The sequence below is a fragment of the Treponema putidum genome, from assembly GCF_024401155.1.
GTDB lineage: Bacteria > Spirochaetota > Spirochaetia > Treponematales > Treponemataceae > Treponema_B > Treponema_B putidum.
Map to the genome: position 1 here is coordinate 403,041 of NZ_CP038804.1, position 57,671 is coordinate 460,711.

Annotated in this window: 51 protein-coding genes, 1 tRNA gene and 2 pseudogenes (2 of these 54 cut by a window edge); 17 read left to right on the top strand and 37 right to left on the bottom strand. The window is 36.9% G+C overall.

What is annotated here, in order from left to right; genetic code table 11:
• A protein-coding gene (flgG, locus tag E4N74_RS01875; protein WP_255805970.1) for a flagellar basal-body rod protein FlgG crosses the window boundary here: on the top strand, positions 1-48 show its 3' end. Its footprint begins 747 nt before the window's first position; 48 of the gene's 795 nt are visible here — the last part of the coding sequence; the start codon falls outside the window, past its left edge; the stop codon is at positions 46-48.
• 52 nt (positions 49-100) lie between these two features.
• The gene (locus E4N74_RS01880; RefSeq protein WP_044978814.1) at positions 101-700 is read left to right on the top strand and encodes a rod-binding protein; all 600 of its coding nucleotides are present in this window, start codon (positions 101-103) and stop codon (positions 698-700) included.
• A gap of 145 nt (positions 701-845) precedes the next feature.
• Here the strand turns inward: E4N74_RS01880 and E4N74_RS01885 are convergent, their stop codons facing one another.
• The 8 genes from E4N74_RS01885 to E4N74_RS01920 form a co-directional block, all read right to left on the bottom strand.
• Positions 846-1,973: an RtcB family protein gene (locus E4N74_RS01885; protein ID WP_255818642.1), complete on the bottom strand. Its 1,128-nt coding sequence runs from the start codon at positions 1,971-1,973 to the stop codon at positions 846-848.
• Positions 1,974-2,210: 237 nt separating this feature from the next.
• Positions 2,211-2,486 carry a hypothetical protein gene (locus tag E4N74_RS01890; RefSeq protein WP_255818644.1) on the bottom strand — a complete coding sequence of 92 codons (276 nt, stop codon included), beginning with the start codon at positions 2,484-2,486 and terminating at the stop codon, positions 2,211-2,213.
• A 189-nt stretch (positions 2,487-2,675) separates the two neighbouring features.
• Positions 2,676-3,224 (bottom strand): PH domain-containing protein, encoded by a 549-nt coding sequence (locus tag E4N74_RS01895; RefSeq protein ID WP_255818646.1) that lies wholly within the window; start codon positions 3,222-3,224, stop codon positions 2,676-2,678.
• 80 nt (positions 3,225-3,304) lie between these two features.
• Positions 3,305-4,438 carry a leucine-rich repeat domain-containing protein gene (locus E4N74_RS01900; protein ID WP_255818647.1) on the bottom strand — a complete coding sequence of 378 codons (1,134 nt, stop codon included), beginning with the start codon at positions 4,436-4,438 and terminating at the stop codon, positions 3,305-3,307.
• Between the two features lie 25 nt (positions 4,439-4,463).
• Complete coding sequence (locus E4N74_RS01905; RefSeq protein ID WP_255818648.1) at positions 4,464-4,733, bottom strand: hypothetical protein; 270 nt, start codon at positions 4,731-4,733, stop codon at positions 4,464-4,466.
• Positions 4,734-4,736: 3 nt separating this feature from the next.
• Positions 4,737-4,937, bottom strand: a complete 201-nt coding sequence (locus E4N74_RS01910; RefSeq protein ID WP_255818649.1) for a hypothetical protein — start codon at positions 4,935-4,937, stop codon at positions 4,737-4,739.
• 59 nt (positions 4,938-4,996) lie between these two features.
• Entirely contained in the window at positions 4,997-5,173 is a 177-nt protein-coding gene (locus E4N74_RS01915) for a hypothetical protein (protein ID WP_255818651.1), read from the bottom strand.
• A 502-nt stretch (positions 5,174-5,675) separates the two neighbouring features.
• Positions 5,676-6,146 carry a GNAT family N-acetyltransferase gene (locus tag E4N74_RS01920; protein WP_255818654.1) on the bottom strand — a complete coding sequence of 157 codons (471 nt, stop codon included), beginning with the start codon at positions 6,144-6,146 and terminating at the stop codon, positions 5,676-5,678.
• Positions 6,147-6,314: 168 nt separating this feature from the next.
• Here E4N74_RS01920 and E4N74_RS01925 point away from each other — a divergent pair, with 168 nt between their 5' ends.
• Complete coding sequence (locus tag E4N74_RS01925) at positions 6,315-6,575, top strand: SemiSWEET family transporter (RefSeq protein ID WP_084224528.1); 261 nt, start codon at positions 6,315-6,317, stop codon at positions 6,573-6,575.
• Between the two features lie 70 nt (positions 6,576-6,645).
• Positions 6,646-7,045 (top strand): annotated as a pseudogene (locus E4N74_RS01930) (TPM domain-containing protein); the annotation flags it as partial.
• Here E4N74_RS01930 and E4N74_RS12810 read toward each other — a convergent pair.
• The 5 genes and pseudogenes from E4N74_RS12810 to E4N74_RS01950 all read right to left on the bottom strand — a co-directional run.
• A pseudogene (locus E4N74_RS12810) lies at positions 7,045-7,161 on the bottom strand (GNAT family N-acetyltransferase); the annotation flags it as partial. The pseudogenes E4N74_RS01930 and E4N74_RS12810 sit on opposite strands and share 1 nt — an antisense overlap.
• Positions 7,162-7,179: 18 nt before the next feature.
• A complete protein-coding gene (locus E4N74_RS01935) occupies positions 7,180-7,803 on the bottom strand; it encodes a class I SAM-dependent methyltransferase (protein ID WP_044978819.1) in 624 nt (207 codons plus the stop codon).
• A 5-nt stretch (positions 7,804-7,808) separates the two neighbouring features.
• Positions 7,809-8,954, bottom strand: a complete 1,146-nt coding sequence (locus E4N74_RS01940; RefSeq protein WP_044978820.1) for an immunity 26/phosphotriesterase HocA family protein — start codon at positions 8,952-8,954, stop codon at positions 7,809-7,811.
• A 26-nt stretch (positions 8,955-8,980) separates the two neighbouring features.
• Entirely contained in the window at positions 8,981-10,819 is a 1,839-nt protein-coding gene (locus E4N74_RS01945; protein ID WP_255818655.1) for a methyl-accepting chemotaxis protein, read from the bottom strand.
• Positions 10,820-10,973: 154 nt separating this feature from the next.
• Complete coding sequence (locus E4N74_RS01950; protein WP_255818657.1) at positions 10,974-12,341, bottom strand: MATE family efflux transporter; 1,368 nt, start codon at positions 12,339-12,341, stop codon at positions 10,974-10,976.
• A gap of 145 nt (positions 12,342-12,486) precedes the next feature.
• Here E4N74_RS01950 and E4N74_RS01955 point away from each other — a divergent pair, with 145 nt between their 5' ends.
• A complete protein-coding gene (locus tag E4N74_RS01955; RefSeq protein WP_255818659.1) occupies positions 12,487-14,100 on the top strand; it encodes an ABC transporter transmembrane domain-containing protein in 1,614 nt (537 codons plus the stop codon).
• A complete protein-coding gene (locus tag E4N74_RS01960) occupies positions 14,084-15,670 on the top strand; it encodes an ABC transporter transmembrane domain-containing protein (RefSeq protein WP_255818661.1) in 1,587 nt (528 codons plus the stop codon). Before E4N74_RS01955 ends, E4N74_RS01960 begins: the two co-directional genes overlap by 17 nt.
• A 90-nt stretch (positions 15,671-15,760) precedes the next feature.
• Here E4N74_RS01960 and E4N74_RS01965 read toward each other — a convergent pair whose 3' ends face one another.
• From E4N74_RS01965 to E4N74_RS02025, 13 genes are all read right to left on the bottom strand, one after another.
• Positions 15,761-17,482, bottom strand: a complete 1,722-nt coding sequence (locus E4N74_RS01965; protein ID WP_044978823.1) for an ABC transporter ATP-binding protein — start codon at positions 17,480-17,482, stop codon at positions 15,761-15,763.
• A gap of 2 nt (positions 17,483-17,484) precedes the next feature.
• Complete coding sequence (locus E4N74_RS01970; RefSeq protein ID WP_044978824.1) at positions 17,485-19,221, bottom strand: ABC transporter ATP-binding protein; 1,737 nt, start codon at positions 19,219-19,221, stop codon at positions 17,485-17,487.
• Positions 19,222-19,345: 124 nt separating this feature from the next.
• Positions 19,346-20,272 carry an alpha/beta fold hydrolase gene (locus E4N74_RS01975; protein ID WP_255818663.1) on the bottom strand — a complete coding sequence of 309 codons (927 nt, stop codon included), beginning with the start codon at positions 20,270-20,272 and terminating at the stop codon, positions 19,346-19,348.
• A gap of 202 nt (positions 20,273-20,474) precedes the next feature.
• Complete coding sequence (locus tag E4N74_RS01980; protein WP_255818665.1) at positions 20,475-21,128, bottom strand: TetR/AcrR family transcriptional regulator; 654 nt, start codon at positions 21,126-21,128, stop codon at positions 20,475-20,477.
• 225 nt (positions 21,129-21,353) lie between these two features.
• Positions 21,354-23,216, bottom strand: a complete 1,863-nt coding sequence (locus E4N74_RS01985; protein WP_255818666.1) for an ABC transporter ATP-binding protein — start codon at positions 23,214-23,216, stop codon at positions 21,354-21,356.
• Positions 23,217-23,441: 225 nt separating this feature from the next.
• Positions 23,442-25,181, bottom strand: coding sequence for an ABC transporter ATP-binding protein (locus E4N74_RS01990; RefSeq protein ID WP_255818667.1), 1,740 nt, complete (start codon positions 25,179-25,181; stop codon positions 23,442-23,444).
• Between the two features lie 44 nt (positions 25,182-25,225).
• Positions 25,226-26,842 (bottom strand): ABC transporter ATP-binding protein, encoded by a 1,617-nt coding sequence (locus tag E4N74_RS01995; protein ID WP_255818668.1) that lies wholly within the window; start codon positions 26,840-26,842, stop codon positions 25,226-25,228.
• Positions 26,842-27,546: an energy-coupling factor transporter transmembrane component T gene (locus tag E4N74_RS02000; RefSeq protein WP_255805999.1), complete on the bottom strand. Its 705-nt coding sequence runs from the start codon at positions 27,544-27,546 to the stop codon at positions 26,842-26,844. The genes E4N74_RS01995 and E4N74_RS02000 overlap by 1 nt, the downstream gene beginning before the upstream one ends.
• A gap of 30 nt (positions 27,547-27,576) precedes the next feature.
• Positions 27,577-28,158: an MptD family putative ECF transporter S component gene (locus E4N74_RS02005; protein ID WP_044978831.1), complete on the bottom strand. Its 582-nt coding sequence runs from the start codon at positions 28,156-28,158 to the stop codon at positions 27,577-27,579.
• 142 nt (positions 28,159-28,300) lie between these two features.
• Complete coding sequence (locus E4N74_RS02010) at positions 28,301-29,923, bottom strand: ATP-binding protein (RefSeq protein WP_255818669.1); 1,623 nt, start codon at positions 29,921-29,923, stop codon at positions 28,301-28,303.
• A gap of 164 nt (positions 29,924-30,087) precedes the next feature.
• Positions 30,088-31,359, bottom strand: coding sequence for an Ig-like domain-containing protein (locus tag E4N74_RS02015; RefSeq protein ID WP_255818670.1), 1,272 nt, complete (start codon positions 31,357-31,359; stop codon positions 30,088-30,090).
• Positions 31,360-31,376: 17 nt separating this feature from the next.
• Positions 31,377-32,069, bottom strand: a complete 693-nt coding sequence (locus tag E4N74_RS02020; RefSeq protein WP_255806002.1) for a hypothetical protein — start codon at positions 32,067-32,069, stop codon at positions 31,377-31,379.
• Positions 32,070-32,412: 343 nt separating this feature from the next.
• Positions 32,413-33,537, bottom strand: coding sequence for an ISAs1 family transposase (locus E4N74_RS02025; protein WP_255817784.1), 1,125 nt, complete (start codon positions 33,535-33,537; stop codon positions 32,413-32,415).
• Between the two features lie 183 nt (positions 33,538-33,720).
• Here E4N74_RS02025 and E4N74_RS02030 point away from each other — a divergent pair, with 183 nt between their 5' ends.
• Both E4N74_RS02030 and fabZ read left to right on the top strand, forming a co-directional pair.
• The gene (locus E4N74_RS02030) at positions 33,721-33,849 is read left to right on the top strand and encodes a hypothetical protein (RefSeq protein WP_255806636.1); all 129 of its coding nucleotides are present in this window, start codon (positions 33,721-33,723) and stop codon (positions 33,847-33,849) included.
• A 26-nt stretch (positions 33,850-33,875) separates the two neighbouring features.
• The gene (gene fabZ, locus E4N74_RS02035) at positions 33,876-34,307 is read left to right on the top strand and encodes a 3-hydroxyacyl-ACP dehydratase FabZ (protein ID WP_044978834.1); all 432 of its coding nucleotides are present in this window, start codon (positions 33,876-33,878) and stop codon (positions 34,305-34,307) included.
• Positions 34,308-34,310: 3 nt separating this feature from the next.
• Here the strand turns inward: fabZ and E4N74_RS02040 are convergent, their stop codons facing one another.
• Together E4N74_RS02040 and E4N74_RS02045 are read right to left on the bottom strand one after the other, a co-directional pair.
• Positions 34,311-34,907, bottom strand: a complete 597-nt coding sequence (locus E4N74_RS02040; protein WP_420832873.1) for a CAP domain-containing protein — start codon at positions 34,905-34,907, stop codon at positions 34,311-34,313.
• Between the two features lie 232 nt (positions 34,908-35,139).
• Complete coding sequence (locus E4N74_RS02045) at positions 35,140-36,030, bottom strand: Rpn family recombination-promoting nuclease/putative transposase (RefSeq protein ID WP_255818671.1); 891 nt, start codon at positions 36,028-36,030, stop codon at positions 35,140-35,142.
• Positions 36,031-36,181: 151 nt separating this feature from the next.
• Between E4N74_RS02045 and E4N74_RS02050 the strand changes: the two genes are divergently transcribed.
• Positions 36,182-37,780, top strand: a complete 1,599-nt coding sequence (locus E4N74_RS02050) for a UDP-N-acetylmuramoyl-L-alanyl-D-glutamate--2,6-diaminopimelate ligase (RefSeq protein ID WP_255818673.1) — start codon at positions 36,182-36,184, stop codon at positions 37,778-37,780.
• On the opposite strand, the gene E4N74_RS02055 is transcribed toward E4N74_RS02050, so the two are convergent.
• Entirely contained in the window at positions 37,775-38,047 is a 273-nt protein-coding gene (locus tag E4N74_RS02055; RefSeq protein WP_044978838.1) for a hypothetical protein, read from the bottom strand. The genes E4N74_RS02050 and E4N74_RS02055 overlap by 6 nt on opposite strands.
• Positions 38,048-38,116: 69 nt before the next feature.
• Here E4N74_RS02055 and E4N74_RS02060 point away from each other — a divergent pair, with 69 nt between their 5' ends.
• The 4 genes from E4N74_RS02060 (at position 38,117) to E4N74_RS02075 (ending at position 42,426) form a co-directional block, all read left to right on the top strand.
• Positions 38,117-38,809: a TPM domain-containing protein gene (locus tag E4N74_RS02060; RefSeq protein ID WP_255818675.1), complete on the top strand. Its 693-nt coding sequence runs from the start codon at positions 38,117-38,119 to the stop codon at positions 38,807-38,809.
• Positions 38,810-38,927: 118 nt separating this feature from the next.
• A tRNA-Lys gene (locus E4N74_RS02065) sits at positions 38,928-39,000 on the top strand.
• A gap of 163 nt (positions 39,001-39,163) precedes the next feature.
• On the top strand, positions 39,164-40,696 hold the full coding sequence (locus E4N74_RS02070) for a peptidyl-prolyl cis-trans isomerase (RefSeq protein WP_255818677.1): 1,533 nt from the start codon (positions 39,164-39,166) through the stop codon (positions 40,694-40,696).
• A 2-nt stretch (positions 40,697-40,698) separates the two neighbouring features.
• The gene (locus E4N74_RS02075; protein WP_255818679.1) at positions 40,699-42,426 is read left to right on the top strand and encodes a 6-hydroxymethylpterin diphosphokinase MptE-like protein; all 1,728 of its coding nucleotides are present in this window, start codon (positions 40,699-40,701) and stop codon (positions 42,424-42,426) included.
• Between the two features lie 25 nt (positions 42,427-42,451).
• Here the strand turns inward: E4N74_RS02075 and E4N74_RS02080 are convergent, their stop codons facing one another.
• Together E4N74_RS02080 and E4N74_RS02085 are read right to left on the bottom strand one after the other, a co-directional pair.
• Positions 42,452-44,272: an ATP-binding cassette domain-containing protein gene (locus E4N74_RS02080; RefSeq protein ID WP_255818681.1), complete on the bottom strand. Its 1,821-nt coding sequence runs from the start codon at positions 44,270-44,272 to the stop codon at positions 42,452-42,454.
• Between the two features lie 132 nt (positions 44,273-44,404).
• A complete protein-coding gene (locus E4N74_RS02085; protein ID WP_255818682.1) occupies positions 44,405-46,207 on the bottom strand; it encodes an ABC transporter ATP-binding protein in 1,803 nt (600 codons plus the stop codon).
• A gap of 279 nt (positions 46,208-46,486) precedes the next feature.
• Between E4N74_RS02085 and E4N74_RS02090 the strand changes: the two genes are divergently transcribed.
• From E4N74_RS02090 to E4N74_RS02100, 3 genes are all read left to right on the top strand, one after another.
• Positions 46,487-46,600, top strand: a complete 114-nt coding sequence (locus E4N74_RS02090) for a BlaI/MecI/CopY family transcriptional regulator (protein ID WP_215904810.1) — start codon at positions 46,487-46,489, stop codon at positions 46,598-46,600.
• Positions 46,601-46,619: 19 nt separating this feature from the next.
• Positions 46,620-47,900 carry a retropepsin-like aspartic protease gene (locus tag E4N74_RS02095; RefSeq protein WP_255818683.1) on the top strand — a complete coding sequence of 427 codons (1,281 nt, stop codon included), beginning with the start codon at positions 46,620-46,622 and terminating at the stop codon, positions 47,898-47,900.
• A gap of 294 nt (positions 47,901-48,194) precedes the next feature.
• Positions 48,195-49,640, top strand: a complete 1,446-nt coding sequence (locus E4N74_RS02100; protein ID WP_255818684.1) for an aminoacyl-histidine dipeptidase — start codon at positions 48,195-48,197, stop codon at positions 49,638-49,640.
• Positions 49,641-49,819: 179 nt separating this feature from the next.
• Here E4N74_RS02100 and E4N74_RS02105 read toward each other — a convergent pair whose 3' ends face one another.
• The 6 genes from E4N74_RS02105 to E4N74_RS02130 form a co-directional block, all read right to left on the bottom strand.
• The gene (locus E4N74_RS02105; protein ID WP_338113377.1) at positions 49,820-50,476 is read right to left on the bottom strand and encodes a DUF1361 domain-containing protein; all 657 of its coding nucleotides are present in this window, start codon (positions 50,474-50,476) and stop codon (positions 49,820-49,822) included.
• 85 nt (positions 50,477-50,561) lie between these two features.
• Positions 50,562-51,530, bottom strand: coding sequence for a metal ABC transporter substrate-binding protein (locus tag E4N74_RS02110; protein WP_044978847.1), 969 nt, complete (start codon positions 51,528-51,530; stop codon positions 50,562-50,564).
• A gap of 91 nt (positions 51,531-51,621) precedes the next feature.
• Entirely contained in the window at positions 51,622-52,029 is a 408-nt protein-coding gene (locus E4N74_RS02115; protein ID WP_255806010.1) for an acyl-CoA thioesterase, read from the bottom strand.
• A 9-nt stretch (positions 52,030-52,038) separates the two neighbouring features.
• Entirely contained in the window at positions 52,039-52,923 is an 885-nt protein-coding gene (locus E4N74_RS02120) for a 1-acyl-sn-glycerol-3-phosphate acyltransferase (RefSeq protein ID WP_044978849.1), read from the bottom strand.
• Positions 52,924-52,964: 41 nt separating this feature from the next.
• The gene (locus tag E4N74_RS02125) at positions 52,965-53,999 is read right to left on the bottom strand and encodes a DUF7954 domain-containing protein (RefSeq protein ID WP_044978850.1); all 1,035 of its coding nucleotides are present in this window, start codon (positions 53,997-53,999) and stop codon (positions 52,965-52,967) included.
• A 12-nt stretch (positions 54,000-54,011) separates the two neighbouring features.
• A complete protein-coding gene (locus E4N74_RS02130) occupies positions 54,012-55,799 on the bottom strand; it encodes a proline--tRNA ligase (protein WP_255818685.1) in 1,788 nt (595 codons plus the stop codon).
• 240 nt (positions 55,800-56,039) lie between these two features.
• Between E4N74_RS02130 and lepB the strand changes: the two genes are divergently transcribed.
• Positions 56,040-57,671: the 5' portion of a signal peptidase I gene (gene lepB, locus E4N74_RS02135; protein ID WP_255818686.1), read on the top strand. It continues 54 nt past the right edge of the window; 1,632 of the gene's 1,686 nt are visible here — the first part of the coding sequence; it begins with the start codon at positions 56,040-56,042; its stop codon lies off the right edge, out of view.

The following is a 57,671-nucleotide window of genomic DNA, read 5'->3' on the forward strand; positions in this document are numbered from 1 at the left end:
CAGACAAGCGATAATATGCTTGGTACTGCGGTAAGTTTAAAGCGATAGTTTTTAGTTAATTCTTAAAGATAATTTTTAATTAAGGCTTGGGAGGGAAGAAATGGAAGTAAACAAAATAGGAACAAATCAAGCGGGCAGGGAAGAGGTAAAAAATTCTTTGATAAATAAAAATGAAATCCCTGCATCGGCAAAACCTCAACAAAATTTTACTCAAATGCTTGAAGCTCTTAGAGGTTCTGAAAGAGCGTCTTCCATTATTTCCAATATTCAGGGCGAAAACTCTGCTTCCGTCTCAGGCTTAAAAACAGGCCAATCGGAAGCCCTCTTTGATACCCGCCTCCCCGGCGATATTTTAAAATCGATGAAAATAGAAAATCCCGTTCCGGCCGACACCCACAGGGAGGTTCAGGGCATGGCCTCCTCCTTTGGAAAATCCGGCGAGACGGTTCATTCAAAATATTCGATTGACAGGACGAGTAAGCTTTACGAACAAGCCCTTGAGTTTGAATCCTATTTTGTAAAAATAATGCTCGACTCTATGAGGAATACTTTGACAGGTAAAACTCTTGCAGGAGACGAATCTTTTGCAGGTAAGATGTACCAAGACATGATGTATGACGAACTCGGCCGCAGCATGACCAAAAATGCCGGCTTCGGCCTCGCCGATCAAATCTATCTGGAACTTTCAGGCAAAGGCTAAAATCGGTAATGAGTAATTACACTAAAAATTTCCGATTGGATACTGCTTTATAGCCGTGTTATTCTTCAAAGGGGATAATTAAAATTACCGATAAGAAAAATTAAGCAATATTTTTTCTATTTTATTCCTATGTTGTAAGAGTATGCTAATTGGGTGCTTTGAAGTTATATATAGGTTTTACAAAATCTTTTATATCGGCAGTCGGCTTAATGTGTTTTAGAATTATTTCCTTATTTTTATAAGCTGATGGAGCTTCATCTAAGGTGTTTTTTGTTGCAGTTGTTGTAAATATTCCGGCATTTTTCATTTCCTTTTGAAAATCTTTTAGTGAAAGTTCGTTAAATGCTTTGGAGCGGGACATAATTCTTCCTGCTCCATGTGGAGCCGATTGGTTGTAGTCATCATTTCCTTTCCCTATACAAAATGCAAATCCGTCACGCATGTTAAAAGGAATAATAAGCCTTTCATTTAATCCGGCGGAAGTTGCTCCTTTTCGGATGATGCCGTCCTCACCTATAAAATTGTGAACCGATTCTACAGTTTCTTCAATTTCCGTATTTAAAAATTGTGAGATCAATTCTATCATTTTTTTTCGGTTTTCTTTTGCATATTTTTGAGCAAAATAGGTTGCTCTTAAATAAGCTTTTCCTTCATCACTTTCTGTAAATAAATATTCCAAATTTTTATCTTCAGGCGTGAGAAGTTTTTGTTCATCTAAAAGCTGCTGTGCTTTTTTTTGATAAAAACCGGCAATCTGAAGGCCTAGGTTTCTGCTTCCCGAATGAACCGTGAGCCACAGTTTTCCTTGAGAATCTTTTCCAAGCTCTATAAAATGATTTCCGCCTCCTAATGTTCCTATACTTTTTAAAGCCCTATCTTCATCCATATGAACCTTTTTTGATTCTTCTATAATTTCTTCTTCAAATTCTTTATTGTCTATTTTTATATTCTGATGAACGGCTCTGCCATGAGGGATATTTTTTTTGATAAAGTTGTCTAGTTCTGCAAGATCCGGATTTTTTATACTAAGCCGCGCCGAAAGAATTCCGCAGCCGATATCTACACCTACAATGTTTGGGATTATGTATTTGTCTATATTCATTGTAAAACCGATAACGGCTCCTTTACCTGCATGACAGTCCGGCATTATTGCTATATTTGTGCCTTCAAAGGCCTTATGATTGAGAAAAGTTTTAATTTGTTTTTCGGTTTCAGAATCGATTGAATCGATCATCACACTAGCATTGTTGTATGTTCCTTCAATTATTTGCATAAGCATATTTTAACATAAGAGAGATAAAAAGTCAAATTGGGCTTTATGAAGAACAACAAGACTATTGCGTGAGGGAAAACTGTTTGCTGTTCCGCCTTAATCATTTAACTGCTAAAACTTTCCGGCTAATCCTGTAAAAGGAATTAGCCGGATTTTTATGGGACTGCTTCCTATGAAATGATTCGTTTTATTTGCATATTAAAGCGGACACAGAAATTCATGTGGTCGCTAGAATTTTTACTTACCTTTTACGCTACGGTATGCTTCGTATAAAACAAAAGGCATCATTCCTATTTCATCAACTCCGGTAGGTCCATATTTATTTGCTGCTTCTTCTCCATTTAAGGAAAAATAATTTAATTGAAACATCATATCACCTCCTATATTATGAATGAGGAACATCATTTTTAGAGGCTGACCTTTCATATTTCCTGTGTATGTTACAAATACTAAACCTGACTCGGTGTCCGGAGTATACTCCCATTTAGAATCGCTGCAAAGTGTTTGCATCATTTCTCCTATTGTAACATCGTAAGTAACCTCAGCAAAATACCCGTCTTTTACCGTATTAATGATGGTATTGTATATTTTTCTCTTACCGCATGAATACAGTATTGCGATTATCGCAATAATAACGATAACAAAAGTAATTATTTTTTTTTCTCATTTTGACTATCCTTTTATTAAAAATATTTTTGAATATTAACTATTAAGCAATTTCTGTTTTTGAGTTTCAAATTCTTCTTGTGAAAGAAATCCTTTTTCAACCATACTAATAAGCCGTTCTAGCTGATCTGCAATATCAATAGTTGATGGTCCATTTTGTACAGCTTTTTGAACATTCGCCTCCGATGATCTATTCTTTCTGTTTTCTATTGCATTATTGACAGCATCAACAAAAGGTTTTACTGATTCTTTAGTACAGTTTTCAATTATCATTCTTGCTCCACCATGCCAAATTTCAATTGAGCCCAACATCAAGCCTTTATTATATGATATTGAATTGATTTTATCCAAAGACATTTCAGTTTGCTTCATACCAAAGAACATTCCTTTATCTAAAAGGATAATTCTTTCTTCTGTGCAAACAATCAGCCAGGTTGTTCCATCCATCAAACCTGAAGTAAGATAAAGAATATGCTCAGAATCCTTCATTATTTCAGGTAAGCAGTTTACCTCTTTTTTTGTTCCAAATAAATCAACATCACCTAGAGCGTTAATTTCTGCTTGTATAGCTTCCAATGTTTTCATTTTTTCTCTCCATAAATTAACATAGATATATAATCAATATCTTTTATGTATTTTATTATATACTAGCTATTCTAATAAACCTATTTGTTAAATTTTCCTTTATAACCTAATTCCTTTAAACGTTTTTGGGTTAAAAGCGGAAGATTTGTACCTAAAAATATATTATCATCTGCAAATTCTACTTCAGTCAGTGAGTCAGGAATAATCAATTCCTTCAATGAAGTTAACTCTTGGAAAGTATGGTAGTCTATCTTTTGTAATGATTCAGGTAAATTTACTGATACTAATGCACTAGAATTATCTGAAAGTGTACTATGAAATAAGTAAAAGCCAATTTTTGTTAAAGAATTAGGCAGTCTAAGATATTCTAGATTTTTACAACTTGAAAAAGAACAGTCAAGTACTGTAACAGAATCTGGAATTATAAGTTTTTTTCCCTTATATCCATAAAAGGCACCTGATAGAATTGTGGTAACGGTATCAGGTATAGTTAATTCTGTAAAAGAACAGTCTGCAAATGCATTTTCACCTATTTTTGTAAGCCCTTCCGGAAGAATAATCTTTCGTAATGAAGTACACCCTGAAAACATTTCGTTTCCAATAACGGTGATTGATGAAGGTAGGAATACTTCTTGCAGTTTTTTACACTTGCTAAATACATAACTGGATATTTCATATTCTTCAAAAAAACTTTTTGAACGGAAAGTTATTCTATCAGGTAGATAAATAGATTTTAAACCACTTTGTGAAAATGCACTTCTTTCAATATTTGTAATATGATCAGGTATTATAAATTCTTCCAGTGATTCACATGAAGAAAACATACCTTCTGCAATACTCGTTATTGTTTTTGACAAACTAATATTTTTTAATTTATCACAGAAATTAAATACATATCTACCTACTTTTTTTACAGTATCAGGTATGATTATTGTTTCCAGTTTTTTTCTACTTGAAAATGAGTAGTCTGCTAATTCTGTAACAGGCAAGCCTTCAATTTCATTAGGAATAAGGACATGCAAAGCTTCTCCGCGGTATTTAGTTATTTTTACGCCTTCCATATCCTCTGTAAGTTCATACTCAAAATCACTTAGAGGGGGAACTTTTGCCATGGCAAAGTATTTTTCCTGATTAGAGGATGTTTTTTTCTCTTCTGTAAAAATATTTACAGAAACCAATAAGACACATAAAAAAATAATTGCTGTCTTTTTCATTTTTAACCTTCCTTTTGTAATTTTATTATCTGTTATTATTACACTTTAATATAATGGCATTAAGTCTTGCTCTTAAATTAGGATCATTAATACCCTCTGCATCCATTGTTTGCAGTGTTTTTTCAGCCATCTCCTTTGCTTTTGAATAACATTGTTGTGATGTCAAATAATGTGCTTGAGGATCCCCAAATTTTTCATTTTTATAATATGCATACTCACGATCTGCTTTTCGAAGGTGGGTTTCTGCTGTGCTAGTATATCGTTTTATTAAAGTTAAAGTCTTATCTTTGTCCATAATTTATTTCCTTTTTGAATAGTTAGTCATTGTACGCTCAATGGATGAAAACATTGACTTTAAAATTTGTGATATAATTGATGATTTTTCATCGCCTGTTTTATATTGTTCTTTAGCATTATGTGCTCGTTCAGCAATATCTGTCGCTCTCTGTCTAAATTCTGACTTTTCTTCCTCTGTCAGATTATTCCAATTTTTTGCCATAAATTTTCTCCTATATAGGTTAATAATATTTCAATTTTTATAACTCAATTACAAAATTATCATCCACAATTGTCACTATGAGCATCTTCTAAATCTTCTGGCGTATCAACATTGTAGATATCTGACATTTCATCCATTTCATCAAACCTCTCTTTTGAGTAATATAGATCCTTTTGTGTATCGTACCATGAACCATCATCTTGTTCTTCAAATCGTGAATTATCTTTCAAACTCATAAAAATCTCCTATGTAAATAAAATTTATTTTTAAGGCTTATAATTTGGATAGGTTCCACACAAATATCCCTTTACATAGAAAGTTATTTGTCAATCCAAATTTTTGACCGTAAAAACCTAAGCTGCTAAACCGCCCTGCTAAATTGTAAAACAAAAATCTTGATTTACTTTCAAATTTAGTTTCAAAGCGGTAAATATATAAAAAAACACACAAGACAAAATAACATAATTGTCTTATGTGTTTATTACAAAAGAGAAAAAAAGAATGATATAAAAGATTTTGACTTAGTTTATAAACTGTGTCGTTTTGACACACGGGGGGGGGTAAAATGGCACAGTGTTTTATTTATAAGACCACTGCGGTTTTTTACCTCATTTAAAGTATTTAATGAGAAATTTTTAAAAAAATATAAATTTAAAAAATCTATCATAAGCTGACCTTAGCATAAAATATCTATTCTGTCAATCACTGTAAATAAGTATTGTATAAATTAATTTTTATTTATAAATCCTTCTGCATTATAATCTCATCGTCGTCTTTGTCGATTTCATAAAAGCCGAAATTTTCATAGAGGTGTTTTGCTGCTATATCGCCTTCAACATAGCAAAGCTGAATACATGGGTATCTTTTTTCGGCTTCTATCATCGAAAGCCATTTTTGTAAAGCTGCTTTTCCTAAACCCTTTCCTTGACTTTTTTTATCTATCATAAATTGATCCATAATACAGACAATTTTGTTACCGTCAATCCAATCTCTCTGCATTATAAGACCTATGGGTTTATCCGAATGATATACGGCAAAAACCTTTGCATTTTCTTTTCTGTAAACAAAGGCTCTTGCAAGGATTGTAACATTTGAGGCTGCAAAATTTTTTTGTTCTTCTTTTATGGAAAGAGAATTGATTATTCTCCAATTATCGGGAGTAACCTCTTTAAATTCAATATTATCGGGAGTAGGGTGGTTAGTTTTCATAAAAATATAATATAAAGTTTAGGTGTAAATTTCAATAGACCAATAGTACTGATATTTATAGGTTTTGCAGGTATGCGGGCAGTGGACTTAAAAATAAAAAATATTTATAATCTATATTAAAGAATTTCGATTCTTATTTTAAGAACGGAATTTTATTGAGAGGTAATTATGAACTCTAAATTTTTTACGATTTTGGGATGGGTTGCAACCGCAACCGCTATGGCCATGTATGTTTCGTATATTCCGCAAATAAGTAATAATTTAAACGGAATGAAAGGAAATTGGCTTCAGCCCTTGGTTGCTGCAATAAACTGTACTCTTTGGGTAACATACGGGCTTATGAAAAAACCTAAACGGGACTGGCCCATTGCCTTTGCAAATTCACCCGGCATAGTTTTCGGTTTAGTTGCTTTTATTACCGCTCTGTAATACAATAACAAGAATTATACGGCTTGTGATTTTTGTTTAAAAATGATAGAATAACTCTTGGAGGTAACTTATGGAAAATAAACGGATATTAAATAAAATACATATTAAAAATAAAGACTTGGATTTGATTAAAAATGCTGTTGCAGAGGCGGAAAAAAACTAATGGAGAAATAGCCTTGCCCCTTATTCCTCGAAGTGATTCTTATTCGTTTGTAGAATTGTTTGCTGCCGTCTGCTTAGCCTTTATTTCTTTTTTTGTTATGCTTTATTTCGGAAACGGTATTTGGAAATTACTCGAAACAAAACTTTGGTATCCTTCACCTAAGACTCTTACGGCCGTAATCGGGGCAGGTGTTTTCGTTGTAATGCTCCTTTTCTTTTTGCTGATAAATATTCCTGCTCTCGATAGATTAATAATTCCAAAAAAAATAAAGGAAGCAAGGGTATATGCAAGAGCTTTAAAACATTTTGAGGCTGCAAAATTTTTTTGTTCTTTTTTTACGGAAAGAGAATTGATTATTCTCCAATTATCGGGAGTAATCTCTTTAAATTCAATGTTATAGGGAGTAGGGTGGTTAGTTTTTATAAAAATATAATATAAAGTTTAGGTGTAAATTTCAATAGACCAATAATATTTATTGGAAAAATATTTATAGGTTTTGTCTTTTAGTAAAATTTTAAATTCTTTTTCGGTATAAAAGTTTTTCATTATTTCATACTCGGTGCCGTCTTTAAGTTTTCGTATTTGATAGGTATTGCCGTTTTTATCGGTTTTGGATATCGGAGTACTTTCTCCTTCCACAAAAAGGTTGTCCATAAAGAATATTAAAGAAGGCTTTTTAGTTTTTTCTATGAGAGTTTCGACAAGATTTAAAAATTCATGTTTTGTAAGATGACTTGCCAAAAAGCCTATAAATATGCCGTTGTATTCGTTATTAGGTTTATAGTTTCTATAATCCAAAATTGCAAATTCCGGCTTGCAGACTTTAAATATTTTTTGTTTTGCAAGTGTCAATACTTCCTTATTAATGTCGGTTGCAAATACGGTTTTCGCAGTTTCTGTTAATGTTTCTGTCCAAAATCCGGTTCCGCAGGCGAGTTCTAATACATTCCTGTTTTGGAAAAGTTCTTTAATATAATCTTGATATTCAAGAATGCTTTTTTGTCTTTCCGGTTTTTTATATATATCTTCATATTCTTTTGCTCTTTTTTTGTAATATTCTATCATAGGTTTTACTTTTCCTTTGCGAGTTTTAAGTTTCCTTCATAATCAAGATCACCGTCCAAACCGAAGGCCTTGAAAATTGCATTCTTATCTTTTTTGTTTGCCGGATTATTTAAGCTGCCGCCGGCTGCGGGATAAAATGGAGCATTGGATTTTGCTTTTATACATTCTTCCAATTTGTCTATCTCCAAGAAACAACCTATTAATTCCGCTCTGTAATTTTTATGATACCAATCTTCATCCTCGTATAGAGCATATTCTTTTAAAGACATTTCTTTATATATCAAGCCGTATTGAAGATAGGCAATATCTCTATCTTGATAATTTATACTCTCGCTTGTCGATATCGGAGCATCATTTAAGTCTTGATACGTAACTTTTCTGTTTCCGATAATTTTATATTCGCCGTAATAAATATTGTTATCCATAAGGGGCTGTGCAGGGAGGGATAAGTTTTTTTCCAATTCGTCAAGATCAATGTTGATGCTGTCGCTTATTTTATGATAGACCTTTACAATTAAAGCCGTTCCCATCAAATTGTTAAGACCGTAGTTTTTATTCTTTTTAAATTCGGGTGTTTTTCTTAACTTAACAATATCGATTAAAATTTTACCGAAGCCGTATTGCCGTCTTCCTATTTTAAAAGCAAAGATATCCCCTTCCTTATATTTTTGATGCTCTCTTTTTTCATTTTTAAAATTTTCCAAATCGGCTAAATCTTCTTTCGATGTTTCCTTTATCCATTTTTCAATCCAAGAATTGAGAGCCGAAACCTTGCTTTCTTCCAACCTTTCCGAATAATAGGTTTTTTGTGTAGTGTAGTTTCCTATGCAGACATATCTGCTTCCAAATGAAAAATATAAGCCTATTCCTCTAAATGATTGAGTTGCCGTAAAGTTTAATTTTTTCGGTTTTCCTTTTGCCGTTTTAGGAAGTACAATGGTTCTGTTTTCGGCAGTTTCAATATTAAGCTCGTTTTCTTTATAGTAAAAAGCCTCGCTTTCAGAATTCGATACCGATATTTCTTTTTTGATAATATTGCCGTCAAAGTAATAGAGGGTGCCTTTTATATCCATTACTTCCCAGTGATCCTCAATCGGATTTAAACCTAGATATTTTCTTTGCTCGTTGGTTAAAATAAATCTTTTATTCATATTTTTCCTCCTCAGCCGGCAAAACTTTATATAACCAGTCTTTCCAAATATGAAAATATTTTAGAAACGGCTTGCTTGTTCTCTTCGGTCATATTCATAGCTCTGTCTATCTCGCTTGCAATAAGCTCCGATTTTTGATTGATCTCATTCATATTACAGCTTATGCTTTTAGAAATGTCTACAAGCCTAGTCATTTCTTTTCCTGCTTCGGTGTTTCCTATAAGCATTTCTTCCGAACCGCTTCTGACTTCAGAGGTTATCTGCATAATATTTTTTACTGCTCTAAGTATTTGAGAGCTTCCCGTGTCTTGTTCATTCATAGCATTCATTATTTCGCTGTTTCTGTTGTTGACAAGGTTAAGAATACGCATTACTTCCGTAAACTGAGTTTCGCCCATTGAGGAAGATTTTGTTACTTCTTCTATCTGATTTTTTAACTCCGTTAAAACGCTTGTTATTACCTTGCCCTGAGTGCCGGACTCTTCGGCGAGTTTTCGTATTTCATCGGCAACAACAGCAAAGCCCTTTCCTGCTTCTCCTGCGTGAGCGGCTTCAATGGCTGCATTCATGGCCAGTAGGTTTGTTTGACTTGCTATGTTTTGGATTACCGAAGTAGTTTCTAAAAGACCTTCGGATTTTTCGCTTAGGGATTTAACAAATTCGTTTGTTTCTGAAATTGATTTTCTTCCCTTTTCGGCTGCGATATTTAATTCTTCCATAGAACCTAAGTTGTTTTTTAAAACAGAGGTAATGGATTTTATATTTGCCGTCATCTCTTCAATAGCGGAAACAGACTCTGTTACGGCAGAAGATTGGTTTATAATATTTTTGTCAAGCTGTTCAAGGTTTTTTGCAATTTGTTCCAGTGTGGATTGAGTTTGCAAAACACCCGATGATTGGTTTTGAATACTGTTATTTATTGAGGAAATATTTCCCGTAATTTGGTCCACGACATTTGAAGCTGTTGTCATATTCGATAAAAGATTATGGGCAATATCCTGTGAGGTTTGACCTGTGGTTTTTACATCATTAAAAAATTTTTTATTAAAATCTAAAAGGACATTAAAATCTTTTATTAAAAGAGCCGCCTCATCTCTCGAATCTATCATAAGAAAATCTTGATTATAATTTCCTAAAGATAGATTTTTTATTGCTGTTTGTAGGCTTGAGATTTTCTTTTTGGTCGATTTAGTTATAAGAACTATATTTATTATTGAAAGAATTATTCCATAGCTAAAAAGCGGAAGAACCTTTGTCAAAAGCTGCATGTAAATATCATCGCTTTGTGTCCTAACTAAAGGGGCCATTGTAAAAAAAGAAGTTGACAGAATACTTAAAATACTTACGAGTGCAGTTCTTCGTGTCATCGAAAGGTCTAAATGATTTTCTTGAATCGGTAGAAAAGCTGCCCATTTTTCCAATGCTCTTATCATAAAAGAACCGAAGAATATCCCAATTAAGAACATATTTCCCATTGTTATACTCATATATGAAATGAATGTTCTTGTTTGAGAGATTAGACCGGATTCCAGCGAAGTAAAAAACGGTCCGAAAATAGCAATCATCAGCGGGATGGTAAATGCAATTTTTACATATAATGATATATTCTTTTGTGCCTTTATAGGGTTTTCTTTCCAGTTGACTATTGACGGCATTATAAATTTCCATTTGATAAGGGGGTTAAAAATCGATGTTATCATTATAACTGCAAAAGCCTTAGTGCTGAGGATATTCATGATATTTCCTGAGCTTCCTACAATGCGGTTGGTTAAAATGGTCGATAAAATCCATGCCAAGTTGGTTAATAAATCAAATACCAATATTTTTTTAGATGGACTATAAATGTCCTCATTTTTTTTGCTCATAGCATACTCCTTCTATATCTTTGAGTTGTTTAATTTTACCGTAAAATGCATACTGTGGAATTTAGTGGGAAAAAAGAGCATGATTCAGTATTTTCGTTAGGTTATCATATAAATAAATTTTAAATAGGTAAGTTACTGTAAAACAGGTAAATTTTCAATTTTTTTGCCATTTTGTGATGCCCGATCTCAAAAGTTTGAATTCCCGTATTATCAAAATAGATATGGGTATTGCACTCAATATTTCAATTAGAAATGTACCATAATAAATCCCTGCAATACCGATAAACATAGGAAGGATTAACATTACCGGAATATAAAACACGATTTGCTGTAAAATCCCCAATATTGAGCTGATTTTTCCTTTGTTGACGGCAGGGAAAAAAGCTAGGGCAAAAAAGGCTAGGGGCATAACCGGAAGGAGAGCCATGTAAATCCTAAAATAGGAAATATTGTGAATGCTTAAGTGCGGATTTTTCATCATCAAGGAAACCGATGTTTGAGGGAAGATAAGTATTAAAATCCATAATGGAGCTATCAAAACAAGGGCTGCAAATACAAATCTCTTAAAGGCTGAAATAAGACGTTCCGTTTTATCTGCTCCGAAATTTATTCCTATCATGGGAGAGAGGGCAATCATGAAGCCTCCTATCGGCTGCAGTATAAATGAAAAGATGCGGGTAATGATTCCGTAAAAGGCAATGTCGTCCTGTGAGCCGTAGTGGTTTAATACATTTAAAACTAAAAGCATTTGAATAGTTCCCATAAACTGCATTATAAAACCTGCTAATCCCATCGAAATAATCTTAGATATAATTTCTCCGTTCATTCTGATTGTAAATACTGAAACCGGAGAATCAGGATTCTTTTTTGTAAAATAAACGGTACTGATGATAGCTTGTACCGCCATACCGATATTTGTTCCTATGGCGGCACCTTTTATGCCGAAATTAAAAATCACCATGAGTGTATAATTTGCACATCCATTGACAAGCAGGCTTATCCCCATAATTGCCGCTGCGGTTTTCATTTTTCCTTCGGAACGGATGAGATTATTAAGAGCAATGGCATATATCCAAATCGGAGTGCCCCATAAAAGGGTGCGGTAGTATTCGCCTCCATGTATTAGGGCATTGCCTCTTCCGCCCATTAAAAAAAGAGTTTGCTCCGAAAAAAGAAATCCTAAAGTCATTACGATTACACTTATTACAAGTGTCAAAAAATTGACATTGCCTAAAATCTTTTTTTGAATATTTTTATCTTCTGCACCGATTGCAATACTTGAAAGAGTTCCGGCTCCCGTGCCGATGAGAATACCTAAACCTATTATCGTTATGAGTGGAGGCAGGGCTACCGAGATACCCGCAAAAGCTCCTTCTTCGGCAAAATGTCCGACAAAGATTCCGTCCAGCACATTGTTTGCTCCCAGTAAAATCATTGCAATAACGGCAGGCCATGAAAGATCAAAAATAACTTTCCACAAGTTTCCGTTTAAAATAAATTCTTTTTGCTTTTCATTTTCCATAGTGTAAAAATTCCTAAATCATATAATGCGGAATTTAGCTGTCTTTGTCAATAGTTTTTTCTATTCTCAAATCAATTCTTGACAATAATCATGTATGCTGTTATAATTCTAAATGTTAGCTTGTGCTTACGAAAGGAGGCCTTAATTGTTTAGGTTTATCATAAAACGAAAAGTATATTTTGTGCTTTTTTTTGTTTTAAGTGGAATCGATTTGTTTTTTACGATGAAGCTTCAATTATGGAAGGGACAGCTTCTTGATACGGCCTTAGGGAAAACCGCTTATTCACTTTATACCTTGATGCTCTTGTGTTTAGGAGCGATGGTCTTTGCCTCTTTATTTTCTTATCTTTACAGTCTTGTAAAATCGAAACTTGTGGTAACTGCCGAGGCAGATTTACGGAAAACTTATTTTGATGCCCTTCTTAAAAAAACGATGGGAGAATATATCAACATCCCTGAAGGAAAAATAAGTGCCGATTATACGGATAAGATAGATGTGATACGTACTCAGTATTTTTATGTTTGGACGGCTTTGGCCGACAGTGTCTTGATATTCTCGGTAACGGTAATAACCCTTTTGACAATAAATATACAGGCGGCCATTGTTACCGTTCTCTTATTAATGATTCCTCTTATTGTTCCGACTGTTTTAAAAAAGATTTTGGCTAAGGTTTCAAAGGAAAAGATGGAGGCAGTCGAAAAACATTTTTCAGCCGTGAGAACTTGGTTAAAAGGAATTGATATTATAAAAGTTTTTTCTTGTGAGCAATATATAATTTTCAGATACGATAAGATAAACGAATTTTTAAGAAAAAAACAAATGGATGCCATAAATGTAAGTTGTCTTGAGATAGGGGTAAGTTTTTTTGTATCGGCTATCGTTAATTTGCTTATGACGGCTTATTGTGCATATTATGTTTATAAGGGTATTTTTTCTATCGGAGAATTTTATACCATAATGAGCCTAATCGGAATTCTGTCCAGACCAATGTATTGGACAGCGAATTTATTAAAGACTTTCTTTTCTTCCCGTCCTGTCCGTGATGCAATGATTGAATTTATAGATGCTAAAACGGAAACAGGCGAAATAGGAAACTTAAACGAATTTAACATTGATGCTGTAGGCTTATCGTTTTCATATAATGAAAAGAAGGTTTTAAATAATACCGATTTTACATTTAAGCAAAACGAAAAAATTTTGATCCTAGGGGAATCGGGCTCAGGAAAGTCTACGATAATGCGGCTTCTTTTGGGAATGTATGCTCCGGATTCCGGTTCGCTTACAATAGGCAGAGCTGCTCCGAAAAAAATAAAAAATATTGCCGATATAATTTCGATTCAGCAACAAGAAGCCTATATCTTTAAAATGAATCTCTTGGATAATTTGTTTTTAGATAAAGACATAAGCGAAGAAAGGGTAAAAGAGGTTCTTGATTCCTTAGGTTTAAATAAGTACACGCAAGATAAATATTTAAAGGAAACCGTCATAGGGGAAACTTACGGTTTTTCAGGCGGAGAAAAAAAGCGCATAAGTATTGCAAGAGCTGTTTTGCATAAACGCCCGATAATGATATTCGATGAACCTCTTGCCAATATCGATGATGAAAATATTGAACGGGTAAAAAAAATAATTTTCGATATAAAGGATTCTACCGTAATAATTATTTCGCACATTGCAGATGCAGAAACAAAAAAAATGTTTGATCGAATTTATAAATTTGATACAACCGAAAGGAGATTATATGAAGAAGCTGTCTAATCTTGAAAAATCATTTATATTTTTTGCGCTTTTATTTTTAATTTTTTCAGCCGCCGCCGTTACGGCTTTTTCATGGTTAAGCGGAAAAATAGCCGATGCTGCCGTAAGCAAGGATATTGAAAAAATAATTATCTTTGTATCTGCATATTTTGTTGCAATACTGGTGAGGGGAGGAGCACACGGACTTTATTCTTATTTTTTCGGAAGATTTAAAACAAGCCGTTTAAAACTTTTACGGCAAGGTCTTTTCCATTCTTGGGTAAAAGCCGAGTATGAAGAATTCTACAGCATTGAAGAAGGAAAGAAAATTTCTTATTATCAACAACAGCTTCCTTCTCTCGACGGAATATACTATCAATCATTCTATGGAATGGGACAGATTCTTATGGAAACGGTTTTTGCTTCAGCCTTATTTTTATATGTTAATATAAAATTAGCTATTGCGGGGCTCTTTTTTATTTTTATTACTTCGATTATTCCTCAAGTTTTTAAAAAGCTCTTGGATAAAACTCAATCCGAATCAATAGAAAGTGTAAATGAGCACATGGGAGAATTTTCCGATTGGCTAAAAGGCTTTGAGGTAATAAAAAATTATGGAAGTGAAAGCCGTTTTCGAAACCTCTTAAATAAATCGGTAGAAAAGGTGGCAAAAAAACAATTTTCGGTTTCAGCGGCAAATGTTGCATCACGAACTCTTTCTTCTTTTGCATCTCAATTAAGTATAATTGCAGTTGCTTTTTACGGCGTTTACATGATTAATAAAAATGAATTAAGCATAGCGGAGTTTATGATGGCTAACGGCTTGGTTGTACAGCTAAGGTCTCAAGTTTATTATATCTCTATGTATGTGAACCGCTTTATTATGAGTAAGGTTATCCTTGAAGGTTATAAGACTTTGATAGTTAAGGAGCTGGAAGAAGAAAAGATTGAAGCCGAGGTTTCTTCCGGCGATATATCGTTTAATGATGTAAGCTATGCTTACAGTGAGCTGCCTGTTCTTCAAAGTGTAAATAAAAAATTTACCGATAAGGGTATACACATCATTTATGGAGAAAGCGGAAGCGGAAAATCTACGGCGATGAAAATTCTTTTAGGTCTATTAAAGCCTAAAAGCGGCAACATAGTATTGGATGGAAAAAATATTCATTCCATAAAAAACAGGTCAGACCTTATTTCGTTTTTAGCGCAAGAAGCCGTTTTCTTTGATGATACTTTAAAAAACAATTTAACATTAGGCGAGAATATTGCAGAAGAAAAAATATTCGGCTTAATGGAAAAATTGGGCTTGGAAAAATTCGCAAATACGGAAGCCTTAAATATGGACTTTACCCACATCGAAAACAAATTTTCAGGCGGCGAGTTAAAGCGGTTAAGCTTTGTGCGTACCCTCTTGAGGGATACGCCTGTCGTAATTTTCGACGAACCCTTTGCAAATATAGATGCTCAAAATATAGAAAAAGTCGAAGACCTTATTTTAAGCCTAGATGATAAAAAAGTTTTTATTGTAACCCATCAGCTTAACGAGAAGATCAAAGAAAAAGCAGCTTCCCTCTGGAAGATAGGAGCTTGATGATTTTTGGGTATATAGGGCATCTCTAAAAATCTAACAAAGTTTTTAGAGATGCCCATAATTCGGATCAGCGGATATTAACCGATTAAACTAATATACCCACTTTTCCGTGGCTGTAGACTTATCAATCATGTTTTTGTACAATTCGGATTTTTGCAAGAGCTCCGCGTGTTTGCCTTCAGCTTCTATTTTGCCTTCGTTCATCACGATAATTTTATCTGCATTTTCGACCGATTTTAATCTGTGCGAAATGATGATAACTGTTTTATCTTTGATGAGCTTATTTAAGCTTTCTTGAATCTTCATTTCGTTTTCGACATCGAGCGACGCACTGATTTCGTCCAAGATGATAATCGGGGCGTTTTTTAAAAAAGCTCGCGCTATCGAAAGACGCTGGCGCTCTCCGCCTGAAAGACGGCTGCCGTTTTCTCCGACAAAGGTATTCCAGCTTTCGGGCAGAGCTTCGATAAACTCGGTGCAGTTTGCAAGACGGGCTGCTTCCTTTACTTCCTCATCAGCGGCATTTTTATTTCCGACACGGATATTTTCCATAATCGATGTATTGAATAAACCTACGTCTTGGAACACAATCGAAATCTTTTCAAAAAGGCTGTCGGTGTCGATTTTTGCAATGTCCTTTCCGTCTATAAGAATCTGTCCCTTGTTGTAATCATAGAGGCGAGAAGCCAAACGGAGTACGGTAGTTTTTCCGCAGCCCGAAGGACCTACAAGGGCGGTAACCTGATTTTGTTCGGCGGTAAAAGAAATGCCGTCAATAATTTTTTGCCCGTCATTGTAAGAAAACTCAACGTCTTTAAATTCAATACCGTATTTTTGTAAACTTGCAGGTTCTCCTTTTTGTACCGGAGTTTCGCGCAGCTCATTGATACGTTTAACGCGTGAATCGATGTACATAAGCTCTGCAAGGTTTGCTTCGACGGAGGCAACAGCGTCGATAATTCTTGCTGCTGCAATAATGTACCCTATAAAATAAAGGAGAGGGGCGGTTCCGGCTAAATACATTTTTAAACCGAAAAATACCGTTACCCCGACCGAAAACTTGAGTACTGCCATTGCGATGTTAAGCGGAATCGCTTGATGGGCTTCAACCGATAGATGAAGTTTTTCCGCCTCATCGACATTGCGGTTTAATTTTTCTGCAACCGTATCTGTTCGGCCGTAGCTTTTAATTTCCTGTTGAAGCTCAATCGCCTCTTGGAAAAATTCGGAACGCTCTCGCTGTTTATTAAAATCGCGTGTTGTTTCCCGTACTTGAATCTTCTTTGATAAGATAAGTAAAATAAAACTAATTATAATAGGAACAAAGATACAAAGTCCGAGTCCGGGATGGAATGCAATCATCATTATGCCGATAAGGGCTAAATAAATTAGCAGTCCTATCGTCTGCGGAATGGCATGACTCAAGGCATGTTCAAGAGTTGCAACGTCTGCCATAACCGCTTGCGACAAGTCGGAAATATCATGTTTGGAAAAGTAAGCAAGCGGCAGTGCTTTTAAACGGTTGGCAATTTCAACCCTAAGCTCCTTGCATTCTTTAAACGTTACCGTGTATAGCGTGTCGTAATTTATGTGCAAAAGAATATACATCACCGCTGCAATAACTACAATAATGCCTGTATAAAAGTAAGCGCTTTTAAGCGAACCTTCAAAATAACCTTGTAAAAAAAACATAATCAAAAACATCGGCAGGATATAAGCGATATTTGAAAACACCGACCACACCGATGCCCTAACTAAATCCCGAGCTCCATGCTCGGTAACTCCAAATAATTTTTGTAATTTCTTTTTCATTATCAAAATCTCCATTCATTTGCTTGTGAATATAGCTTTTGTAATCGGCTGTATTTTCCGCCATTTGCCATAAGTTCTTTGTCGCTGCCGCGTTCTATTATGTTTCCGTCTTCTACAACCAGAATTTCATCGACGTTTTTAATGGAACTTAATCTATGTGCAATCATGATTACCGTTTTATTTTTCATCAAGTTTGAAAATGCCTGCTGAATTTCGTATTCGTTTTCGGGATCGGCAGCTGCTGAAGCTTCATCCAAGATAATGATATCAGCATTTTTTAAAATGGCACGGGCGATTGCAACCCGCTGAATCTCTCCGCCCGATAAATGGACACCCTTGGATCCGATAATTGTATTTTCTCTGTCTTTGAATTTATCCAAAATATCTTCGCAGCGTGCAAGGCGTAGAGCATCAAGAACTTCTTCCTTACTTGCATCCTTATTTCCCATTTTAACGTTTTCAAAAATACTGGTTTTAAAAAGTTTAGATGTCTGAAAAACAAAGGCTATATTTTTCATCAAGGCTTGTTTAGAGTATGACGTAATGTTCTTATTTCCTATTAAAATCTCGCCTTCATTTATTCTGTAAAAGCCTGAAATAAGTTTTGCGATTGTACTCTTTCCTCCGCCTGATGATCCTACAAGTGCATAGGTTTTGCCGGGCTCAAGTTTAAAGCTGACATTTTTTAAAATCATTTCTTCATTATAGCCGAATGAAACGTCTTTAAATTCTATATTGAAATTATCGAATTTTTCGTCCGTTCCATGTGTTATGTTATCCTTGCTCATTTCGGTAAAAAGAGTTTCCAACTTATCTACAACGCTCTTTGCCTGAAAGTTGTACATGCCTACATACATAACACGCATAAACGACCCGAAGAGAACTCCTGCAAAGCAGACATAAAAAATAATTTGCGCAACAATAAGATTTCCATCTGCGCCTTTATTCATAAAGTAAATTGCAGCTGGAACCGTAAAGGCGGCAAACAAATTGAACAACACTTGAAACATAACATATGGAATTCGGCAGCTGAGTGTGTACTTATATGCTAAATCCGAATAGTCGATAATTGCAGTGTAAAATGCCTTGAAAGACTCTACCGTGCTTTTAAAGATTTTTACAACCTGCATACCGCGTACGTATTCAACCGCCTCGCTGTTCATCCTTTCCAAAGCAGCCATGTACTTTTGCATAAAGTTCTTATTGCCCATCATAAACACCATCTGCACACCGCCGATTACAGCGATGATGCTGAGCAGAATGCCGAGCTTTACATCTACCATAAAAACAATGATGAACATTAAAATCGGCGTAACAATTGCGGCTACATTGTCTGGAATAAGGTGAGCTACAATCATGTGCGTTTCTTGCGCATTGTCATCGATGATTTTGCGAATCTTTCCCGAATTGTTTACATCGAAAAAAGCAAAGGACGCATTCATCAAATGTTTGATTGCTTCTTTTCGCAAATTCGATTCAAGACGGAAACCCAAGACATGCGAAGCCCATAGGGACGCGAAATACACGAACGAGTAACCGAGCATAAGAGCGACAATCACCGTTGCATAAAACGATCCGTCCGTAACGCTTTTTGTAACCAAAAAGGCATATAAAAACTTCCATAAGTACCAAAATGCTCCCATTTGGCAAGCAACGCCTAAAAAGGAGCAAATAACTGAAATATACACGCAGTGAATTTTTTCGGGTGTATATTTCAACAATCTTTTGTATGTGTCCATAAAGACCTCCTATACCGATTAATTATGTATTTTTGAGCCCAGTCGTTTTTCCAATCGCCAGTGCGGCGCTTTGCCGTCGTCCGCCCAATATTCATCCATCGAAATAATTTTATCGTTCATAGTTTTAATTCTCCGAAAATATTTTGTTTATAAACGATACGATCGCTTCTTCAAGCTGACCGATGCCCGGCTGTTCAATCGGAAAGTGCCCGGCGTTTTCAAGTACGCGCAGTTCTTTCGCACCCCGTATGCGGTCGAAAAACAGGCGGCTTATCCGCTCCGGCGTCCAGCGGTCTTTTTCGGGATGGCAAAGCAAAAGCGGAAGTCCGAACGCCTCAGGCTCTGCGGCGGGAACGCTTTCCATCATGGAACATAAAAAACCCAAGTACACGGATGAACCCGCGCCTCTTTTGTCCCGCAGCAGCAAAGACAGGATCCGCTCGTCGTTGGCGATTGCCTTCATATTCGTTACCGTTCTTACCGGAATCTTTAAACGCCGAATGAAGCGGGGAATAAAGGGCAAAAGCGGTAAGGCGATGTGCGCCTGCACTTTGTTCTTTGCCGAATATTCGCGCACTTCTTTGAATCGGTTGTCCAACAAGGTCGTAACGATGACACCCGACACGCCGCGTACCAAACAAGCGATGTTGTATGCGAGCATGCCGCCGGCGCTCAAACCCAGCACAAAAAGCTTTTTACAGCACGGCAACTCCCGCCGAACGATATAAACGCCCGCATCAATCCACGTGGTGTATGTAGGCACGCCCTCGTATTCGGTATAGCCGTAGCCGGGCAAATCGGGGCATACAATCTTATAGCCGAGACGCGCCAAAGGAACGGCGATAAACGACAAAAGCCGGCCGTTACCGCCGACACCGTGGAACAGCACGAGTGTAATACCGTTGTTGTTTTGTTCGTTGTACACATCGAGATGAATGTCCGCAGCGCCGAATGAACTGAAAGTTTCGGCCGGTGCGCAGCAAGAGCCGATCCTGTTGCGTTCGGGTAAAAACGCTTGCAGTTTTTTCCATGTGTTATCATTCGTGTACACAAGGTACTCCTTTATTCAACAGTTCCACACCTCAAGCCCTCTTGTTTTCAAAGAACTCCAGCCAATGCCCGTCGGGATCTTCGAAGGTCAGCAGTTTGCCGTAAGATTCTTCTCTGACGCCTCCGATCAATTTGACGCCGAGAGAAACCAAATGCCGCCGGATTCGCGTCTTGATATGTTTTGTCTTGTTTTTCCATCTCCGTTATTCCTTCACTTGTTCCATCCAATATTGTTTCCAGCCGGCACAATGGTATACATTAAAGTCGAGCACATATTTCACCGCTTCCGATTTTTTCAAATTATGATAAAAGATCTCTTTTAAATTTTCAAAATGGGATGTTACCATGACATGAATAAAAAACCGTATACGGCGCGACATTTTAACGCCGTCGAGTTTTAATAATTGAAAGGTATCTTTTTCAGTTATATCGATTGCCTTATCGAAAATATGCTCGTAAGAACTTCCCTTCGAACAGCAGACAATCAATTTCATCGCATCCCAATTATCGTAAAAAAAATCTATCATTCGCAAGAACCGATGTTGCGATAGTTCCGTAATTGCGGAAAGGTCGCTCGTTTTCATACCGAAGTTCTGCGATTCAAGAAGATCGCTGTGTGCCATGGTGTTCAATAACTCATCAAATACGCCGCTTACAAGAGCTTCGAATATGCAGTCCTTATTATCAAAAAGGTTATACAGCGCCCCTGTCGTAACCCCCGCCTTTTCTGCAATGGCACGCACGTTAGTATCTGCAAAGCCGTTGGTAAAAAACTCCTGTTTTGCAGCGCGTAAAATCTTTGCCCGTGTGTTTAGCTCATCCTTATCGGCTAATATTTTTCCTTTATAGTTGTCCATATTTGTAATAACCATTCTACTAATTAAGAACAATGTTACTAAAAAGAACTAAAAATGTCAAGCAGGGGTTACTATTATCATCGCAGTGCAGGAACCATAAATGGGATAAGCCTTGCCGGTTCAATGAAGTGAGCCGATTCTCCCAGTAGTATAGTTCCTGCAAATCAGTTAAACCGCGGACATCAAGCGAGACAAGCTCATTGCTGCAGCAGTTCAGCTTAGTAATTATTCTCCCGCAGCCAGTTTCCAGCTTATGCCCGATTGGAAGTTGTTCCACATGCTGTTGTACATGCCGGTCTTTGCTAAAAGCTCTGCATGAGTTCCGGTCTCTTCAATTTTGCCTTCATTGATAACGCAGATTTGATCTGCATTGACAATTGAAGAAAGACGATGAGCAATCATTATTACCGTTTTGTCTTTAAGTAATTGACTTAATGTTTTTTTGATTTTATGTTCGTTTTCTGCATCGGCAAAGCTGGTGGCCTCATCGAGAACAATAATCGGAGAATCATGCAAAAGGGAGCGGGCAATCGCAAGCCTCTGTGCTTCTCCTCCGGAAAGGTATATTCCCTTAGTACCGTATACCGTGTCTATTCCGTCAGGCAGCTTTTCGATAATATCCATGCACTCTGCTTTTTGCAGTACTGCAAGGACTTCTTCGCGTGTTGCATCTTTTTTACCGTAGCGGATATTTTCAAAAATGCTTTCATTAAAAAGTTTATTTTCCTGAAACACAAAGCTGATAAGGTGCATGAGGTCATCTGTTTTGATATCTTTGATATTTACGCCGCCGACGGTAATTTCTCCGGAATCGACTTCCCAAAAGCGTCCGAGTAAATTGACGAGGGTGGTTTTTCCGCCGCCAGAAGGTCCGACAAGAGCAGTCAACGAATGTTCGGGAAGTTTAAGCGATATGCCGCTGATGGCCTTTTTAAAAGACTGTTCGGCAGTTTGAGTCTCTTGTGTTCCTTCTTCTTTATAAGAAAATACAACATTCTTAAACTCAATATCGAATTTTTTCGGCATAACCGAATGTTCCGGTTCGGGGGCGGGCTTTTCATTTAAGATAGCTTCAATGCGGTTGAGGGCATCTCCTCCTTGAAGATTTAAAGTTGAACCATACACGATTTTTATCATCATATTAAATAAAACAGGCGAAAGAGAAAGATAAAAAATAAAACCGTACAAAAACTTTGCATAAGGCTCGCCATTTCCTGCCGTTCCGGCAAAGATAAATGCGGCGGGAACCAAAAAGATAAAGCCCGCTTTTAATAGAGCAAGAAAAACTGCAAAGCCGTTTTCCCAAGCAACGGTATACTTTAAAACATTATCGCGGTAGTTTATAATCGAACTGTAAAAATCCTTAAAGCGGTGTACCGATTGATTAAAAGTTTTAATAACCGAAATACCGCGGATATATTCCGTACCGGCACTGTTCATTTTTTCAAGTGAGTTTTCATAGCTTTCCATAAATCCCATTTTTTTGCCCTTTGCCATCATCACACCTTGAAGAACAAAGGCGATAACAAGTGTCAAAAATGAAATAAGGCCGAATCGCCAATCAAAAAAGAAAAGCAAAAACAAAACGGCAATCGGACTAACTATATTTTGTACGACATCGGGCAGCATGTGTGCAATAAGACCTTCAAGCGAATGGACATTTTTTTCAAATACCTTTCGCACAGAACCGCTTGCATGTGATGTGTGCCAGCCGACCGGAAGGCGGGCAAATGTTTCCGCCAAGCGCATATTCATATTCCCCATTAAATTGAATGCGGTAATATGCGAACATATAAGAGCACCGAAGTACAAAAGGAAACCTGCTGCAGCGGAAATAAGAGCCGCCGCTCCGTAAAAAATCATCCGGTTTATATCGATCGGCACACCCGACATATAAGCTGAAATAATATCGCGCATAACATAAAATACAACTGCATACGGAATAAGCAGTGCAACCGTACTCAAGCTCGATAAAAAAAGCGACACATAGATAAAGGGTTTATGCTTCCCCGCATAAGAGAGAATGCGGCTTACAACCCCCGCCTGCTTTTCCTTTTTAGCCTTCTTTTTTTCTTCATTTGTCTTCATAGTATTACTCCTTTAAAATAATTTGTAACTTGTAACGGATAATTCGTAATTGGAATTGAATTATCCACCGCCCTCCTTGGCGGTTCTGACAAGAGGCTTCTCCTAGCTCGCAAATAGGCGGAGCAGATGCTAGGAGCCTAGCAAAAATAAAGCGGAGACGTACTTTTTGTACGTTGAGCATTTATTTTTGCGTAGCGACAACGCAGATGCCCGCATATTTGCGAGTTAGGCCGACCATGACTCGCTTTCCTTTTGTAGTTTGTACATCATTGGATACGATGACTTTCCTTTTATCAACTCTTCATGTGTACCTATTTCTTCTATCGCTCCGTCTTTGAGAACAACGATTTTATCGGCATTCTCGATTGTTCTTAAACGGTGAGCGATGACTATAACTGTCTTGTTTTTAACGAGCTTGCTCAATGCTTCTTGAATTAAGGTTTCGTTTTCGGGGTCGAGGGCTGCCGTCGCTTCATCGAGGAGGATTATAGGTGCATCTTTTAAAAGAGCACGGGCTATAGAAAGCCTCTGTCTTTCTCCGCCTGAAAGCGTGTAACCGTTTTCGCCGATTACCGTGTCATAACCTTGCGGCAGTTTTTCGATAAAGTCGGTGCACCTTGCAGCCTTTGCGGCGGCAAGAACCTGCTCTCTTGCAGCGTCTTTATTCCCGACAAGGATATTATTGTAGACTGTGTCATTAAAAAGCACTACATCTTGAAAGACGATTGAAAAAGCAGTCAAAAGGGTTTCAGGGTCTACGGTAGAAACATCCGTGCCGCCCACACTCACCGTGCCGGAAGCGGCATCCCAAAAGCGGGCTGCAAGACGGGCAATTGTTGACTTGCCGCAGCCTGAATGTCCGACGAGGGCAGTGATTTCTCCCTGCTTGGCAGTAAAGCTGATATTGCTTACCGTATCGCGGCTTGCATTATCATTGTATGAAAACGAAACATTGTCATATTGAATATCGTAGCCCTTGGGGTTAAAAGTTTCGCTTCCTTTCTGCTTGGGGTAGTTTATGATTTCCATTTGGCGTTCGACTGCCGTGCGTGCGTGGAAAAACTCGCCGAGCAGCATAAAAACGGCGGTAAGGGGTTCAAAAATTCTTCCGGCAATCAGTAAAAAGACGAGGTAGGTAAAAAGCGGGAGACTTCCTTGTGCATACAAAACCGCCCCGACTGCAATAACCAACGGAAATCCGAAGCGGATAATTATGATGGAACCTATCATAGTCGAGCCGACAAATAATTCGGCCTTAACCGCTTCCTTTGTGCTGTGTGCAATATCGTCTTTTACCTTTTGTACATAGCTTTCTTTTTTGTCGGAGGATTTAAGCACCTTGATATTGTCGAGCATTTGCTGAATGGAATTGTAAACGCCGAGCAGTACTGTGTTAATTCTAATTGCATAACGGCGGGCTTGTTTGCGTGATGAGTATACAAGCAAAAATCCGAAAACGGAACAGCTGAAAAGAGCAATCGTCATTCGCCAATCAAAAAGAGCAAGCATTGCCGCCGATACAATAATTGAAATTGCCGCTCCGAATAACTCGGATGCCGTGTGGCTTAGTGCGTGTTCCATTGTAGCAACATCGTTTAAAAGCGTTGCCGTCAAATCCGATAAGTCTTTTTTTCCGAAATACGAGAGAGGCAGCTTCCTGATACTTTCTGCAAGGGAAATACGCACATTAGCCGACTCGTCATAACAAGTTGTATAGGTTTTGCGGTACTTGAGTTTTTCAATTAAAAAAAGCACAATAATGATCAGTACACAAATCCCTAGATAAATCCACGGATTAAAAGCTGCAAGGGAACCGCCTTGAATGGGCTTTAAAAGTTCCTGCAGTGCATAAAATGAAAGTCCCAACGGAACAATCAAAAACAAATTCCCGAAGGTAGTAACAGCTACCGCCTTGTTTAGATCCCGCGCTCCCTTGTCTGACAGCGCAAAATAATTCTTTAACATCATGCCTCCTATAACTAATTCATAATTAGGAATTGAATTAACTCCTAATTAAGTACTTCATTTTTCAAATAATTAAAAACCTCTTCGGCTTTTTCTTTTGTAAATTCCGAATGAGAAATCACAGCTCCTTTTTCCATTAAAATTATTTCGTCGGTAACCAGACTTAAAAATTCAAAGTCATGACTGATAATTAAAATAAGAGTTTGGTTAGATCGTATCGAATTAATCAGCTTGGCCGTTTCTTTCATGTGAAAGTAATCCATTCCTGAGGTCGGCTCATCCATGATGATAATACGCGCACCTGAACTGATAGCAGCTCCTATCGAAACACGTTGTTTTTGTCCTCCCGACAAACTTAGTGGGTGCTTATCTTTTAGCTCCGTCAAATTCATCGCCTTTAAAATAGCTTCAACATCGGGAGCTCTTTCTTCCTTATTTTCAGCTTTAGTGTTTTGTTCCGGTTTAATCTTTTTATTTTTACCGAGAGCTATTTCATCTTCAACGCTTTCGGTAAAAAGCTGATAGCCTACATCCTGCAATACCATGTACGAAAGCTCAAGCCGCCGTTCGGCATTAATCTTTTTTCCGTTTAATAGAACGGAATCTTTTTTTGCTTTGAGTAAGCCGGTAAGACATTGAGCAAATGTACTTTTGCCTTGACCGTTTTTTCCGGTAAGAGCGATAACCTTGCCGAATTCCATTTTTAAATTTTGCACACGGAGAAAATCGTTTTTTTCTTTTTTAAAACGATAGAATAAATTTTCTACAGTCAGATGTGCCGATTTTGTGTCTTCCGTATTTTTATCTTCTTTATTTTTACGGATAGTTTCCGAGCTTTGCACCTGCATATAATCCGAATCTTCCAAACGGTTAAAAACATTTTTGTTCATTGTTATGGGACGAAGCAAGAATTCTTTTCTATTTTGTTCCGAAAGAGCAAGGAATTCTTGTTGAGAAAATTCTTTTTCAAGCTTACCTTCTTTTATTAAAAAAGCCCGATCTATAAGTTCATTTAAAAAATACAGGCGGTGTTCACTTATGATTAAAGTTTTACCCGACTTTTTTAAAAGACTAATAACTTCAGCTATTTTTTCTATATAATATAAGTCCAAATTGGATGTGGGCTCATCCATAACGATGATATCCGTATCGGCAGCAAGAGCTGAGGCTATAGCAATCATCTGTTTTTCTCCGCCTGAGAGATTAAAAATATTCCGGTCAAGCAGATGTTTAATATTCAAAAATTCCGAAATAAAGTTGAGCCTTTGATGCATCTTTTCAAAAGGCGTTCCCATGTTTTCAAGAAAGAAAAGAATTTCAGAAGTGGTATCCAAATTAAAAAACTGGGATTTGGGGTTTTGGAAAACCGTAGAAACTTTTTTTGAAATATCGTAAATAGGTTTTTCTTTTATCGATTCTCCCAAAACTTCAATGGAGCCTAAAAGTTTTCCTTCATAATAGTTTGGAATCAGACCGTTTATTGTGCGCAGCACGCTTGTTTTTCCGCAGCCGGAAATTCCTGTAAGTAAAATACATTCTCCTTTTTTTATCGAAATGGAAATATCGTTTAGTGCGGATAAGTTTTTTGTGTCTGGCTGATCCATATTTTCAGAGGCTTGATAATTAAAACAGAGGTTTTGAAGATTGACTGCCGTTTCCATTATGCATGTATCCTCGTTATTCCTGCAGCGATAAAGACCGCTATTATGTAAAGAAAAATAAAAGCATCTGCCGCCGTAAAGCGGGAGGTTTTATAGCGTACTTTTTTTGCCGGAGCGTCTACGCCCTTGGTGTGTCCCGCAGCAGCAAGTTCATCTCCGATTCTTGAAGCGGATGAAAGGAGGGGAACCATCATATATTCAAGTGTCAAAATAGGTTTACTGATTACATTTACCGCATTAAGACCGATTCCCCTCATTTTCATTGCATTTTTAATATTGCCGTATTCTTCTTTAAGGGTCGGAAAAAATCTGAACATAACTGCAATAGTTATCACAAGTGAAAAAGGCAGTTTTAATTTTTCAAGAGCGTTCATCAAAAGACCGACAGGCGTTGAAGAAATTAAATAGTTTCCGGCAACAATGGGCATCATAAATCTGCGGACAATAAAACCTACAGGCATTACAATACTTGTAACGCCGGGAATATCTTGAGGCAGATAGGTGAGGCCGGCAAGAAATAAAAAGACCGCCATCAATTTTATTGCCGATTTAACTTGCCTGTTCATCACAAATAAAAAGGCTAAAAGAGCGGCACTTAAAATTTCTACATATATGGGAACAAGAATTATGATAGATGCTCCCATTGCCAGAACTAAAAATATTTTTGTCCGCGGATCAAGAACCAAGATTGCTTTTTTTTTCATTCAATTTTTTTAAAGAAAGTCTGCTTTTAATTACAGAAGGCCTGCTTTTTCAAAGTGTTTCTTTAAAACTTTTTTACCCAAAAGCCCGCCGAGTAGTCCGCCTAAAAATGCCGTAATATAGAGTATCGGCATAATCCACCATGGGAGACTTGTTAATCCTATTGCATATTCGGTTCCCATCATTTTTTCGGTGAGAGCAAAATATTGATCTTTTAAAATAAAGATTTGCCAAAACGCTCCGCAAAGCCACAGCGACATGATCGAATATCCTGCGATGCTTCCCTTTGCCGTATTATAACCGAATATTTTGCGTACGATTTCTGCAAGGGCTGCAACAATAAGTGAGTGGATTGCAACTACCGGCGTGTGTCCAGTGAGGGTCATAAGACATCCGGGAATTGCTGCAAAGATAAAAAGGGCGAAGGGTTTTTGCACCTTTGCAAGTAAAAACATTACCGCAATTCCTAAAACTAAACTTACGGTAAAGGGGAATGCTAAATAGGTTATAATCGCAAGACCTAATGGCATGCCTATTACAAAAAGTCCTACAAAATAAATAACGGTAAAAATACCTATATTGATTAGATCCTTTAAAGCCAACTTGTTGTTCATAAATAGACTCCTTATGAGATTGACAAAAATAAGGACAGCCGCCTATTAAAGCGCCGGTACTGTCATCAACGGCTAACATTATACAAAAAATAAGGATTTAGTCAACTATCAGTAACTTTTTTTTGATCGGCCGGCCGGCCGGTTATAAGGTTTCCGCTTCCCAAGTGCCGGCAGTTCCTTCATCGATACCGTCGGCAAACATCGCTCCTATTAGGACTATCTTTTTTCCGCCCGCCTTATATGGTTCAGCATAGCCTTTTTCTCTTATCTGCCGGATAGCTTCTTTAGGTGTGCCCGAATTCATCAGTTTAAACTCGAAGACATAAACCGTATCATCCGTGTGAACCACACAGTCAGCCCTTCCTTTTGAGCTTACTACCTCCGTTTGAACAAATTGTCCCATCAGACTAGAGATTATATAAAAGGCTATCTGATAATCCCTTTCCCTCATCTGCACATTTTCTTTTGAAGCTAAACTGTAAGGAAGGCCTGCACAGGCTGTGTACATCCTTTTCATAAAAGATTCGGTATCTCCCTTTTCAATGTCTCTGACAAAATTGCCTATAAATAAACCGCTTGAATCCTTTGGGATTGAAGTATAGGCCGACACAAGATTATCTAAAAAACCGTATTTTACTTCATCATTCGGAAAGCCGAGTTTGTACAAGCCCAGTCTCTCGTCATAATCTTTTATGGTTAAATAGCCCGATTGGAACAGAATCGGTATCGGGTTATTCATATCGGGACGGTAATCCTGTAAGGCATTTTCGCCCATTTCGGTATTTTCTAAAATATCGCGGATAGAAATATCTTTTTGCTTTTGTAAGGTTCTAACCAAAAAGGTGGGGGTTCCTGTTGCAAACCAGTAAGAGCCCGTTTCTTTTTTTATAAGGGCATTAAGCAAACTAAAGGGATTGTATACGCTCTCTCCTTCATGATGAAAAAAATATCCGTCATAACGCTTTTTTAGAAGAGCAAGAGTTTCCTCATAACTTAGGTTACGGTTGACCGCCAACTCTTCAATTTCGGGTTTAAAGGATTGTATCAATTCGTTTTCAGTAATACCGCAAATACATGAATAATCTTTTTCCAGAGATATGTCCCGCAAATTATTTAAATCGCTGAAGATGCTCACCTTGCTGAATTTAGTTACCCCCGTTAAAAAGGCAAAACGGATATATTCATCGCAGGATTTAATGACTCCGTAAAAGCCCTTTAATATACGGCGGTATTCTTCATTTAGGGACTCATTTATAATCATAGTTTCAAGGAGGGGCTTATCGTATTCGTCCACTAGGATAACCGCCTGTTTACCGGTTTTTTCGTAAGCTCTTCTTATAATTCCCATAAAACGCTCAGGAAAAGTAGTCTCGGATGACCTTTCCCCATAGGTTTCTTCCCAAATACAAAGCCTATTGTTTAAAAGAGCTTCCAAATCTTCTCTTGTCTCATATTTTGAAGCATTAAAATCCAAGTATAGAACGGGATGTTCAACCCACGCTTCGGTTTTTTCCCTTTCGGCCCGCTTTTCTTCCTCGTCTTCGATATAAAGTCCTTTAAAAAGGTCTTTTTTACCCGAAAAATAAGCCTTTAAGGTAGAAAGAAAAAGGCTTTTTCCGAACCTTCGCGGGCGGCTTAAAAAAAATACACGGCTTTCAGCTGCAAGTTTTAACACATATTCGGTTTTATCTACATAAACAAAGCCGTCATTACGCATAACTTTAAAACTTTGAACGCCTATAGGCAGTCTTCTAATACCGGTCATTTTCTATCCCCTTAAAATTATTCGGCAATTTTTAATGTATAATTAACCGTTGCTCATTGATTTATTATATCATATTTTTTAAATTTTTATAAGGGAATAAGAATAACGGATAATTACCGATTTAACCAACCGGTGAATTATCCGTTATAACCTGTTACAAATTATTAAATAGCTGCGGTTTCATAAAATTGGTGGCCGATTTGTTTCAATGGCTTCCATTTTTTGTTTTTGATTACTTGCAGTTCGTCCGGGGTAAAGTCCGTATAGTTACCCTCGGTAATGCCGCTTATGTCGGCATAAAGAACGCACTGTGCATCCTCGTTGGTCTTCTTCTTAGGTAAATCGTTAAAGAGTTGTGTAAAAGCAGCTTTATCAAGCTGATTGTTGTAGCACCACAGCTCTTTTAAGTTAGTTAAAACCTGCACATTCAGCTTTGTAAGCTGATTGTTGTAGCAGCGCAGAGTTTTTAAGTTATTTAACCCCTGCACATTCAGCTCTTTAAGCTGATTCATGGCGCAATTCAGATATGTTAAGTTATTTAATCCCTGCACATGCAGCTTTGTAAGCTGATTGTTGTTGCAGACCAGCATTTTTAAGTTATTTAACCCCTGCGCATTCAGCTCTGTAAGCTTATTATCCGTGCAGTACAGTTCTGTGATATCCCCTTTTAAGATAACCCTGTCGCCGGTTGCGGTTAGGGTGGTTTGAACTCCGGAACTAAGTGGTTCGTTTTCTTCACATCCTGCCACAGTTATATCACCACTGTTTAGGGTTTTGTCGTAAATAGTAATTTCTTTTTTATCGGGGCTAAGATAAAGGATTGCTCCTTTTTCTACCTTTATGTTGCAGGTTGCAGTCTTGTTACCGTCTTTCGTAGTTGCCCTAATTACGGCGGTACCTCCGGCCTTACCCGTTACATTTCCGTTTTGGTCTACTTCCGCAATTGCAGGCTTGTCCGAAGCCCACATTATAGTTTTGTTGCTTGCATTTGCAGGGTTGATTGTTGCAGTCAGTTTAGAGCTTTTTCCCGACAGAAGTTCCAGTGCCGTTGTATTGAGTGTTATACTCTCTACGGGTATAAACTTTACCTGTATTGTGCAGCTTGCCGTCTTGTTGCCGTCTTGCGTAGTTGCCCTAATTACGGCCTTGCCTTCGGCCTTACCCCTTACAGTTCCGTCTTGGTCTACTTCCGCAATATCAGGCTTGTTCGAATCCCAGGTTATTGTTTTGTTGCTTGCATTTGCAGGGTTGATTGTTGCAGTCAGCTTAGTGCTTTCGCCTACCCCGAGGTTAAGTTCCGTTTTATCGAGCGTTACGCCCTCTACCGAAACTTTTTTGTCCTCAACTTTTTGCGGACAGCCTGTAAACAAACCGATAAACAGCATAAAGAGTGCCGCTCCCGGTAAAATTCTTTTTGCATAGTTCGTTATTTTCATATCAACTCCTATCTCCTTTAATGTATTTTATTCTTGACGATGTTTTTTCCGTATTCAAAAAGGCTTATAAATGTACTTATGCCGAAGCCGTTTTGTGCTTGTATGATTTTTAATACATCTAAACCCATTTCTTTTACGCTCTTATTCTCGTCAATAAATTGCCTGATCATTTTTGTGCTTTTTTCATCGCTTTTTACAATGTCAAGAAGTTCTTTTTTATTTAAAAACCCCTTATTTTTGGCAAAGCACAAAAAACTTGAAAGTTTTACCTTTATAAGCTCATTATTAAAACTTGAATCGGTGTAAAAGCCTTCATCTTTTAAACTTTGAACAAAGTCGGCTTTTATAACAGGGTCTTCTTCAAGGAATACCAAATAATCGCCGTCAATTGCGACCTTAGTTTCGTCTCCCATCTTCTTCAATAATTTAGCAAGATTTTCCGCCTTTTCATCCTTACCGTACTTTGCATTTGCATCAAGAATGTAGGATTTTAACCTTGTTTCGTTTATTTGAAGATTTTGAGCCTTTTCTCTGTTGTTTTTTCCTTCTAAAAGGCCGTGCTTTTCAAAAAGAAAAAAGAGCAAACAGTCCAAGTCCCTTTTAGGCATACTGCCGAAAGGATGTTTTTGCAATTCTTCAAATAAGTCCTTAGAAAAGTGTTCAAATGGCTTTTCATTTGACTTTTCGTCGTAATCTGTGTTTAATTTCATATTAAACCTCCTCCGTAAATGCTTAATACATACAAAAAAATGCTTAATGTATAAAAAAAACCGTACAGCCGGAATAAATTGACCATACGGTTTGGATTTGAGATGATGCCGATATACGAAAAAGAATTTTTAAAAAAACTATCTGTTAGAGATATTATAGCTAATAGAGAAAATGGGGGGGGGTGGGTAAGCTATAGTTGACATTTTTATTCCGTTCCCGTCATACAAGTATGGAATATTAAAAAGAGTAAATTGTCCGTCAAAAACAGCTTTTTTATTCATAATTTTACTTTAGCCTAAAAAATAAAAGATGTCAATAGCTTGCCGGAATGGTGCATGGAAATCAATTTTGTAATATTTTTTTGATAAAGGATATATCCATGAGAGCTTTAAACATAATGTGTGACAAAGAAGATTTAGGTGCATTTTTTTGTTTGTATCGCGAGACCAAATTTAACGCCACTTTCCGTCCTATGTTCAAGGCTTGTTGTAGATTTTTATCTAAAAGCCGACAAAAGTCTTCTCTAAAATGAACATCTAATAACCAATGCATGGTTTCTACAACCCATTCTTTTCTTGCTATATCCAATAGCTGTTGAGCTGTAAGTTTTCTGCTCGAAATATAATAATGCCATTCATCACTCTTTCCTTTCTTACTCTTAAACTCTGAATGAATAGCTCCAATACAGCTTAACCCCTCCCATTCATCTGTATTATCCATCCAACCTAAATTAGTTGTGCAGAAGGCTGTTCGCTTTTCAACTCTTTCACGATTTTTTTCACTTTTACAAGCTGTTTCCATTTGTTTTCTTAAAATTTCATCTTGAACATATTCTTCAATATCCGTTTTTAGTAAAGGCTGCTTCCCTTTTACCGACAGTAAATAGTCCCCTTTTCCCTCTTTTATGATTTTTGCCGTTTCTTTTTGACAATTTAAGGCATCTGCAACGATTATATGCCCTTTTATATTAAGAGTTTTTATAAGAGCTTGAACCGTAGGTATCTCGTTTGTCTTTCCTTTAACACATTTTTGTGCCAATGTTATACCAAATTCTGCAACTTGTGCAGAGACTATGTGCAGCGGACTTTCATAGCTGCTCATTTTATCTGTTGAACGGATAGTTTTTCCGTCTATCGCTATTGTAAGAGGCTTTTCTGTACCGTATTCTTTGATAAGAGCTTCAGCCATATTCATAAAACATTCGTTTAATGAGTCTATGTTTATCAATTTAAGTAGACAGGTTAGCCAATAATAGCAAGGTATTTTCTCTATTCCGAATTCTTTACGAAGTTTTTCTTTTATAATATCTTCAGTTGCCCACTCGTGTATCTCTCTAATATTTTTACGTCCACAAAGAAGTCCAAGTAGTAATATTTTTAAAGCTTCCTTTACGCTGTAAAAATATCCGTCGTGATTGCTAATTATTTTGATGTCGTTAAAGTAATCAAATATATTTTCTATTTCCATACCTTCATTATCGGCAGTTTTTAGCAAAATTGATTTCCGTGGGAATGGTGTCGGAATGGCCGGCCGGCTTCCTGTTGTTTTACCGAAGCTCCTTATAACGAATTAACATACTTGACATAAAATACTTGACGATTGAAAAATAAGCCGTTTTATGGTATAATCGAGGTGTTGAGAGGTTAAAAGGTGCTCAAAAGTTTTGATGAGTTGACCATTGCAGACGACTTTATGTTCTGTAAAATTACGCAAGATTTTGTAAGATTTTGTAAGATTATGCAGGATGAAAAAACGTGTAAAACCTTTCTAAACGTATGAGAATATAAAAAATAATGGAGAAGTATATGAGCATTACAAAAGATATTGAAAGCCTGATTCCTCACAGAAAACCTTTTTTGTTTGTGGACGAGATTATCAGTGCCGACGAAAACGGGAGTGTGAGTGAACACGTCTTTACCCAAGACGAATTCTTTTTTAAGGGACACTTCCCCGAATACCCTGTTGTGCCGGGAGTCATCCTTGTCGAAACAATGGCTCAGGCCGGAGGAGCTGCCTTGAGTTTTCAAAAGATTTTGGAAGAGGGGTCTTTATTCTTTTTGGCTACAGTCGATAAGGTTAAGTTCCGATCGCAGGTTAAGCCCGGCGATAAGGTCAGGATGGAAGTTACAAACTTGCGTGTATCTCCGCGCATGATTAAGCAGGCAGGAAAGGCCTATGTAGGCGATACCCTTGCCGCCGAAGCCGAATGGATGTGCCTCGTCGGTAAAGGGGTTTAAAACCTATTTTGAAACATAGTCCCCTGCAAAGTCCATAACGCTTACGGCACCGTAGGGGGCTTTACCCTTATCGTTATAACCGATACCCGCCTTTTTAAATTCTTTTTTGAGGATATTTATGCGGTGTCCGCGATCCGCAACTCCGTCATCGATTAAAAGCTGTGCTACAATTTCTCTCCCTGTCTTAGGACCGTATGCGCAGTTTTCGCCGGCAGTTATAAGTACTTTTCCGTAACGGTTCATTCGGTCAAATGGAGATGAACCGTCACTGCCGTAATGTCCTGCTTGCCCTGTTTCAGCTTGATCATCGGCAAGCCATTGGGCGGAATAACACAGGCCTTTTTCAAGTTCTAAAAGCTCCATTGGTTTTGTCTTCATCAGAGCATCCATACATTCTTTTACTGCTGATGCTCCCTCATTTGTTAATATAGGAATTTGCCCCGGAGCTTTATAAAGTTTTCCGTCAAAGTATTTTAGCCGAGGTTTAATTTCTTCTTCGGCATATTTTTTAGGATTGCGCCTTACCCTGTTAAGTTCAGCGAGAATATCTTTTACAATAGAGCTCTGTGTTGCATTATCATGCGGTGCATTGTCATGCATTGCATTGCTATTCACTGTATTGTCATTTGAAGCAACATTCGCCTGTGCCGGAGAAGAAAGGCTCTCGCATGAACTTAAAAAAATAAAAACAGAAAGCACCCAGAGGGCAAATAACTTATTTTTCATATAATTCCTCCCATAAGATAAACAGCGAGGCAACATTTGTGCCAAACTGCTTATTACACCTCCCATAAAAAGTCAATAGGATTGTTATTGACATATCATATTGATTTTATAAAGCCTCTATTTCTTCTTTGGGAAGACCGGTCATTGTACAAATTTCGGCAATGGGGTAATTATGCATACGCATAAGCTTTGCCGTTTCAAGTTTTGTTTGGTAAGCTCCATCGGAAAACCCTTGTTCAATTCCTTGCTCAATGCCTTCAGCAAAGGCGATTTCACGCTCTTCAGCTCTCTGTACTGCAATGTCCGTATCATAGTCATATTCTGCCACTAACATATTGATTACCTCCCGTGATTTTCGCTGTAAATATTCTCTTAATATTCCTTTTTCTATACATATTTTTACCGCATTGGTAAAACCGTTTTCGCTGTCGAGTTGAGTTTGGGTTCTCACCTCTTTAACAAACAAACTATATTCATCTAAGGTTTTACAACGGCTCAATACTTCCGTTCTCTTACTCTTGTTTATGTTATATACCTTTACCTCAAGCTCTAACGGTATCTGTTCAGACTTTGTAATAAAAGCATCGGATAGTTTTAGAACCGTAGTTTCAGGGTAATCGTCTAATCCATTATAAAAAACGTAAAACTCAGGTGTAGGTATTTTTGACAGTTTTCTTAAATACCTGTCGGTTGGTGCTTGTAGTTTTTCATATAGTCTTGCTATATATTCTAAAAAGCGTAGAGGCATATTTTCATTTATTGTAGATTGGTGTTCAGCCAATACAATGATTTTACCGTCTACAAGGCATGAAACATCATTGACAATGTTCATGTACATGACATTATCAAGCCTTATGTTTTCTACAGGGCATGAAAGCGGCAAATTTGTGCCGTGTAATGCGTTGTAAAGTGATAAAAAGTTTTCTTTTGCCTTTTCGTCTTCACTGAATAGGTCGACAAAAACCGAGTCTTTATATTTTCTGTTTAAAGTACTCATAGAAGTTTCCTCACTTATTGTATTATAGCACACTTACAGCAATTTTGTAAGGGAGTATCTTTTTTAATTGGTAATGTGTAATTAAAAACCTTTCCCCAAAAGATATCAATATTACTTGATAATTTACAACTTATCAATTATACTTTTTCTTATGGAATATAAAAAATCGATTGCAGAATGTATCAAAGATATTGAAGTTATAAATTTCTTTGGAAAATATAAATCCCTTATAAATTCTATAGAGTATGATTCTAGGAAGATAGTACCCGCCGTTATAGACGATGAAACGGGCATAAAAAAAGGTGCTGCATTTTTTGCTCTTCCCGGTATTCATACCGACGGGAAAAAATTTATAGATTCTGCAATCAAAAACGGAGCCGTTTGTGTTTTTTATGAGGGAGATTTAAATAATCATTCTTATGATGAAATTTGTTTTATTCAGGTGAATGATGTGCGCAAAACCATGTCCAAGGTTTCTTCTGTTCTTTATGATGAGCCGTCAAAGGCACTAGGCGTAATAGGTGTTACCGGAACCGAAGGAAAGAGCAGTACCGTTTCTTTTATCTTTCAGCTTTTAAACCTTTGCGGAAAAAAGGCCGGTTTTTTTTCTACAGTTGAATATTCCATAGACGGAAATGTAATTCCGAATCCTGAACATCAGACCACTCCCGAATCTAACATAGTCCAGCTGCGTCTGGCTCAAATGAGGGATTCTGGATGCAGCTATGCCGTAGTGGAAGCCTCCTCTCACGGTCTTTCCCCGAGGACTGCCCGTCTTGAAGATGTGGCCTTTGATGCAGCTGTTTTTATGAACGTAACTCAGGAGCACTTGGAATTTCACGGAACCGTCGAACAGTACCGATATGACAAGGCCAATCTTTTTAGAGCTCTGGATAAAAATTTAGGGAAAGGATTTCCCATATTCGGAATAGTAAACTATGAAGACCCGTCCGCTCCTTATTTTATGGAAGCAACTAAAAAACATGTCTATCCTTTTAGCACCGAGCTTAAAGATCTAAAAAAAATTGAAGAATATGGAGGCCTTTTTGCCAAGGATATTAAAGAGTATTCAACCGGAATTAAATTTACGCTTTGCGATTTTTCTGTTAAAAAAGAATATGGGTGCGAATTAAAACTTGCAGGAATCTTTAATGTAAAAAATATTCTCGCCTCGGTCTTGGTCGTACAAAGAATTACGGGACTTGATATCGAGCTTATAATAGAAAAACTTCCTCTTGTAAAACCCGTAAAGGGAAGGATGATGCTGATAGATGAGGGGCAGGATTTTGAGGTGCTCATCGATTATGCCCACACCCCTTCTTCCTTTATGACAATTTTCCCTTCAATAAAAGAGCGCATAAAAAAATCGGGAGGAAGGGTCATAAGCCTTTTCGGTTCGGGCGGAGAAAGAGATGTAAAAAAAAGGCCGGAGCAGGGGCGAATAGCGGCCCTATATTCCGATATCGTAATTCTTGCAGACGAAGACCCTCGCGGCGAGGATTCCGTTGAGCTTTTGGAAATGATAGCCGCAGGCTGTCCCGAAAAAAAGAGAGGAGAAGAGCTTTTTATAATTCCAGACCGTCCTTCTGCAATCAAAAAAGCATTCAGCCTTGCCGGTAAAAACGATGCGGTTCTCCTTTTAGGAAAGGGACACGAAAATTCCATCATCTTTAAAGATAGAACCATGCCCTACGATGAAGAAACCACGGCAAGGGAACTGTTAAAAGCGATGATTATGACAAACTTATAATCTAGGATCCACTGGCTCGCTTTCTAGGGCTAAAACGGCAAAGACACTTTCGTGCACACGCCTTAAAGGTTCTTTTTTTACAAAGCGTTCAAGAGCCTCTATGCCTAAGGCAAATTCCTTTAAGGCTAGGGCTCTTTTTTTTGCTAAGCCTCTTTTCTTTAGCCGGTCTAAATTTTCTTTTTCGCAATATTCGGGGCCGTAAATAATACGCAAGTATTCTTTACCTCGGCACTTAACTGCCGGTTGAATGAGACCCTTTTTAAACAAGAATTACAAGACTTGTGATTTTTATTAAAAAATGATAGAATAAACCTCGAACACAATATGGAGATAATTATGCAAAACAATAGAATATTAAATAAAATACATATCAAACCTAAAGATTTGGATTTGATTAAAGATGCCGTTGCAGAGGCGGAAAAAACTACAAACGGTGAAATTGCTTTGGCTGTTATTCCTCAAAGCGATTCCTACTCCTTTGTAGAAATGTTTGCCGCCGTCTGCCTAGCCTTTATTTCTTTCTTTGCCATGCTTTATTTTGGAGACGGTATTTGGCGCTTGCTCGAAACAAAACTTTGGTATCCTTCACCTAAAACTCTCACAGCCGTAATAGGGTCAGGGGTTTTGGTTGTGATGCTCCTTTTCTTTTTACTTGTAAACATTCCTGCTCTCGATAGATTGATAATTCCAAAAAGAATAAAAGAAGCAAGAGTCTATGCAAGAGCTTTAAGGCATTTTGTGGAATGTGGAATTTATAAGACTGTCCAAAGGACGGGCATTTTGATCTTTGTTTCTATCCTTGAAAGAAAGGTCTTTATTATCGCAGATTCCGGTATTGCCGAAAAAGTTGAGCAAAACACATGGGGCGGCATTTGCGGCATAATAACTTCCGGCTTAAAGTCAAAGAATACAACGCAGAGTTTTTGCAAGGCTGTAGAAGAATGCGGAAAAATCCTTGCGGAACATTTTCCTAAAACAAAAGGAAACCCGAATGAATACCCCGATGGGCTGGTAATTTTGGAGAGGTAAATCCCCGGTTAGATTATTTTTTTACTTAAAAATTCCAAAAAATATGTTTTTTTGACTAATTTAGTATTGACATTTATTTATACCTATGATATTATAGCCCCCGTTGCAAATGCAAAATGGGCTATTAGCTCAGTAGGTAGAGCAACGCCCTTTTAAGGCGTGGGTCTCAGGTTCGAATCCTGAATAGCTCAAAACGGAATCGGTTTATATCGGTTCCGTTTTTTTTTGCCCGATGTTTATGTACACATGTACGCCGATACGATGTACGCAGATGTACGCCGATGTATTGACAAAAGGGCTGTATAAGTGGTACTATTCTATTTTAAGTCTAAATTTATATTTTTAGAGGTTTATATGGCTAGTTCAAAAAAGATTGCTGCTTCCATAGGGGGCATTATAGTTTTTGTTTTGGGAGTAATTGCCTTCGTTGCGGCTCCTATGATTACGGATCGGGCTTCTCAAGGTTTTAAAGTCGTCGGTAAATGGGGTAAGGTAAGAATAGATAACAGTTCATCATCTCCTTTTGTGGATCAATATCACTTTTTGGCTAATTATGTTGAACGCCAAAAAATGGAGCCTGAAGATTCTCAAATGAGAGAATATTTTTGGCAGCAAATTTCTTATTTGGCTTTTAGGGCTGCTGTTGTGCAGGTAGCTATGGAGGATGAGGTTATAAGTGCAGGATACCGTGTTCCGCAATTCCGTATAAACAAGGATTTAATAAACTATTATTTGGATGAAAACGGTGTTTATTCCGAAAGCAAATATCAGAACACTCCCGAAACTACGCGTGTTACATATCGAAAAGAAATTGAAAAATACATTAAGGATAATCGTTATATAGAAGATTTGTTCGGAAACGGAAGCGGGTATGGGCTTAAAACCTCTTCCAAGGAAACGGATTTTATTGTCGATATGGCAAAAAAAGAAAGAAGCTTTAAATATGTTGTTTTTAATTTGAGCCTTTATCCTTCTTCCGAAATCATAAAGTACGGAAAAGAACACAGTGATCTTTTTACAAGTTATGATTTATCCTTATTAAGCTATCCTACCGAAGAAGAAGCAAAGAAGATGCTGGCCTCGCTTAAAAGCGGAGAGGTAAGTTTTGAAGATGCCGTTATTTTAAATGCAACAAAAACTCTTACTGATGACAACGGAAAGATTACTTCAAATTATCGAACGGATATAAATAGATATTTCCCCGATAATGAGCACCTTAAGGCTGTTTTGGCTTTAAAGCCTTCCGATTTTAGTCCCGTTGTTTTAATGCAAAACGGAATGTTCGGAATTGTAAGATGTAATGCAGCACCTTCTCTTCCCGATTTTGAAAGCGAAGCCCTTATTTCAAATATTCGAAATTATATGAACCGAAATGAAAAGGGTATGCTTGAAGATTATGTTCTTCAGACTGCAAATAGATTTGCAGAAGCCGCAAGAACCGCAGGTTTTGAAACGGCTGCTGAAGATTTTGAAGAAACAACTCTAACTGTTGAAACTTCAAACTTGTTCGGCATAAACTACGGAAATGCAAGCTCTCTTCCGCCTCTTCCGTCTCAAGGTATTTTTGCAGCTCTTGAAAAAAATGAACCTTTCTTTAAAAAAGCTTTTGCCTTAAAGAGCGGAGAAATTTCCGATCCGATTCTTGCGGGATCCGAAGTTGCAGTATTAACTCTTGAAGAAGAAAAAGAAATTGATGAGTACACTATTGACCGCACTAAAAAGGATTACCAAAATCAAGCAGGTGCTTGGTTTCCATATTATCATATAGCGGCTATTATGAGTATGCAGGGTATGAACTATCCTCTTCCTATTGCTCATAAAACCTTTATGGATTATGTTTTTACAAATTCCAAATTCCAAGATAATTTTGGGAACCTGTTTAAATAATAATGACTGCAAATAATGAAAAACCTGAGCTAATTCCGATTGACTCAGGTTTTTCGGTTTTATACAAGGGAAAGTACTTATATTCAAAACGCTCACCGCAAAAAAATATCCTACAATTAATTTCTTCTATTGTAATTCAAAATGAAACATTGGTTCTTTGTGTATCTCCGGCTTTGGGATACGGATTAAAAGAGCTCATTAAAAAACTTCCGGAGGATTCTTTTGCTCTCGGTCTGGAAGCTGATGAAGAGTTGTTGAATCTTTCAAAAAGCGAAATCGATAAAAACATTTTAGAATATCCTAAATTCTTATATGCAGGAACGGATTCGATAACTATCTTATTAAACCGGCTTGATGATTTTATTAAAGGAAAAAAAATTAGACGCGTTATAAGAATAGATTTTTCGGGCGGAGCGGCTTTTAATCAAACCTTTTATTCTCAAGCCTTTGATTTTATCTCTCAATATATTTCGCAAATATGGATTAACCGATTAACACTAATTCAATTCGGCAGAAATTATGCCCGTAATTTTTTTAAAAACTATTATTCAATTTTACGGTCTATTTCAAAGACTTCCGATAAAACTTCGGCTTTAAATATAAATTCTCGTTTCGGTTCTTTAATTGAAAAATCGATTAATAGGCCTATCATTGTAATAGGGGCGGGGCCGTCCCTTGATTCTTCCATTGAATTTATAAAAGAAAATAGGAACAGGCTTTTTGTTCTTGCAGTCGATGCTGTTTTTGCAGGGCTTTATCCCGAAATAAGACCTGATGCTGTAGTTTTGCTTGAGTCTCAATATTGGATTCAAAAAGCCTTTATCGGTATTGCAGACTCAGGTATTCCAGTTATTGCCGATCTTACTGCTAATCCTTCTTTGATCGTAAAGTTAAATGGAAATAAAGCTTTTTTCTTTACCGATTATTCCGTTCAAGATTCCTTAGCAAGCTCTTTTTTTTACGCTTTAAAAGAAAAAAATATTTTACCTTTAAGACTTGAAGCTATGGGCTCTGTGGGGCTTGCTGCCTTAGCCCTTGCCGAAAGATTGGCTTTTGACGGTCTTCCTATTTTTCACACGGGTTTGGATTTTTCGTGGGGGCAGGGATTCAGTCATTCAAAATTAAGCTATCAAGTTAAAAATATATTTTCGGATATTTCCAAAATAAAAAGTCTTTACACGGGAGAATCTTTGTTTCCGAATAAGCTTAGTTTTGAAAAGGGTAAAAACGGCAGTCTTGCTTTTACTTCTCCTAATTTAAAAAATTACGGAGAGCTTTATAAAAAACTTTTTGCTTCTAAAGAAAACTTTTTTGATATAGGGCAATCAGGTTTGGAGCTAAATTCAAAAAAAATAAGCTTTGATACGGCAAAAAAAATCATAGACGATTTTTATTCGTGTTATGAAGCATCTTGTTTTATAAATAAAAATAATGATAAAAAAAATTTTATAAGCTATGATTATGCAGATAAAGAAAAAGCGATAAAAGATTTTTTAATTTCCGAAAAAGAAAAACTTCTTAGGCTCAAAAGTATTTTTACCGGAAAAATAAATTCTTCTGATGCAGAAATTAAAACTCTTCTTTTGTCTATGCCTTATCTATATCTTCATTTCCCGGATTATAATTCCTTATCCGAAACTCTCTTGGATAAACATTTTTTATCTCGTGTAAGAATTGAGATAGAATATTTTTTAAAAATACATCTAACAAATGAAAATTTTATCAATTAAGAAAATGCCAAAGCTTTAGTAAAATTTATATCGTATTTTTTTCCTCTTGATAGTATTTTGCTTGTGCATTCCAAAGTTCATAGTACTTGCCGTTTATATCGGAAACGAGCTCATTATGATTTCCGTATTGAACAAGACTGCCTTCATCCATAACGGCAATTTTATCGCAGAATTTACAAGATGAAAGCCGGTGCGAAATATAGATTGCAGTATTTTTTGAAGTTATATTATCAAAATGAGAATAAATCTCTGCTTCCGAAATAGGATCGAGGGCTGCCGTAGGTTCATCCAAAATAAAGATTTTGCCTCCGTGATAAATTGCGCGTGCCATTGCAATTTTTTGAGCTTCTCCGCCGGAGGCTTCAATTCCGCCTATGTCAAAGTTTTGATATAGATAGGCTTCGGCTCCATGCTTTTTATAAAAAGCTTCCATGCCCGTTTTTGAAAGAGCATCGGCAACTTTTTTTTCATCATACGAACTTGATGCGGAAACATTCTCGCCTAATTTAAGCGATAATAATTTAAAGTCTTGAAAGACAACTGAGAACGCATCTATGTACTCATCATAATCATATTCTTTTATGTTTACTCCGTTTAAAAGTATTTCTCCTTTAGTCGGCTCGTAGAGCCTTACAAGCAATTTTATAAGAGTAGTTTTTCCCGATCCGTTTTTACCGACCATTGCAAGTTTTTGACTTGAATCTATTTTTAGGTTTATATTCTTAAGAGCGTATTTATCCCGATCGGGATATTTAAAACTTATATTTTTTAATTCAAACACAATGGGCTCGTCTTTTTTTATGGAAAGTTTTCCTGAGTATTTTTTTTCGTCTATATCGAGAAAGTTTAATAATTTTTCTCGGGACTTATCTGAAGCAACAAGAGTAGTTAATCCGTCCATAGCTTCAGATACTTGAGCCGAAAAAACATTTATAGCTCCTATGAAAAAAAAGACTTCACTCAAGGCGATGGAACCGTAAACGGCTTTTAAACCTACAAATAAGAAAACTAAAAGCAAAAGAGAGCCTTCGAGGAGTTTAGCTGACCCTATAGTACGGGAAAAAAACTTTGCCATAAAATCATGAGTACTTTTCTGCATTGCAAGATAGGTGCCTGTGTATTTTTCGGCTAAGGCCTTATCATATAATCTAATATCCTTTCCCGTCCTATAATCATAAATTAAATTCATATAAGATTTTATATAACGGGCACTTTTTTTGACTTCTCCCGAAATATGGTCTCCGAATTTTTTATAAATATATTTTGCCAAATAAAAAGAAATTATATTAAAGGCTATCAAAAGAATTAAAAAGGCTGAATTTATAAATGCTCCTGAAAGCCCCATAAATCCTTGGGAATTAAAAAGACCTATAAAAAAATATAGGGCGATACCTGCTCCTATAAATCCCCCTACAGAGGTTCCGGTTTTTCTCATAAAATCGCCGTGAGAAAAAACTATAAAACGTTCAAATTGTTTGATTGAATTTAAATCGTTTTGAAATTCGTTTTGTTCGGTAAGTTCAAAATTTAATCTTAATATTTTAAGAGCTTTTTCCATAGTATGCTTTTTAGAAAAACATTTTAAATGGTACATAAAGCGTTTTTCCAATATTCCTGAAATTATCGATAAAATCATAAATGCCGTTAAAAGAATAATGGTTGATCTTAAAACTTCACTCGGCAATCTTTGCGACGTTGCTGATTCAATGATTATTTTGGATAAATAGAGGAGGCAGAAAGGCCGCAGTGCCTCTATTATATTAAAAAAGATGCTGCTCCACATTGAGCCCTTCTCTATTTTTTCAAAATAAAAAAACATTCTAAAAAATCTTTTAAGCCTCTTCATTTTCATCTCCTTGTTATGGCCTCTAAAAACTTCAGTTTTTAGAGGGCTTCCTTAAATATATTTGCGATGTTTTTAATAAGTTAAAGACTTATTAAAAACTCGTCAGGCAAGTCTAAAAATCTAACAAAGTTTTTAGACTTGCCTATAATACTTACTTTGAACATCATACATTTTTCTGTATGTTTTATTTTGATTCATAAGTTCATTATGAGTGCCTTCTTCTATTATTTTTCCGTGTTCCAGTAAAATAATCCTGTCACAAAATTTTGTAGACGCGAGTCTATGCGAAATAAAAATAGAAGTTTTTTCTTTACTCATTGCATCATACTCTTCATATATTTTGCTTTCCGCAATCGGGTCAAGGGCAGCCGTCGGTTCATCCAGAATATTTATTTTTGCATTTTTATAAAGAGCTCTAGCAAGCAGCATCCTTTGATTTTGTCCGCCCGATAAATCGATTGCTTCATCATTGCTTTCCTTTACCAAAATAGTTTGGCTGCCGTTTGGAAGACTTGAAACCATTTCATTTAAACCGCTCGAAGTAATTGCATTTTTTAATTTTTCTTCATTTATATTTTCAGTTCCGGCAATATTAGCTGCAAAAGTTTCCGGGAAAATATTTATATCCTGAAATACCGGAGAAAATAAATTATAGTATTCTGTTTTTTTAAAGTCAGTGCTGTTTTTTTCGTCAATTAAAACGGAGCCCTCGGTGGGTTCTAAAAGTCCCATTAAAAGGTGCATAAGTGTTGTTTTTCCGGCTCCGTTGATACCGACAAGAGCTAACTTTTCTCCTGCATCGATTTTTAAATTAAAGTCTTTAAAAATCCATGCTGCATCTTCCGAATATCTAAAGGAAAGATTTCTAAATTCGATTGAAGGTTTTTCGCCCGTATCATTTGCGGTAAGCTCTCCGCCTGTTTTTTCATCAGGAGTGTTCAAAAAAATTCTTATTTGACTTAATTCGCTATTAAATATAATGAGGTTACTTATTTGAAGAACAATAGCATCCATCCATCTTGAAAATTCCATGATCAGACCTATAAGAAAAACAAATTGAGAAACGGCAATGGTTCCAGCGTTTAATTGGTAAATTAAGTAAATATAGGCAAAAACATCTCTTATAAAAATCATTAAGGCATTTAGAATTTTTCCTCCTGCTTGTACATTCGATTCAGCTTTTAAAAATTTTTTTACTCGTCCGTGATAGTGTTCAAAGTTTTCGATCAGCCAATCCTTCATCTTATAAAGGCGGATGTCTTTTGCAAAGCGTCTGTCTTCCGCCGTTGTAAGAATGTAGCTCTCTTTTTTTTCGTCATCGCCTCGTTCTTTCATGTTTTTTTGTGTGTACTTTCCCGTATAGATTCCGTACAATAAATTTACGGTTCCTGAAGCTAAAACAATAAATAGAAGAATTAAGTCGATGCTTATAATACCTGAACTGAAGAAAAAGGCTCCTGCAATTGCGGTTAAAAGAAAGGATAAATTAAGCCCGAAAAAATGAAAGGGACCGCCCGAGCTTCCCGTCATGACTATGTTTTTTACCTTGGTTATTTTTGTTTGCACTTCGGGAGAAATAAGGGTTTGATAGTTAAGCTCAAACATTTTTTTATTTACAGGTACCGAATAAATATGGAATAGAGGGCGGGAGCCGAGAGCCATCAGTTTTGTTTCAAGTATCTGTATGATAATTTTACAGGCTGTTATCAAAAGCCCTGCCGTCAATATGGAAAGTAAAATCGCCTTAGCCTCTGCTCCGGTTTCAATACCCAATATAATGGTTTTCGGGATAAGAATGGTTTGATAAATCATAAAAATACGGATAGGTACCGAAATAAGTATAAAGAAAATACCGGCCGGGAAGGTTTTTAACCAAACTCCTAAGTAATAGAAGATATTGTTAAAAAGGTTTAATTTTGTATCGCTTTTTTCCATAATTTCCTCTCTAAAGTTAAAGTATGCCGTTTCTGACTTTGTTGCGAAACGGCGGAAAATAAGCAATGCTCAGAAACTGATGTTTCTTCCGCTTGCTTATTTTAATAGAAACTTTTAAATATGTAAGACTATTCTAACATAGAACTTAAAATCGGTCAAGTGTAAAATTTAAAAATATCAAAAATTTGAAAAAAATTTAATTTTTTATGTAAACTACTATAGTAGCATTGATAAATTTGAGCATTTTGTTTAAAATGAAATAAACTACCGGAGTAGTATATGAAAATTAAGCTATTTGATTCTGAATTAAAAATAATGAATATTCTTTGGGATAGTGGAGAAATGACTGCAAAACAAATTTCAATAACGAGAATTAAAAATAATTCTAAATAGATTCCATGGGGGTATTAAAATGAAACAAAATCGATGTAAATTAATTAAGATGTTAAGCGCTTCCTTAATATTTTTTTGTTTTTTTAGCGGCATATTTGCACAGAATGAATCTGAATGTGAAAAAGCCGTCCAAGCGCTTGCAGAAGCTTGTAACGAAAAATCCGTAACGAATGTACTGCCTTATTTGGCTGAAGATTTTTCAATTGCAGGACAGAGCGGTAATAGGGCAAAAGCAATTTTGCAGCAATTATTGGCCGGAGTGGGAGCGGTAGTTTCCTATGAAAAAACAGAAAGCCTTATGGAAGACGGAAAACTTATTTTAAAGTACTCAATTGAATATTCTCAAGTAGGAAAGAAAGAGTCCGTATTTATTTTCAATAAGGATAATTTAATTGTCGAAGCTGAACTTATGAAAATAAAAGTAAAAACTTTGTCTTCAGAAGAACGAACTATAGAGTACAATACACATAAAATCACTTCCATTCCTTTTATATTTGCAGAAAATCTGCCGTTGGTAGACGTATTGCTTAATGGTGAAAGCAGATTGTTTTTATTAGACAGCGGTGCACCTTTTTCTATTTTAAATTCAAAGTACATTGAAGGATTAAACACGGACACAAAAAAACTTGGTAGTTTTCAAGATGTCAGCGGTAATGTTTCAAGTCCGAATATGGATATAACAACCGTAAAAGAATTGGAATTCGCCGGTAGTAAAATAAAAAATCAAAAAATAGTAGTTCTTGATATGAGTCGTCTTGAACAGAGTTTAAAAACGGACGGCATATACGGATTAATAGGCTATGATATGCTAAAAGAATATGATGTCTTTTTAGATTATCAAAAAAAGCAGTTGACACTTATAAGACCGGATTCGTATGATAGTTTTATAAAATCTAATACATTAAAAGTATATTCAAAAATTCCGTGTAAAATGGTAGGTCATATTCCGGTTATTGAAGTAGCGATTGGAAACAAAACCTATACATTGGGACTCGATACCGGAGCTGAATTCAATTTACTCGACAGCTTTTATTTTAATGAATTAGAACCGTCCTTAACAAACAAAGAAAAAACCGAACTGAGCGGAGCAGGCGGAATTAAACAGGAAATATATCAAGCGGAATTAAAAACAATGAAGATAGGCGGTAAAACATATAAAAATATAAAAACTGCCTTTTCCGATATTTCTCATTTGCGAAAAAAGCCCGATAGTTATGACGGTCTTTTAGGTCATCCCTTTTTGTCCGCCCAACCGTTTCTTATAAGTTATAAACGTGGAGAAATAATTTTGTTTAAATAAACAAAAAACTTTATTTCGTAAACCTCTAAAAACTTCAGTTTTTAGAAGGTAAGCTTTGCTCACCGGTTTATCTTAAGCTTACTTGTGATGTCAATTTCTTATTTTTCTGTTATACTATGTTTATGAGTACGATTAGAAAAATGCCTATAGGCGTTCAAAGTTTTGACGAAGCAAGAAAGGCAAAAGATATGAATTTTTATCTAACGGTGGCTTTACAAACTTTTTCCGATATTGTTTTTTTTTCTATTTTGTAATATACTACTAACCTATAAAACAAATAATTTGGAGGTAACAATGAACCCATTGCAGAACACTGAACCTAAGGAAGTATTTAAATGGTTTTACGAAATCTCTCAAGTGCCGAGAGGTTCCGGAAACGAAAGAGCTATCAGCGATTTTCTTGTAAAATTTGCAAAAGATAGAAGTCTTGAAGTTTATCAAGATAAGGCTATGAACGTTATCATAAAAAAGCCCGGAACTGCCGGTTATGAAAAATCTCCGGCAGTTATTATTCAGGGACACATGGATATGGTTTGCGAGAAGGATGCTTCCTCAAACCATGATTTTTTAAAGGATCCTATTAAATTCGTTGTAAAGGACGGAATGCTCTATGCAGATAAGACAACCCTTGGAGGAGATGACGGCATAGCCGTAGCTTATGCTCTTACTCTTCTTGATTCAAAAGATATTCCCCACCCGCCGCTGGAAGTTTTGATTACGACTGAAGAAGAAACAGGCATGTACGGAGCGATGGCCCTTACCGGTGAGCATCTGCAAGGTACACGTCTTTTAAATATAGATTCGGAAGAAGAAGGAGTCTTCTTGGTAAGCTGTGCAGGCGGAGCTAACATCCATATCTCTTTCGATGTAAAAAAAGAAGCTTCTAAAGGAAAATTCTTAAAAATCACCGTAGGAGGTCTCCTTGGAGGACATTCAGGTATCGAGATAAACAAGCAAAGAGCCAACTCCATCAAGCTTTTGGGAAGGATTCTTTATAACATCAAGCGAAACGAAAAAATCAATTTAGTCGAAATTTCGGGCGGTTCAAAACACAATGCAATTGCAAAAGATGCCTATGCAGTCATAGCCGTCGAAAATACGTCAGCCGTTTTTAAGATTGTCGAAAAACTTACCGCTGATTTTAAAAATGAATACAGAGCTGTGGACAAACTTTTAACCGTTACGGCAGCTGAAACTCAAAACCCTTCAGGAAAAATGTTTACAAAAGAGCTTACCTTAAATCTGATTGATTTTATGGCAAGTATTCCCAATGGTGTGCAATATATGAGCATGGAAATTCCCGGCCTTGTCCAAACAAGTTTAAATAACGGTGTTTTGGAAGAAGTAGATGGAAAAATTAAATTTACAACATCGATACGAAGCAGCGTAAAGAGTGCCTTGGATGAAATTGCCGATGTGCTTAAGATTCAAGCTGAACGGTGCGGAGCCCAATTTGAAAAAGCTTCGGAATATCCCGCTTGGGAGTATAGTCCCGATTCTCCTGTGCGCGAGAAGGCTGTTAATGTTTATAAAAAACTTAATAACAAAGAGCCTGTAATTACAGCAATCCACGCAGGACTTGAATGCGGCCTTTTAAAGAAGACTCTTCCCAATGTCGATGCCGTAAGTTTCGGTCCCAATTTGCATGATGTGCACACTCCTAACGAACACATGGACATAGCTTCCGTTCAACGCGTATGGAAATTCTTATTGGCATATCTAGCCGAATTAAAGAATTAAAAATAAGGTGGACTGAGGCCTAAACTACGTCAGACTTATTAAAAACTAAAAAGGGGCATGAAGTCATGCCCCTTATGGGAGTTGTGCTTTGAACCGCCTAATGGCGGATACTCACATCTCCCGCTTAATATAATTTTAGCATAATTACTGTAATTGTCAAGTAAAATCATCCTAAAAATTTAATTTTTTTCGCCGAAGCTCTTGTACGATACATAAAGAAGATTAAAGAGGGTTCCAAGCAAAAGAATAAATGCCCATGTTCTTGCATGTATGAAGGGATTTTTTATTGGTAAAAAGAGGTCTGATAGGACGGAGCTTAAATTTGTTAGGATATCCCATGAATTCCACCTTAAAAACCTGCCTAAATAGATACCGAAAGCCGAAAGATATATCACAAAAACCGAAAAAATTTGCGGGTATCTTATATTAAAAAGTTTTTTAATCTTAGTTTCGATAAAATCCAAACTTACTAAGCCGTAAAAAAGGCCTGTAAGACTATATGAAAGAAGGAGAATCAGGTCATACCAGCGCATTGTTGAAGCTGCTGTTTTTAGATGAATAAAATCGGTTACTATATAAAGAGCATTGGGAAAGAATAGGAGCCACAGCATAGCAAAAATTATAAACGGTATTTTTTTACAATTTTTTGACAAATATAGTATGGAAGATATAAACCACGGTACAAAGGCCAAAAATAAATTCCATACTAAAAAGAGTAAAAAATAGTTTTCTGCTATAAATATTCTGCATACCGATAAAAAAATACAAAAAAAAGACAAGAACATCAAAGCAAAGGTGCTTTTAATCCGGAATATATTTTTAAAGTAATGCCTCATACAATATCGATAAACAGTGAGGCACCATTTGTGCCGAACTGTTTATCACACCTCCCATAAAAAGTCAAAAGACCGCCCGTGCCTTTTATTTTAAATTTTCATAGATGCGCATTAGATTTGCTTTCATGCGTTCAAGATAGGTTTTGTTATCTTCTGGGCTTTCGATTGTGTAAATTTTTTCAACCCTGGCTCCAAGCTCTGCTGCAAGGGTTTTTGAAACAAGGGGGCTTGCCGCTTCTTCCGTAAAGATAACTTTTACTTTGTGTTCCCTACAATATTCGACCAGTTTTGCAAGTTCTTTCGGATTCGGTTCATTTTCATTAAAGATATCGGTTACCGAATTTTGTTCTAAAGAAAAATCTCTGCAAAGGTATCCGAAGGCGGCATGACCTGTTACAAAGTGTTTGTTTTTTACGTTGGAAAATTTTTCAATATATTCTTTTAAAAGTTCATCAATTTCGGAAATATATTTGCTTGCATTTTCTTTATAGCTTTTTGCATTTTCAGGGTCAGCCGCAGCAAGAACATTTTCGATATTTTTTATCATAATTTTTGCAGAAGAAAGGCTGAGCCATGTATGCGGATCGAACTCGCCGTGATGGCAGTGTTCATGCTCTTTGTCATCAGGTTTTCCTGCACAAGCTTCGCAGTCACAGTCTTCGCCATGTTCATCATGGTTATGGTGCCCAGCCTTGATTGGCTCAATTCCGCTGCTTGCTTCGACCATAATCAGTTTTTTATTGTTGACTGCTTTTATAGCTTCATCAAGCCAAAACTCCATGCCCAGACCGTTATAGATTAACACATCTGCTTTCGATAAAAAAGCAAGGTCTTTAGCCTTGGGCTCAAAGTCATGGGCTTCCATTCCCGGCGGAATTATAACCGAAATATTGACATTATCGCCTGCAACTGCCTGAGTAAGCTCCTTCATTGCATCGAAGGTAACAGCAACATTTTTTCTACCGTTATCGGGAATTTCTTTTGCTCCCATAGCAAAGAGACTTACCGATGAAACGATACCAATAAATAAACATGTTTTTAAAATAGACTTCATATAAACTCCAAAACTCCATATTTTTTAAGACGGAATAGAATATAATACCGTGCCGAAATTAAGTCAATCAAAATAAGCTAAAATTAGATTTTTAGGGCTGAAGCTCGGGCTCCAGGCCCGGAACCAAATATTTTTCAGGTATTTTAACGGGCCGGCCCGTACTGTCTACACAGGCCCATGTTACCCTTGCTTCGGCGCAGACTTTACCTTCTTCATTTTTTATAACCTGTAAAAAGGTACCGGAAACCTTACCCAGTTCAACATGGGTAACCTCAATAGCCAGTTTATCGTAAAGTTTAGCTGAGTGTTTGTATTTAATATCTATGTGAGATACATAGAGCATGTAGCCTTCTTCAATCATTGATACATAATCGAAGCCTATTTTTTTTAAAAACTGCATTCTGGCATGTTCCAAATAATTTAAGTAAACGGCATTATTTACATGGTTATAAGCGTCAAGCTCGTAGCTTCGCACTTCAACATAAAATGTATGTGTCACAATCTTCTCCTATTTTAGCCGTCCGATTTCGTTTGCTTCGTGCATCTTTTCAAGCTCTGCCATTACCCGATCGACAACAGCCTGCTTTTTATCTATACCCGTAAGTTCTTTATGTTCGGCTTTTACTTTTTCGCGAAAATCTGCACAGTTTATGACCGGGCTTGAATCAAAGATTAGCCTATCCTTCCAGACAGTATCTTCTGTCATATCTCCCGATTCCGAAATACGCAGGCAGTTTCCATTGCTTGAAACCAAGAGCATTATATCGGACATTTTAATGTACGAATCTATTTCTTTTACTCCCTTCTTTGTTTCGGGTTTTCCGGGGCGGTACCTGGTACCTGCAGGATATACAAGAACTACTCTACCTTCCTCTTTTGCCTTTTCGAGTGCTCTCATAGAAGCAAGGTTTATCATCTTACTTCGTTTTAATTCCGATTCCAATAATTCGAGGTCTTTAATTGATTTGATAGAACGGCTGGGATATATATAAATTCGGTCATAGGCACTTGCAAAGGCCGCAACATAGGGATTATCCTCGCCCAGCTTTAAGCCTGCCATTGCTATGCACTTTTCTGCAAGCTCTGACCCTTTAGTTCCGGTTTTTTTCATTAAATTGATAAAAGCAGGGTAATCCAGATTACTGTAGTGTTCTGCAAGAATTATGCCTTTTTTTCCTTTATTTATCTCATCTAAAAATTCTTCTAAGTGTTCAGGATGTCTAAATTCCGAATTCTCAAGGATGAGATCGTCTACCATCTTATCAAGAATTTTAATTAGAACAGGATTACCTTTTTGCAATACATTTTCAGGTGTAACTGCCGGATTTTTTATTGTGTGTTTTGCAATTTCGGGTAAAAAGTCTTTTACATACTCCATTAAAGTTTGCTGCATATTAAACCTCCGCGAATTTTTTATAGAATAAAATTACTACTCTAAAATAAGCCGTCAAAATAATCTTTATATTTTTGATACGAAGATTTATCGACGGTTAAACTTACTACCGTATATTTTGAATTTTCTTTTTTTATTATCAATTTAATATCGTGTTTTATGCTTTTTGATTCAAGGTCATAGACGCTGTTTATGATTTTAAATTTTTGTTTTGTTCCATTGATGTCCGTATTTTTTGAAAGTACCTTAGAAACCTCTCCCGACGAAGAAAAATATCTTATCAAAAAATCGATTTCTTTTCCGCTTATATCAGGGACTAGTTTTAAATCTACAGTATTTACATTTAAAAAGGCCTCGTTTCCCATCAAAAATGTATTGTCGGCTATCTGCTTCCATTGGCTGTCTAACAAAAGTTTAACTCCGTCAACGGTTCTTGTTTCTTTTTTCGCCTTGGGGTTTAAAACAAATTTAGACTCAAGAGGTTTAATTTCTTCGAGAGGGCTAAACTCAAAAAAAGTTTTTTCGTCTTTTACCCTTCCCATTTCTACCAGTTCAAAGGCTTTTTCTTTATTGGAATCTAAAATTTCTTTTATATGAAAGAGGGGAATGTAGGAGTGGAATTTTATCTCGCTTTCGCCTCCGAATTGTTCTTCATTTACTATTTTGGAACCGGTTTTTATTACAAGGCTTTCAGTTAATTTTTGTGTCTTCCATGAGTAGAGTTTTGGGAGGATTCCCATAAGGTAGTTAACCGCATAGGTGTAGGCCGGATCGGTGTTAATACCCGAAATATTATTTTGACCCGTTATTACAAAGTCTCCATCTAAAATTTCTCCGCTAAACAAAACCTTTGCAAAGACTTTTCCGTTTGAGGTATATAAGAAACTGCCTATTGTGTTGCCGTTATAATATAAAAAGCCGACCCATGTCTGCTCTTTCCATGAAAGGTCTTGATAGATAAGATAATCTCCGGATTCCGAATCCTCCCATGCCGATTTTTCCTCGGCAGTGAGGTTAAAACTTACTGCCGTGAATAGAAAAAAAAGTAGAAAAACCGAAATTAAAATCTTTTTCATCTTAAGAATCCTTTAGTTTAATTTTGCAAGTTCTTCTTTTACGGTTTTTTCAACTAAGTCTATAACCTTATCTTTATCGACCAAGCGGCTTTCTTCCGCCTTTCTAAGTTTAAATTCAATATTGGGAAGATTTTTTTCGCCGACTACGAGCCTTATCGGAATGCCTATAAGGTCCATATCCTTAAACTTAACGCCCGTTCTTTCTTTGCGGTCATCTAGGAGGACTTCAATTCCTCTTTTTTTACATTCGTCATAAAGGCGGTCGGCTTCCTTTTGCATTTCTCCCTCGTATTTTATGGGGACTATAGCAACCTGAAAGGGGGCGATGCTCATAGGCCAGATTATTCCGTTCTCATCGTGGTGTTCTTCGACAATTGAAGCTGTAAGTCTGTCAAGCCCTATGCCGTAGCAGCCCATGGAAGGATGCTGTTGTTTTCCGTTTTCATCGAGATAGGTCATATTCATCGCCTTCGTATATTTATATCCCAGCTTAAAGATATGTCCGAGTTCGTTTCCTTTTTTGGTGTAAAGAGGCGCACCGCAAACCGAACACTTATCTCCTGCCCTTACCGTGCGGAGGTCAAAGATATAATCGGGGGTAAAATCCCGTAAAGGTTCTACATGAATTAAATGCTTATCCCTTTTTAAGGCTCCGGTTACCGTATCGTGCATCAGCATAACGCTTTCATCGGCTATGATCGGAATATTTTTTAAACCTGCTGGGCCGATAAAACCTATAACAGTTCCCGTAACTTCTTCTACCTCTCTATCACTTGTAAGAACGGCTTCAGATGCTTTAAGAGCAGATTTTAACTTTGCTTCGTTTACTTCCAAGTCACCCCTTATACAAACCGCAACCAGCTGTCCCCCATCAATACCGTTTTTATGCTTATTGTCCGCTGTCTTTGCAGCAAGGACTTCGGAATTCTCTATACGGTAAATTAAGGCCTTAATAAGGCAATCACTGGGCCTTTTTAAAAAAGAAGCTAAGGCCTCTATTGTCCTCACATCAGGCGTATCGATTTCTTCCATAACCGGGGTTGAATCTTGGGAGGTATTTCCGTTTTCCGGCTGTTTATCGGGCGCACAGGCTGCCTTTTCTTCATTTGCTGCATAGCCGCAAGAAGGGCAGATGAGGAGGGTGTCGTCACCAACGGAAGATTCTACCATGAACTCTTGGGAACCGCTTCCTCCCATGGCTCCTGAGTCGGCCTTTACTCCTATTACCGTAAGACCGCAGCGCTTAAAAATCTTTACATAAGCTTTTTCAAAGCTGAGATAGGCTTCGTCTAAACTTTTATCGTTTGTATGGAAAGAATAGGCATCTTTCATAGTAAATTCGCGGGTTCTCATAAGTCCGTATCGGGGGCGGATTTCATCGCGGTATTTTGTATTTATTTGATAAGCCAAAACAGGATAGTGCTTATAGGAAGACAACTCATTCTTTAAAAGAGCAGTAAAGGCTTCTTCGTCCGTAGGGCTTACTACCAATTCTTGATTTAGGCGGTTTTTAATACGCAAAAGTTCAGGCCCCATCGAGTCCCATCTTCCCGATTCTTGCCAAATTTCACCCGGAACAATTACGGGAGGCTTAAATTCGAGACAGCCTATTGCATCCATTTCTTCCCTGATAATTTTTTCTACCTTTCTAAAGGCCTTTAAACCGAGGGGCAAATATGCAAAAAGTCCGTTAGCTAAATTTCTTATCATTCCTGCCCTTAAAAGCAACTTATGGCTTTCAACAACGGCCTCATTAGGGACTTCTCTCAAGGTAGGCATATACATCTGCGTCATCTTCATAATTTATAACTCCAATAAAAACTTTAACTCCAATAGAAACTTTTTAAAGTATATATTGTACCTCTTTTGATAAAAAAAATCTATAGGCCGGATTTTTTAAAAACGCGCGAACTCTAGTACAAAATACAAAAAAGTGATATACTCTGTTTCTAATCGGCCTTTATTTTGTTTAGACAGTAATAGGGCGGCCTTTAAAGGCTGATGTTTTTAGAGGCGATTTATAAATTACTAGGAGTTTTCATGTCAATGCTTTTTTATGCAGAATCGGCTTTAAGTTTCTTATTTTCAATCTTGCTGATTATAAAAAACGGCTCGAGCCTTGCCGTTACAGCCTTAATCTTAGGTGCGGCTTTTTCCGCTTGGACGGCCTTTTGTACTTATTCTTTTTTTCAAAAAAAGACCGTAAAAACAATGTCCGTGATGCGTAAAACTATGGAGTATGTGCCTTATTTTTTTATGGCTTGTTTTATTATGTCCAGAGCTGTGCATACTGAGCAGGATAGGTCGATTCTTGATGCCGTCTTAGCTTTTTATTGGATTGCGATGATTATTTATAATAGAGTCCTTTTGTTTAGACTAAAGGATAAGAGGCTTCCTAAGTACTTTCCGGAATTACCTGAGCTTCCTAAGAAAAAGCGTTCTTTTATTTTAGAAATTTTAGATTGGGCCGATGCAATATTGCAAGCTGCCTGTGTAGTTCTTCTTTTTAGCGTTTTTGTCTTGCAGCTCTATGTAATTCCTTCCGAGTCTATGGTTCAGCAGTTTATGATAGGGGATAGGGTTGCAGGCTTTAAGCTCGCAGCAGGGCCGACTTTTCCGCTTTCTTCATTCCGCTTTCCTCAAATTTATAATTATAAGAGGGGAGATGTTGTCATAATCCGCAATCCCCATTATGAAGATGAACCCAATAATGAGCTTAAATTCTTTACTTCCCAGTTGGTTCAGTACTTAACCCTCACTATGGTCAACATCAACAAGGATGAAAACGGCAGGATTAAGGCCGACCCCTTGGTTAAGAGGATTGTGGGCCTAAGCGGAGAAAAACTGATGCTTGTTGATGGGGTGCTTTATATAAAAAAGGCTGGCGAAAAGGATTTTAAGGCCTTTGATGAAACTTCTTATGCCGTTTGGGATTTATCTAAGCTGCCTCAATCAAGCCTAAAATACGTAAAAGATGTAAAAATGAATACTGAAGACTTAAACCGTCTTCAATCGGTGGAATCTTGGCGGGCAAGGGTTGATTTTGACGAGGCCGAAAAGGAAGCTCTTTCCCTTGTTAAAAAGATGAAAGAAATAAAGGCTAATCCCGATAAGGTTTTTTCGGCCAAGGATTTTTTAAGTAAGGGACAATATCTTGCGAGCCAAATGGCTAGAGATAACGAAGCTATAGCTTCAAAAATTTTGACGACTGACGGCGGGCTTATGTGGTTTGAAAACTTTTTAACTTCATGGAAAAAGCCGATAGAAAAAGATTCCTACAATCTATACGAGATGAGAAATGCCCAGCTCAATGTTCTTATTAAACTCGGGTTTGGAAAGCTCCTTGTACGAAATGCCGAACTTTATAAGGCCAATGTCAGCGAAGCGGTTTTTTCTTCGGATGCAGAACGTCAAGCTATTATAAACGAGCTTGGTGAATACCTATATTATTTGGCTCTATCACCGCAAAGAAACATGGACGAATTCCCTAAGGGAGAAGAAGAATACATCCCTGAAAACTGTTATTTTATGATGGGGGATAACCGCTTTAATTCCACTGATATGAGGCATGAATATCAATACCATTTGGAAGCCCTAAGCAAGGACGACCCTATGTCGATGATGTTTGTAACAAATGTAGCACCCCGTTATATACATTCCTCAAGGATGCTC

Excerpts from the sequence above, each read along its gene's own strand:
- E4N74_RS01880 (WP_044978814.1), top strand. The coding sequence starts at position 101 with ATGGAAGTAAACAAAATAGGAACAAATCAAGCGGGCAGGGAAGAGGTA.
- E4N74_RS01885 (WP_255818642.1), bottom strand. The coding sequence starts at position 1,973 with ATGCAAATAATTGAAGGAACATACAACAATGCTAGTGTGATGATCGAT.
- E4N74_RS01890 (WP_255818644.1), bottom strand. The coding sequence starts at position 2,486 with ATGATGCAAACACTTTGCAGCGATTCTAAATGGGAGTATACTCCGGAC.
- E4N74_RS01895 (WP_255818646.1), bottom strand. The coding sequence starts at position 3,224 with ATGAAAACATTGGAAGCTATACAAGCAGAAATTAACGCTCTAGGTGAT.
- E4N74_RS01900 (WP_255818647.1), bottom strand. The coding sequence starts at position 4,438 with ATGAAAAAGACAGCAATTATTTTTTTATGTGTCTTATTGGTTTCTGTA.
- E4N74_RS01905 (WP_255818648.1), bottom strand. The coding sequence starts at position 4,733 with ATGGACAAAGATAAGACTTTAACTTTAATAAAACGATATACTAGCACA.
- E4N74_RS01910 (WP_255818649.1), bottom strand. The coding sequence starts at position 4,937 with ATGGCAAAAAATTGGAATAATCTGACAGAGGAAGAAAAGTCAGAATTT.
- E4N74_RS01915 (WP_255818651.1), bottom strand. The coding sequence starts at position 5,173 with ATGAGTTTGAAAGATAATTCACGATTTGAAGAACAAGATGATGGTTCA.
- E4N74_RS01920 (WP_255818654.1), bottom strand. The coding sequence starts at position 6,146 with ATGAAAACTAACCACCCTACTCCCGATAATATTGAATTTAAAGAGGTT.
- E4N74_RS01925 (WP_084224528.1), top strand. The coding sequence starts at position 6,315 with ATGAACTCTAAATTTTTTACGATTTTGGGATGGGTTGCAACCGCAACC.
- E4N74_RS01935 (WP_044978819.1), bottom strand. The coding sequence starts at position 7,803 with ATGATAGAATATTACAAAAAAAGAGCAAAAGAATATGAAGATATATAT.
- E4N74_RS01940 (WP_044978820.1), bottom strand. The coding sequence starts at position 8,954 with ATGAATAAAAGATTTATTTTAACCAACGAGCAAAGAAAATATCTAGGT.
- E4N74_RS01945 (WP_255818655.1), bottom strand. The coding sequence starts at position 10,819 with ATGAGCAAAAAAAATGAGGACATTTATAGTCCATCTAAAAAAATATTG.
- E4N74_RS01950 (WP_255818657.1), bottom strand. The coding sequence starts at position 12,341 with ATGGAAAATGAAAAGCAAAAAGAATTTATTTTAAACGGAAACTTGTGG.
- E4N74_RS01960 (WP_255818661.1), top strand. The coding sequence starts at position 14,084 with ATGAAGAAGCTGTCTAATCTTGAAAAATCATTTATATTTTTTGCGCTT.
- E4N74_RS01965 (WP_044978823.1), bottom strand. The coding sequence starts at position 17,482 with ATGAAAAAGAAATTACAAAAATTATTTGGAGTTACCGAGCATGGAGCT.
- E4N74_RS01970 (WP_044978824.1), bottom strand. The coding sequence starts at position 19,221 with ATGGACACATACAAAAGATTGTTGAAATATACACCCGAAAAAATTCAC.
- E4N74_RS01980 (WP_255818665.1), bottom strand. The coding sequence starts at position 21,128 with ATGGACAACTATAAAGGAAAAATATTAGCCGATAAGGATGAGCTAAAC.
- E4N74_RS01985 (WP_255818666.1), bottom strand. The coding sequence starts at position 23,216 with ATGAAGACAAATGAAGAAAAAAAGAAGGCTAAAAAGGAAAAGCAGGCG.
- E4N74_RS01990 (WP_255818667.1), bottom strand. The coding sequence starts at position 25,181 with ATGTTAAAGAATTATTTTGCGCTGTCAGACAAGGGAGCGCGGGATCTA.
- E4N74_RS01995 (WP_255818668.1), bottom strand. The coding sequence starts at position 26,842 with ATGGAAACGGCAGTCAATCTTCAAAACCTCTGTTTTAATTATCAAGCC.
- E4N74_RS02000 (WP_255805999.1), bottom strand. The coding sequence starts at position 27,546 with ATGAAAAAAAAAGCAATCTTGGTTCTTGATCCGCGGACAAAAATATTT.
- E4N74_RS02005 (WP_044978831.1), bottom strand. The coding sequence starts at position 28,158 with ATGAACAACAAGTTGGCTTTAAAGGATCTAATCAATATAGGTATTTTT.
- E4N74_RS02010 (WP_255818669.1), bottom strand. The coding sequence starts at position 29,923 with ATGACCGGTATTAGAAGACTGCCTATAGGCGTTCAAAGTTTTAAAGTT.
- E4N74_RS02015 (WP_255818670.1), bottom strand. The coding sequence starts at position 31,359 with ATGAAAATAACGAACTATGCAAAAAGAATTTTACCGGGAGCGGCACTC.
- E4N74_RS02020 (WP_255806002.1), bottom strand. The coding sequence starts at position 32,069 with ATGAAATTAAACACAGATTACGACGAAAAGTCAAATGAAAAGCCATTT.
- E4N74_RS02025 (WP_255817784.1), bottom strand. The coding sequence starts at position 33,537 with ATGGAAATAGAAAATATATTTGATTACTTTAACGACATCAAAATAATT.
- fabZ (WP_044978834.1), top strand. The coding sequence starts at position 33,876 with ATGAGCATTACAAAAGATATTGAAAGCCTGATTCCTCACAGAAAACCT.
- E4N74_RS02040 (WP_420832873.1), bottom strand. The coding sequence starts at position 34,907 with ATGCATGACAATGCACCGCATGATAATGCAACACAGAGCTCTATTGTA.
- E4N74_RS02045 (WP_255818671.1), bottom strand. The coding sequence starts at position 36,030 with ATGAGTACTTTAAACAGAAAATATAAAGACTCGGTTTTTGTCGACCTA.
- E4N74_RS02050 (WP_255818673.1), top strand. The coding sequence starts at position 36,182 with ATGGAATATAAAAAATCGATTGCAGAATGTATCAAAGATATTGAAGTT.
- E4N74_RS02060 (WP_255818675.1), top strand. The coding sequence starts at position 38,117 with ATGCAAAACAATAGAATATTAAATAAAATACATATCAAACCTAAAGAT.
- E4N74_RS02070 (WP_255818677.1), top strand. The coding sequence starts at position 39,164 with ATGGCTAGTTCAAAAAAGATTGCTGCTTCCATAGGGGGCATTATAGTT.
- E4N74_RS02075 (WP_255818679.1), top strand. The coding sequence starts at position 40,699 with ATGACTGCAAATAATGAAAAACCTGAGCTAATTCCGATTGACTCAGGT.
- E4N74_RS02080 (WP_255818681.1), bottom strand. The coding sequence starts at position 44,272 with ATGAAGAGGCTTAAAAGATTTTTTAGAATGTTTTTTTATTTTGAAAAA.
- E4N74_RS02085 (WP_255818682.1), bottom strand. The coding sequence starts at position 46,207 with ATGGAAAAAAGCGATACAAAATTAAACCTTTTTAACAATATCTTCTAT.
- E4N74_RS02090 (WP_215904810.1), top strand. The coding sequence starts at position 46,487 with ATGAAAATTAAGCTATTTGATTCTGAATTAAAAATAATGAATATTCTT.
- E4N74_RS02095 (WP_255818683.1), top strand. The coding sequence starts at position 46,620 with ATGAAACAAAATCGATGTAAATTAATTAAGATGTTAAGCGCTTCCTTA.
- E4N74_RS02100 (WP_255818684.1), top strand. The coding sequence starts at position 48,195 with ATGAACCCATTGCAGAACACTGAACCTAAGGAAGTATTTAAATGGTTT.
- E4N74_RS02105 (WP_338113377.1), bottom strand. The coding sequence starts at position 50,476 with ATGAGGCATTACTTTAAAAATATATTCCGGATTAAAAGCACCTTTGCT.
- E4N74_RS02110 (WP_044978847.1), bottom strand. The coding sequence starts at position 51,530 with ATGAAGTCTATTTTAAAAACATGTTTATTTATTGGTATCGTTTCATCG.
- E4N74_RS02120 (WP_044978849.1), bottom strand. The coding sequence starts at position 52,923 with ATGCAGCAAACTTTAATGGAGTATGTAAAAGACTTTTTACCCGAAATT.
- E4N74_RS02125 (WP_044978850.1), bottom strand. The coding sequence starts at position 53,999 with ATGAAAAAGATTTTAATTTCGGTTTTTCTACTTTTTTTTCTATTCACG.
- E4N74_RS02130 (WP_255818685.1), bottom strand. The coding sequence starts at position 55,799 with ATGAAGATGACGCAGATGTATATGCCTACCTTGAGAGAAGTCCCTAAT.